Source organism: Sphingomonas sp. Leaf34 (genome assembly GCF_001421805.1).
Taxonomy (GTDB): Bacteria; Pseudomonadota; Alphaproteobacteria; order Sphingomonadales; family Sphingomonadaceae; genus Sphingomonas.
Map to the genome: position 1 here is coordinate 1 of NZ_LMLC01000002.1, position 55,943 is coordinate 55,943.

Sequence of the window (55,943 nt, forward strand, 5' to 3'; positions counted from 1 at the left end):
AACGTCCGCACATACGGACCGTCGCGGGGTAACGTCCGCACATACGGACCGTCGCGGGGTGGAGCAGCCCGGTAGCTCGTCAGGCTCATAACCTGAAGGTCACAGGTTCAAATCCTGTCCCCGCAACCAACAAAAACCCGCAAGTCGAAAGACTTAGCGGGATTTTTTTGCGTCAAGGCCATGGCGCTCTAAGCGGGTTAGGTATCGAGCAGGTAGCACGCTACGGCGTATGACAACGTAGCACTGACGGCCCATCAGAACACTCCTGCCGACTTGGTGGAAACCGGAACGGCCGACTCGGAGCCACACCCGGAGAAGCAGCTCTTCGTTCATAAGTAATCTGCGACTAGTGCGCGGCAACAGAGCCTAGCTCAAGGCCATCGACACTCGGTTGATGCTTGAGGATATGAGGTAGCAGAACGATCGTAGCGTAGTTTCGACCCGGACTGCAGCTCAACCAGTCCTCGCGCGCAGAACGCCCCGGTGCTATGCCGATCACCGCGCGTGGCCCGCAGGTCGGCGTCGGAGGACACGAGTCCTCCGCTTGTCCCATCTCTTCTGTGTGTCGCCTTGCCCCGAATCGAGTACCGAGCAACGTTTGCCTTCCGGAGCCGCCGGACCTGTCCGTTGCGCGGTGAGCTGGCGAAGGCCCGCACTTGCGTCGCCTGATCCTCTTTCTGCACGGACTGGGCGGCTCCTCTGCGGCGAGCTGGGGCAAGTTCAAGGAGCTGCTCGAGGCGGACGATGACTTGGTCGGATTGGAGGTCGCCTTCCTGGAGCAGCCGTCCTCCCCGTGGCGCGCCTGGACGTCGCCCGTGGCGGCTGAGATCGGCACCTTGGCAGGCGCGTTGGCGACGGACCTCGAGGAAAGCTTCTTGCAATTCGATCAGATCCTGCTCGTCACCCACAGCATGGGTGGCCTCGTCGCCCGAAAGTGGCTGACGAGGTTGCTGATGAAGAAGATTACGACGAATGTCGCAGGCATCGTCTTCTTCGCCGTCCCGCACGAGGGAAGCTCGCTCGCCCGTGTTCTCGTGCGTTTATCCGTCGACCACAAGCAGCTGCAGCAGCTGACGCCAAAGTCTCCGTTTCTGACCGAATTAAATGAGGCGTGGGTGAACCTCGACTGCGCTGGGGCCATGCCGATCTGGAACGTCGCGGCCGCTAGGGATGGTTGCGTCGCGCCATCAAGCGCGGCGCCGCTGTGGATAGGGGGTCGGTCCAGGACGCTTGCCGAGAAGGATCATCGAAGCGTGATCAAGCCCGCCGATGCTGAAGACAAGGCGTTCAAGATTGTGAAGAACGCTGCGCTGGAGCTGGCAGGGGCGGACACCCCAGGTGTCCGGCGACCGCGTTCCGTGGTTGGTCACGGGGAGGACGGAGCCGCCGAAGCGGTAGCGGGCAATCCGTTGTTCTACTATTACAGACCGGAGGAAGCTGCGCACTATCTTGTGCGCCCGGTTGACGGCACGCTCGCGCAGCTGCTGCCGCTCAGACATTTGTGGGTGCATGGGCCGATCGGATGCGGTAAGACCGTTGCTGCCAGCCGCGCGATGTACAACGCGTTCCGCGCCCACCTGACCGTTTCCTTGGGCGCATCTACGGGGAAGGGCGCCACTGGCGCGATCGCCAGCCTGGAGCAGCAGGTACGGGCTGCGGTGGCGCCTGGCCCTGAGGTCCGTGCAGGAGAGGATGACATCGATCGCATCGTCAGCCTTCTCGAATCCTGCTCGGTCGCCGGGATCGGCGCGATCCTCATCGAAGAAACGCCGCTTCCCGACGAGCGGGAGGCCGCCGGCTTCTTCGCCGCGGTTCGCGCGATATCTGTACGCCAAGCGCAGCGCTCGCCCGGAGTGCCGGTGCGCCTCGTGTTCACCTCGCCGGTGGACCCCGGTCCGGCATTCGACGGCAACGACCTGGCGTCGGAAAGCGTTACAGTGATCCCGATGCATTACTGGCCCGCCGAGGAGCTGGACGACCTACTTCGCAGGATATCGCGGTCGCTACGGCTTTCGCTGGACAACTCCGTCATTGAGCGTGTCTTGAGATCGGACCCTCGCTCTCCGAGATTAGTTAAGATGTTCATCCAAAACTTCGTTCAGCTCGGCGGGTCGGTCTCGGATCTGGACGAGGCGCTGATGGTCACGTTGGCTGGGTTGGCCCAGTGAGCGGCGCCCGTCTGCCCGCAGTCGCCGTCATTCCCGACGAGCTCTACGTCGAGCGGGCGGCGGACCGCCAGCTCGCAGCGGCGATCCTCGGGATGGGCCGTCCGCCCTACGTCCTCGATCCGCGGCAGATGGGGAAGACGAATCTCCTGCTACACGCGCGGCGTCGGCTGGAGAGCGACGACCTGCGCTTCGTCTACGTCGACCTCTCGGTGAGGGTCGCGTCCGACGCCGACTTCTACCGTCGGGTTCTGCACCTTGCTTCTACCTCGCACCCAGACCTGTTCACGGGCTCGGCAGTAGAGGCATTCGGTCAGGCGGCGGCGGGAATGGACCCGTCCGCAGCATTCCAGGCGCTGATTGTGGAAAGGCTTGATGCGTGGCCGGGCCGGCTTGCGATCGTTCTCGACGAGGTTGACGGCCTTACCGGGCTGCCCTTCTCCGACAGTGTCTTTGCGTTTATCCGGAGCATCTTCTTTACGCGTGAGACGGTGCTTGCACTTAAGCGTCTCACGTTTGTGCTCGCCGGCGTCGCCGAGCCTTCGCAGCTCATCCGCGACAAGTCGATCTCGCCGTTCAACATAGGACAGAAGATTTTCCTGCGGGATTTCTCTGCCGAGCAGGTTGGCGAGCTCGTCGGAAGGGCGGCGCTGCCGTTCGGCCCTGAGGTCGTCGACCGGATCATCTACTGGACCAGCGGTAACCCCCGTCTGACGTGGGACATCGCCTCCGAGCTCGATCAGATGGACGAGGCGGGCGAAGCACTTAGCGTGGGCGCCGTCGACGACGCTGTCGAGCGCCTCTTCCTCGTCTCATACGATCGACCCCCGATAGACCACATCAGGACGCTGGTCGAATACGATCCCGCGCTTCGGAACGCCGTTGCAGCCCTCAGGAGGTCTTCTGATCTGACGGACGCGCAGCGAACCGCCCTTTACCTAGCGGGGATTGCCACGCGCACGCCGTCCGACGTGCAGCCTGCGTTTCGCAGCCGCATCGTCGACCGAGCCATGACGGAGCGCTGGCTGGCCGAACTCGAGCAGTCGGCCGCCCACTTGCTCGGGGATGCGCAGGTGGCGTTCCAGAAGCGCCGCTTCTCGGCGGCAATATCCGGATATCGGGACTACTTCGCCGGCCGCACGCTCACGGCCACGGACCGTGTGGATGTGATCAGGCTCGGCGTGGCTCAGCTGGAGGAGGGCCTTGCCGCCGAGGCTCTCATGTCGTTCGAGCTCGCTGGCACACTGGGCGGCGACCCAATGGACCCCAGCTTTCTCGCCTGGACCGGGCGGGCGAAGCGGCTGCTGGGTCGACTTCAGGAAGCCGAGCAGGACTTCCGTGCGATCCTCGCGTCGGTCAATCGTGGCAGGCACCGCGTGGCGGCTCTGGTGGGAATCGCGCGGATCGCTGCGGCGGAGCCGGACCGGGTGGTCGAGGCGCGCTCACTCGCTTTGGAGGCGGTCGCCGCCCTTGAAGAACCGTCTATGGGGTCGGGAGACGATCCTTCCCTCCGCGATCAGCGTAACGCACTCGAGCTGGCGGCGAGCCTCACGGAAGGTCAAGAGCGCGTCGCCCTGCTTCGCCGGGCGATTGAGCTTCAGGGTGCCCCGCCCTCCCTTCGTGCGCTGGCCATGCTTGCCGACGCGTCTGCGGAACAATCCCGTGCCGAGCTAGACCGGATCGTCGATACCTTCATCACGGCTGCCGCCGATGATCTCGCGCCGGCGCAGCTCGGTCCTGCGGGAGCGGTGATTCGCAGAGGCCTTGGGCCGGAGGCGTTTAACGGGGCAGTCGAGGCCCTCGCGCATAGCGCCGGACTTTCCCGCGACGGGGTTCTGGCAGCAGTGTTCGACGGCCTCGTGGGCGCAAACGCGACCGACGATGCGCTCCTGATCGGCCGCGAAGCCATGGACAGGGTCAGTGACGCCGAACTGGCCCGGCATATTGGACGGACGCTAATCCTCCGTCAGAGTGACTTCGACGCCGGTCTCGCCGGATCCTACTTGGACTCGGTGGCGCGCAACGGCGGTGCTTTGGTCAGGAACGACTATCTCGCACTGGTGTCCGTCGGTGCGGGTGCCTCTCGCGGGGACGACGGCGGCCGTCTGAACGCCCGCCTGCTTGCTACGTCGCAGAGGCTCTCGAAGCCCACCGACCCACTGCTGCGTCAGTCCTTTCTACTCGTTCGCTACGTTCAGATCCTGGCGGCGACGCGCTCCGGCGACTACGAGGCGGCGCAGGCGCTGAGTGCCGATGCGCGGCTGCTAGTGGACGAGATCAGGGCAGCTCCCGAACCTGACCTGCCGGCTAGCGTGGTGGACGGGGTCGTGGATTTTCTGGACCGGCTCCCGTCGGTGCATTCTCCGCAGACGCCGGTGCGGAACCAGTTTCGGACGATCGGCCGCAACGAGGTAGTCACTGTTGAGTATCGGGACGGCAGTCGCGTCACTGCCAAGTTCAAGGCGTTGCGGCAGGATGTCTCCCAAGGTGCCTGCGTCGTCGTAGAGAGGCAGGACCAATCCGCCTAGTCGGCGGTTGCCGTCGCCCGATCGTCGCCTGAGGATGGTGCATGCGCCTTCGGGGCGACAAATTCCGTCATCTCCCTCAGCGCTTGGGAAATCCGCTCGAACGCCCGCTTCTCGTCGAACGGCAGATCGCGCGTGATGACGGGTGTGGCTCCGGGAGCAGGGACGTGGATCATGACATACGGCCCACGCTGTTCGAGCACGTAGGCGGCGGCCTTGGACAGTCCCCGCTGCCCGACCTTCTCCAGACGCTGTCTACCACCCCGGCCGGTCGATCCCTTCGCTTCCAATCCTACAACTCCATCCATTTCGTTCGCATCCAGAACTCGAGAGTATCGATCGTAGGCCACGGCGCAATAGTGTTCGGCGCAGTTATGCGTTTCACAAGTTAACCGGCCATGACCCGGGCCACCTGCGAGCGCATGCCTTTCGACCATGGTGTTTACCTAGAACGATCGTATTCTCCTCCCATATGTATGACCGGAGTGGGGAACGATGGCCGGAAAGCAAGCGCGATACGGTGCGACGAATCAGAACCTGATCCAGCATGGCCTGGCGCCGACCATGCGCTGGCTAATCGCCGCGGCCCTCGACGGGGCGACGATGACCTATGGGGAGGTGAAGCACCGACTGGAGACGGAAACCGGCTTCTCCACCGTATTCGCGACGCGGATCGGGCTGGTAGCCGGAGAGCTCATGGACCACATCCAGGCAGTTGAACCGGACGCGCCTTTGATCAACGTCCTGGTGGTAAATCAGAAGGACCGCATGCCGAGCAAGGGCGCGGGCTCCTACATGGCCACCCGGTTCCGTAATCCGAAGCTAGCGTCAACGAGCTACAAGCAGCGATACCCTGCGAGCTGGCGGGAGCATTTCGAGCGCGCGGCGGCGGAGGTCTACGCCTACTCCCCAGCAGAATGGTTGGCTCTGTATGAGCGGGTGTTCGGTAGCGGCCTTAACGACATCGTCATCGAAGCCGAGCGTGACCGACGCCACAACGGCAAAGAGGACGACTACGGAACCGGCTCGCATAAGTACGGCGCGGGCGGAGAAGGTGACCACCATCGCGCCCTGCGTCTGTGGGTGACAGCCAATCCAGCTGAGGTACGGCGTGGATTTGCCGTAGCGCGTACGGAAACCGAATTCCGGCTCGACTCGGGCGACCGCATTGATGCGGTCTACCATCTAGAGAACCGTACCGTGGTGCTCGAAGTCAAGTCCCGCATCTCCAACGAGGTGGACCTACGGCGCGGCGTCTACCAATGCATCAAGTATCGTGCCGTGAAACAGGCGATGGACGTGCGCGAGGAAGTGCCCGTCGAGGCGTTCCTCGTGACGGAAGCGAAGCTGTCAGGGGAGATCGCAGCCTTGCTCCGACTGCATGACATTCGTCATTTCTTGGCGCCCTTAGTCAGGCCATGATAAGGCTCTGGGGTAGGGTAGATCGCGCGCTACGAAAGGAACCAGTCGGTTCGGACGGTCCCTGGCAGGAGTGACCGGACATACCGTGGCCCGGTCAGACGGCCTGCGCGCCGCCTAGAGGGCCGTGGACCCGCTGCCAGAAGAGCTTCAGCGACACGTTGTCCTCTGGTAGCGCGCGGACCTGCGGGTCCAGCATGCGGATCACGGCGGTGGCGCGATCCGGGACTGCCGTCGGTGCGGCGGTTCCACCGATCGGCTGCCAGCTGCCTTTCGCCAGCCTCGGCCCCTCGCTCTCCCTAGCCCACTGCCACTGCAGACGACGCTCGCAGGGCAGGAGATCGACGAGCGGATTCCAGGACCAGTGGATCCTCCAGGCGTATGCCTGCCGCACGAGGAAGCACATCCAGTATCTTCCCTGCTGACGCTCCGCCTTCCCCCGTTCGAGGTCCGACCAGTATAGCCGTTCACTCGAAAGCGTCTTGATCTCGACATGCCATTCCGAGGTCGGCGACCTGACGATGAGATCGCTCTCGCCGGCGGCCTCGTCGCGTTCGTTCGTCGTCAGCGACCAGCCTTGCGGCAGACGCTGACGGACGAGTCCGCTAAGCCATTCCTCACCGGCAAGTCCCGCCGCCTGCTGGTTGCTCCAGCCACCCCCACCCGAACGGGATCCGTCGCGATCGACCGGTGCATCGTAGAGGGCGCGACGGGCAAGCGTTCCCGAAGCGAACTGGTTGCCGGCTGGTCTGCTCGGAGGAGCCGGCGGCGGCGATGGTGATGGCGGCGGCGGCGGCGGCGGGGCGGCGGCCGTCGATCCATCGTCGGTTACGCCGGCGGGATCAGGTTCGACGGACGCCGCCCGTGACGTCCGACGCGTTCGATTGGCCCGAGCGGAGCCGCTTGATCGTCGTTTCGTTATTACCGAACGCAGCCAAGAACTCCCAAGGGAACTCGTTGGCATCGAACGGCTCGGCAGCGAGCCTGGATACGGCTTCTTCGTTCTCGACGACGTTCATGACGTGTTCCGTGCGTATTCCGGATCTACCAGTGCGTTCGGCCCGGCGGAGGGGGCCAAGCCAAGGAACTTAGGACCTCCTCGTAATCCCACGGCCCATCGAACGGGTCGTTCTTCCCTCGCTTGTTCGCCAAGACAGAGAAGTCTCGACAAACCTGCAATAGGGCAGACTTGATCGCCTTCAAGAAGTCCTCGTTGTCTCGTAAGGCGTGAAGCACGACCATGATCCGGTGGCTATCAAGAGCACGATCGGTGTCCGTCTTCTCATCACCGGTCTTGCCTGCGATGGCTCGCAGAATAGCCCAGGCCGGCCCCATCGCGAAGATGGGTGCGGTCGCACTGCGCAGTTCCGTCATCAGAAGCGTCATCGCGTATAGCTTGAGCCCATGCTCGAGTTCTGCGGTATGTGACTTCTCTTCCTCGAGCTGCAGTTCAATCTCCGCAATCCGCTTGTAACGAGCTTTCAGCGCTTCTCCCTGGCGACGCATGAACCCCGAAGGCTCCTGCGTACCCTTCGAATGGACCCGTCCGTATGCGTTGCCACGCCCTTTGTGGGCGGCGCGCGAAGACTCCGGCGCCAGCCGAGCCGCGATCGGACCATATTGATCGCTGGCGGGCAGGTCGACGTTGCGCCCAGCGACCAGATTGCTCCAGAGCGAAATATCGATCTTTGATGGGATAAGATTCTCGAGGATCTTGTCGGCAGCCTCTTCCCGATCTGACTTCGCCAGGTGGTCTCCGAGAACCTGTCCCATGGCAGCAAGCGCGGCCGGCAGAGGCCTACCAACAGCCTCTTCGAAGACCTCGAACAGCTTACTGCCGGTGAGTTCGCGCGCCTTCTGGCGGAACGCTTCGACCTCTTCCTCGGACCAATCTTCGAAGTCGAACATCCTGCCTTCCTCCAATCGGCTCGGCCGCCGCACGATGCCTACAATCCGGCTCGGCGTATCGTAGCCGATGAGGCGATCGGTCGCCATCTGAATAAGCAAATTTGTAGTGACGATCGAAATGTAAAGGTGTGCCTACATATGAGGAAACCTCCCCTCCAAATTTGATGGGAACAGCCCTACAAATTCACTTTCCTGACACAGCAAAATTATTGGGCGCAATACCGCAAAGCTGGGGGACCCATCTTTGCATGCGAATTCGGCGTTGCCGAGCGACAATCTGGCGATTATCGCGTCCCTCGACGACGCCCGATGCCGTTGGCGTCACCGCTTCTGCCATAGCTGTCCAAACGGAAGTCGCCGCCGGCTAGCGCAGCAAGCGCTACGGACCCATATGGACGGTGCTCTTCAACAGATCGGTCTGACGACGCCGCAATATGCGGTGCTGAACTTCCTTCGGACCGAGCCTGGTGCTTCCAACGCCGAACTGGCGCGGCGTTCCTTCGTCACGCCCCAGACGATGCAGGGGATCGTGGTCGCGCTGGAGCGTTCGGGTTTCGTCGTCCGGGCACCGCATGCCAAGCATGGTCGTGTTCAAACGACCGAGCTGACCGATCAAGGCCGCACTGTGCTGGCGGCCGCATCGACGATCGTCGCCGGAGCGGAAGCTCGCTTGCGCGCGGCGTCGGCCCCGCTCGATCCGCAAGCGGTCACCGCTACCCTGCTGAGGTTGGCAGAAGCGCTACGGTGAACGGGCTATCACTTAGGGGCGCCGTGATCTGATCGTACCGCAGAGGCGCCTGTCAGGCTGAAATAAGAGACCGGATGCGCTCCGCCACGGCAGGATCGACGGGGTTGTACACGATCATCCCCAGGTCGGGTCGGCCATCGACCGCGAAACCCGAATACTCCATCTCGATGAGGCCGAGTTCGGAGTGACGCAGGCGCTTCGCACCTTCGCCGTGGAAGCGGACATCGTTGTCGGCCCACAGTGCCGCGAACTCCGGGCTGGTCCCGCACAGCTCGGCGACCAATTCACCGATCTCCGCAACAGCGCCTGCGCGCGCGGCGTCCGCGCGAAAAGCGCCGACGACGAAGCGTGCCGTGCTCTCCCAATCCTCCTGCGACCCGCGGATGCGATCGTTGCGAAAAACAAGGCGCAGGATGTTGCGTTCGTGGAGCGGCAGTTGGCTGTAGTCGGTCAGCACCAGGGCCGCTGCCTTGTTCCACGCGACGACGTCCCACGTTGCCGTCTTGATGATGGCGGGGCAGCTCAGCATCGTGTCCAGCAAGCGCTGCAGGCGGGGCGTGACGCTGTCTGCCGCCTTGTAGCGAACCTCCGGTGGGTGACCCAGTGCGAGCATGAACAGATGCTCGCGTTCGGCTTCGGTCAGCATCAGTCCGTTGGCAATGCGGTTCAGCACATCGGGAGAAGGCGCGCCGCCCCGCCCTTGCTCGAGCCAGGTGTACCAAGTCGGGCTAATGTTACTGCGCTGCGCTACCTCCTCACGACGAAGACCCGGCGTACGGCGCCGCTGCGCCGGATAACCGAGTGCAGCCGGATCAAGCCGGCTACGGCGATCGCGTAGATACAGGCCCAATCGGTTCTCGGTTACAGTCGCCACATCACATCCTGTCAGCGATCATAATAGGATCACGTCACTACTTTTACCCGCTTAGCCGTGTCCCGACAAAGGCTGCATCTGCAATGGAGAACGTCAGATGCGTATTTTCGTCACGGGCGCAACCGGGTTCATCGGTTCGCATGTCGTTTCTAAACTGATCGGTGCCGGGCATCAGGTCCTTGGTCTGGCACGATCCGATGCTGCGGCTGACGCATTGATCGCGGCCGGGGCCGAAGCGCACTGCGGCGATATCGAGGATCTCGACAGCCTCCGGTCGGGCGCAGCGCTCGCCGACGGCATCATCCACACCGCGTTCGACCATGACTTCTCAAAGTTCGTGGAAAATTGCGAGAAGGACCGCCGCGCTATCGAAGCACTCGGGACCAGTTTCGTTGGCACGTCGAAGCCGCTCGTCATCACGTCCAGCACCGTGATGGGATCGGCCGCGCCTGGCGAACGAGCGTCGGAGGATGTGTTCAACAGCGCCGGCCCAAACCCGCGCGTGGCGTCGGAGCTAGCGGGGCAGGCGCTGCTCGATCGCGGCGTCCATGTCATCACCATACGCAACTCTCAGATCCATGATGCCCGGAAACAAGGTCTGGTGAGCGACGTGCTCGCGCTCGCCCGCAACAGGGGCATTTCTGCCTATATTGGGGAGAGTGCTAACGCTTGGTCAGCCGCTCATATCTCCGATACCGCCCTCCTTTACCGCTTGGCACTGGAAAAGAATGAGGCGGGGGCCCGCTATCACGGCACCGCCGAAAGCGCGATCAGCTTCCGCGATATCGCCGAGGCGATTGGCAAGCATTTTGGTCTGCCGGTACGTTCGCTGAGCACCGATGAAGCAAGCGATCACTTCGGTTGGCTGGGGGCTTTCGTCTCCAAGGACATGTCGGCCGCTAACGCTCTCACCCGCCAGCGCCTCAGTTGGAATCCTCAAGGACCGACTCTGCTTGAGGACCTACGCGCGATGACTGCTTAGGTCATTGTCGCGAGATGAACGAATGGCAGAAGTTGGGGAGCCGAAAGAAAGTCTGGAATGACCGCAAATGGGTCTGTCGGCTAGAAATGGGCGCGACGGCAACTCAAAGCTACCGCACCTTTAGATAACCTTCGGCCATCAGTCGAAATGCAGCAATGGCTTGGGGAAGCGCTTCTTCCGGGTCCTCGCTGGCGGACACCCAAAGGGCGGCATTGAAGGCTGCGCCGCTAAGGAGTCGCGATGCGGCCTCGACATCGACTAACTGCATGACCTCGTCCGCGATCAGTTTGGCGATGGCCTGCTTGGTGACCTCGAGGCAGGCATTTTGGGAAGGCCATGTCGCGGGGTCGCCGAGGAAAGCCGGGCCATCCAGCAGCACGATACGTCGAACCTCGGGATCAAGCGCCATTTCGATGTAGGCCTCACCTTCAGCGATCAGCCGTTGCCAGTCGGTATCAGCACTAGAACCCGCACGTCGCGCCCGCTCGGCCATTTCACTATCAATTTGCGCAACCACGGCAGCCAGCAAACCCCTCTTGTCGCCAAAGCTGTGATAGAGCGCGCCGCGGGTTAGGCCGACTTCCGCAGTCAAATGATCCATCGACGCGCCCGCGAAACCGGAAGCGGCAAATGCCTTGCGAGCCGCACTGATCAGTTTCGTGCGGTTTTCTTGCATGGTTTCAACGCGTCGCCTCATCGCCGAGTCACCTCATTTCGCATACGCCGCGTATGTGAAGTTGACTATTGCGGCTCGATGCCTCACATACGCGTCGCATATAAATCGTCCAAGCAGTCGCTTTGATCCCAGCGACCGCGAGCTTCCTTGTCATACGTTCGGAGAAACGATCCATGGCTCAGCGTCACGCAGTCTTCCCTGCCAAGCGGCACGCCCTTTATGAAGCTCACGGCTATTCGGCCGCTATACGGTCAGGCGATCTTCTGTTTGTCTCGGGTCAGGTTGGTAGCCGGGACGATGGCTCACCCGAACCCGACTTCGAAGCGCAGGTGCGACTAGCCTTTGCAAATCTGGAGGCCACGCTGCGGGCAGGCGGGTGTAGCTTCTACGACATTTTGGATGTCACGACATTCCATACCGATCCCGAGCAGCAATTCGAGACGATCATGGCCGTGAAAGCCGAATTATTTCCAGAGGCGCCGTATCCGGCGTGGACTGCGCTCGGGGTAAATTGGCTGGCGGGGTTCGACTTCGAGATCAAGGTCACAGCCCGCATACCGTCCGAAGGCTGAGGCGGGACTCGGTCAGCCCTCCCTGCGCTGATGCACGACCGACGACGAAGGTGAACAAACGGCAGGTCTTGGGAGGCGTGCTGGACGGGCAGAGTGTCGCCTTCTGGGTCTTCTTGGGTCTGACCTAGGCCGCGGGTGGGCACGGTCCGTACAAGGTATCGATTTGGGCGGCGTTCTGCTTAAGCGACCCGAGTTTTGCCTTCGCGCGCAAAGCGTCAGTGACCGCATTAGTGTTCGCCAGTGGAAGCGGCACGCGGTTGCCGCGGTTGCAGGTCCATTGCGTGCAGTATAGCTGTTGACCGGAGAGCTTGAGCTCGACGCGGTCCGTTAACATCGCAAAGTTGCGCGGATCAATCTCGTCTTCAGAGGCCAGCGGCGCCATGAGGCGCAAGGCAGTCAGCTGGAAGGCTGGATTGGCATCCGCATGTTGGACGAGCAGCCAAGCCGCGCTGGATGCCGCGTCACCTACCTTTGAACGCGTTGGCCAGCCCTCATGAGCCACCTTGGTCGAAAGCCAAGCCGTATTACCTTGATCGCGGTCGTCCAGGGCACGCAGAAGAATGCCTTCGTAAACGATCCGTTCAAGCGACGAATAAGCGGCGGTTTGCCCCTCATGGCGCTGGCTTTCGACCCATGCGAAACGCAAGGTCTGCTCGCCGAGTGGTCGGGTGCGCAGTTGCTCGGCATAGTTGCCTTGATCGATCACCTGCTGCTCTAAAAGCGCGGTCGCACGAATAATACCGAGTGCATATGGCCGGACGCGATCGAGCGCAGCGGAAAACGCAGGCCATGTCACGTCCGCTGGTATTGGGAGCTGTACGAACTGACGGCACGGTGCAGGCCGCGTATAGACGTCCTTACCAGGATCAAAACTTTGGCCCATCGTGGCCAGTAGGCCTTTCATTGCCGTACGCGACTGGCTTTCACAGTTTTCATTCCACTCCAAAGCAGCGATGAACACCTGCTTGTCCACAGCTGTCGCATCAGCAAACCGCCCGCGTAACCATCGGTAATCGCCAGGTTCGACGATGTCGTTGTGCAAGAAAGAGGTGAGGGCGGGTGGGACACCGGGGACACTCTGCGGCTGAGTCCCTGCACTGGCGGAAGCCGATCCGAGGAGTATGGCACTCAAACCCAGTCGGAATGCCCGCACCGATATTCTCCGTCAGCATCAACTGATTGATGCGACGGGCCGCTTGAAAAGACAACAGCGGCAATAATGTTCGATCTCAGCTCCAGCGTGCCCTCGGAAGGTAGCTTCGCTGGGTTCTCCAACTTATACCATCCAGCTAGCGGATCCTTCCTGGGAAAGGCGGCAGCTGCCCAATGTCTGCTATCGCGGCGTGCTTCGCCGAAAACGGACCGTCCGCAGTCTTCTCCTTTCAAGCCATCGAGGCAATGGATCATCCGCCGAACGCTACCGCTCAGCCCGATGAACGAATGCCTGAAGTTGGGAGGCGGGAAAGGGCACTTGAATGTCCGGATGTGGGTCAGAATTGCTTTCCATCGCGGACTGAAATCAACAGGCGCGGCCGGCGATCTATAAGCGTCGTGAGACATAATATTCTTGCAAATCTCAATAGGTTAAAGGTGCGCCTGCTCGCGCTCGCCTCAACGATCATGACAAAACCGTTATATTGCTAGTGACTCGCAACAGCAGACGACGTAGAGGCCTCCCGATAACGGGGGTTCAGTATGAGTTTTTCGAGTATATTGCTGGCAAGCGCAGCGTTTGCCGGGGCACCTTTGCCAGCTCCGGCTGAGGAGCCAAGGACGGTGGAACCGTCCACCGGATCGGACGATGCGCAGAAGTCCGACGAAATCATGGTCATCGGCAAAAGCTATGGTCGTGCGGTCGGCAAGACCGTGACGCCGCTCAAGGACACGCCGAACACCATTACCGTGATCGATCGCGATCAGATCGAGGCGCAGAACCTGTTCACGCTGGAAGACGCTCTGACCGCGACCAACGGCATCACCGTCAATGGCGTCGGCAGCGAGGATCCGTCGTTCTTTTCGCGCGGGTTCGCGATCACTAATTACCTGATTGACGGCGTCCCGAGTTTTGCGTTCAACTTCCCGTCCGCCGTGCCGGACCTGTTCTTCTACGATCGGCTGGAAGTGTTGCGCGGCCCAGCTGGCCTGTTCAGCGGGTCGGGCAATCCGGCGGGCAGCATCAACATGGTGCGCAAGCGACCGCTCGACGGGTTCAGGATGCAGTCGAGTGCGGGCGCCGGTAGCTATGACAATCTCCGGTTCGAGCTCGACGTCTCGACGCCAATCGGCACCAAGGCGGGCTTGCGGTTCGGCGCGATGGCACAGGACCAGGATCAGTTCTTCGCCACCGCGCACCGCAACCGCATCGGCGGGTTCGCGGTCGGGTCGCTGGAAATCGGCGATCGCACCACGCTTACCGTCGGCGGCTATTACGACCGCTTCCGCCCGGCGGTGCAGTCGGGCCTGCCCGGCATCATTGGCGGCGTTGACGGCAGTGACGGGCGGCTGCTCGACGTGAAGCGGTCGACCTATCTCGGCGCCGACTGGAACCGGTTCAACGCCGAGACCTGGACCGGGTTCGCCGAACTCGCGCACAGGATCAGCGATCGCTGGACGTTGCGCGCGACCGGCCTGTTCACCGACGTCGATCGCGTCGACATCTACAGCTATATCGGCAACCAGCCGGTCACCGCGACCAATGGCTCGACCAGCCACATCGCCTATCGCGGCGACAGCAAGCAGCAGACGCGTTCGTTCGACTTCAACGGCATTGGCAGCTTCCCGCTGTTCGGGCGCGACCAGACGCTGATCCTCGGTACCGATTATCAGGCGAGTTCGGGCACGTCGTATTTCACGCGGTTGTCCAATTATGCGCGGATCGACGTGTACAACCCGGTGTCGCCGTCCGAGCCGCCCCTGAACCCGTATGGGGCCTCGCCCTATTATCCGGTGCAGGGGACGGGAGCCACCTGTCCCAGTTCCAGCACCACGATCACACCCGCGCCCGCCAATTGCGTGCTGCAGGTCTACGGCGGTTCCTCGACCGACGTCGAGCAGTACGGCATCTATGGGCAGATGCGGCTGAGCCCGCTCGCCGGCCTGACGCTCATCGGTGGCGGGCGCGTGACATGGTGGGATACCACGACGACCACGTTGCTGACACCAAGCGGTGTCTTGCCGCCGTCGACCCGCTACGGGATCGACAACCGCTTCACGCCCTATGCCGGTATTGTCTGGGACGTAACGTCGCAGCTCAATCTCTATGCGAGCTATGCCGACAGCTTCACGCCGCAGGCGGCACCGGTCGGCCGGGCACGTCCCGATGGTCAGCAGATCGAGCCGCTGGTCGGTGCGCAATATGAGGCGGGCACTAAGCTTTCGCTGATGAACGATCGCCTGCTGCTGTCTGCGGCAGCGTATCAGATCACACAGACCAACCGGTTGTTCAACGATCCCGATATCCAGACCGTCGTGCTGCAGACCGGCAAGGTTCGCTCGCGCGGTATCGAGGCCGAGGCGACCGGCGAGATCCTGCCCGGCTGGCGGATCAATGGCGGCTATACCTACACCAAGACCAAGTATCTGGAGGACCAGACCACCGCGTTCGAGGGGCTGCCGCTCGTGCCGATCGTGCCCAAGCACATGATCAAGGCGTTCACCAACTACGCCCCGGTCGATGGGCCACTGGCAGGCGCGAGCCTTGGCGGTAGCGTAACGTGGTTCAGTTCGACCTATGGCGGCAATGCGCCGGTGTTCAACGCCGACGGTACGCTGCGCACCCGGTCCACCATCGTCCGCCAGCCAAGCTATGCAGTGCTTGACCTGCGCGCAGGCTATAAGTTCAACGAGAGGGTGGGTGTCTCGGTCAACGTCGCGAACGTACTCGACAAGAGCTATTACGCGCGCATCGCCGCCACCGGCCGCGGCAACTACTACGGCAGCCCGCGCACCGCGTTCGCGACGCTTCGGTACAGCTTCGAATGACGGCGGGCGATGCGCATGCCCGTGCGCGCTGGGCGCGGCGCGGCGACATCGCGCTGCGCGTCGTCGCCTCCGTGCCGCTCGCTTATGCAACCGCGAGCCTGTGGGCGATGGCGCTTGCGCGGCTGCTGCCGGGGGATCGTGCCGAGGCGACCGTCACCGCCGCGCTGATCGCGCTCGCCTTGTGCGCGCTTGCGGCGATGTGGGCGTTCGCGGCCCGTAGCGGTTGGCGCGCGATCTGGACACTCGGCCTCGCAGCGGCGGTTGCGGCCGCAATCACGTGGATATCGATCGGCGCGACGGGGCGGGTATGAGCAAGGGCTTCCGTCAGTCGCAGGCGTTCCTGCACACCTGGTCCGGATTGCTGCTTGGCTGGATCCTGTTCCTCGTCTTTGTCGCCGGCACGATCGCGTTCTGGCGCGAGGGTCTGAACCGCTGGATGCGGCCCGAGATCGCGCGCGTCGAACAGCCTATGCGCGTGCTGGCAGGGTCGCAAGCGTTCCTTGCTCGCAAAGCGCCCGATGCGAAGAGCTGGATTATCCCGGTAGCGACGGAACGATCGCCCGGTGCGCAAGTCTTCTGGGTGCCGCAACCCAAGCCCGGCGAAGAACGTGGCAGGCGAGGCAGGCGAGGGCGCGGCGACACGCAGGCACTGATCGGTGCCGACGGACAGGTCGCGCAGGCGCGCGAGACGCGGGGCGGGGAGTTCTTCTACCGGTTCCACTTCGATCTCCACTACATGCCGGTGATCTGGGCGCGGTGGCTGGTCGGGTTCGCGACCATGATGATGCTGGTGGCGATCGTCAGCGGGATCGTCACGCACAAGAAGATCTTCAAGGACTTCTTCACGCTGCGACGCGCCAAGGGCCAGCGATCCTGGCTCGACGGTCACAATGCGACCGCGGTGCTGGCGCTGCCGTTCCACCTGATGATCACCTATACCGGGCTGGTCACGTTGATGACGCTGCTGATGCCGTGGGCGGTCGTCGCCAATTATAATGATCAGAATACCCTGTTCGCCGCGCTGTTCCCGGCCGCCAACGTGGTCGAGCGGACCGGCCGTCCCACGCCGTTGATCGATCTGCGACGGATCGCGACCGACGCCGAACGCCGACTCGGCGCGCCCGCCAGTCTCATCGAGGTCAGCGATCCCGGCGACGCCGCTGCACGGGTCACGATCAGCCAGAGCGCCAATTCAATGCTGTCCTCGCGGACGCCGCGACTGACCTATGACGGCGTGACCGGGCGCCTCGTCTGGCGTTCGCCGCCACCGGGCGCCGCTGCCGAGACCGCGGGCGCGATGATCGGGCTCCACGCCGGACGGTTTGCAGGCGACGGCGGCCGCTGGCTCTACTTCCTGTGCGGGATCGCGGGCACGCTGATGGTCGCGAGCGGTCTCGTGCTATGGACCGTCAAGCGTCGCGAGCGCCTGCCCGATCCGACCCGGCCGCATCTCGGGTTCCGCCTCGTCGAGCGGCTCAACGTCGCGGTGATGGGCGGTTTCCCCCTCGGGATCACGTGCTTTTTCTGGGCCAACCGCCTACTCCCGGTAGCACTTCGCGGACGCGCCGATTGGGAGATGCACATGCTGTTCATCGCTTGGGCTGCCGCGGCGCTGACGGCCTTCGTCGTCAGGCCGGCGCGCGTTTGGCATTCGCTATTCGCGGTGACCGGGGTGCTGCTCGTTGCGTTGCCAATGTACGACGTCGTCGCGACCGATCGCGGGTTGTTCGCGTCGCTGGCGATAGGCGACATGATGATCGCCGGCATCGATGCGGCGATCTCGGTCTTCGGGATAGGGTTTCTGCTGCTTGCCCGCCGCGTCGCGCACCATCGTCCCGCTGCAAAGCGCGTTCGCAGGGCTGAAGCCGCCACCGCCTCCAGGGTTCCGGAGCCCACCGAATGAGCGTCCTGTCACTTCTGCTCGCCAGCGCCGCGTTCTTCCTGCTTGGCCTGGCGACCGACGCGCATCATCGCCGTCGGTTCGGGGCATGTCCGCAGGCAGCGCGGTGTAAAATGTTGCGGACCGGCGGCTGGCTTTCGCTGGTCGTGAGCGTCGCGCCCGCGCTTCTTGCTCAAGGATGGATCTTTGGACCGATCCTTTGGGCAGGCGCAATCATGGCCGGCGCCGGGATCGCCTTCCTCGCGCTAAACTTCGTTCCAGCTCGCGCCAACGCGCGATCCTGAAAAACCGTAGCTCAGGGGTTTTCCCTTGCGCAGCAGTCATCCTCTACATCCCTGCAGTCGTACAGCCCCAGGTCGCGACAGCCAAGGAGAATGGCACGATTTCACTTCCGGACGGCGTTGCACAGACCATGCATCGCATCACGACGACCTCGTATGTCGCCCATTTAAGTGGTGACGCTGTTGCGCAACGAGCGGGCAGTGTTTTCCAGATCAAAACCTCTGACCAATTGCGGTCAGACCGCCAAACCAGGGGTCTCATCGGTAAGCGCTTCCAACCGCCTGTGTAATGGATTGGCGTGCAGGTGCGGCGCATCGATCTGATGAATGAATGGCCGATATTGGGCAGCCGACACGAGCCTACGAATGTCGGCTTGTGGGTCAATGCGCCACTGCCTGCGCGTTCTCAAGCGTTTGGGCCCTCCTTCGGCGGATGCAGGCAGCTCTGCGTCATGGAAAGTCTCTGCTGCCGGATATCTTCGTGGCCGCGACGGCTCTCAGCGGCCATCGCCAACGCAGCCTCGTCAAGCCGCCGCTGCACTGCCTTGGCCTCCGTTCCAAGTTGCCACGACGCGTCGAGAGCGGTTGATCGATAGCGGTAGACGGACTCGTAAACCGAATGTTCGCCGTTCGATCGCTTGATAGCGGTTGCGTCCTTATAGGCTTGGACCAAGCCGTAGCACTCGACCGAGTTGTGCAGCACCTCTTCGAACTTGTGTCGGTGATACCATGTTCCGGCCAACATCGGTGGGACCGTAATCAATGCGGCGATCATCAGCAGCGCAGGTTCTCCCGTCTGGAGCCGACGCCTCACGCTCACGGGTTCGTCACGATATCCCGAAGCCTGTCCAAGGAAGGCAAACTGCCCACTCTTCAATGCCACGTACACTGCGAGAAAGATGAGGGCGATCCGCATTAGGGCGCCGGGAGCGGCATCGGGGTGGAGATCGCGGCGACCTTGCCCTGGGGGCCGAGCACGAGCGCCATCATCACGTTCCCCTGCGCGAAGTGCAGCCGGTATTCATCGCCGCCGAGCGGATCGGGTCCCTCGAAAGTCATCGACTGAAGGGCACCAAGCGCGGCGAACTGCGTGTGCAGCGCCGGCAGCGCGTCGCGCACCTGTGCCGCCGCGGCGGGCGCCATTAGGGTGTAGTCGGGCACGCCGCTGGCATAACCCGCCACGATTCGGCGCAATGCGTCCTCCGATCCAGGAAGCGGCGCTGACCGCGGCGCGAAGACGCGCTCGGCCGACGCCGTGGCGATGTCGGTAGCCGGCTTGCCGCCCGCCGTCATCAACGCCGTCCGCAGCGCGTCGGCAGCGGGAACGACGATCTCGGGCTTGACGCCGCGTCCTTCCCAGTTGGTGCCGGTTACGGCGTTCTCCGCGCGACCGAACGGGATCATGGCCGCCATACCGTTCCCCAGTTCGACCATGCCGACCGGATTGGCGCCGCCGCCGGTGACGTCACCGATCAGCGTCCCGATCTTGAGAGCCTGGACATCGTACGCGAACTCCTCGCCGCCTGAGAACGTATCCTTGCTGGTCAGGACGTAGATCGGCACGTTCACGAAACTGGTCGGCGTCGCCTCGCTCGCGAAGCTCTCCCTGATGTAGTCGTTTGTCTTCTCGGTGCGCGACACGATGGTGTTGATCGGGCGACCGGGTGCGACCAGATAGCTGACGAGGTAGGACACCGATGGTGGCGAGCCGCCGCCGTTGCGGCGCACGTCGATGATGAGCGCACGACTGCCGGCGAGAGCGGCCATCGCACGATCGAGCGCCGGCTTGAAGATCATCGGCGGCGGGAAGCCGAGCACCTCGATATAGCCGATGCCGCCCGCGATATGATCGGCACGTAATACGCCGCCTTCGCCGCGCGGCCTTGGTCTCATTGGCCCGGCCGGCGGTGCCATTAGCGACATCACCTTCATGTGCTTGTCGTGCGCGACGCCGGCAAGATCGTTGGTCAGCCGAGCGGCGAACGCGCTCGGATCGTCCAGCGCGGCATAGTCGCCGGCGGCGAGGCCGGCCTGCACCTTGGCGGCCGTCTTCTCCGCGACATCGGGGAAGACATAGCGATCGCGCAGCGCGCTCGCGAGCTTGGCGACGATGTCCTGCCTTTCGGTCGCGGTGAGCGTAGCTGCTCGGGGAACGGCCATGCCGACCGGACCGGGACGAGCCTGACCCTCAGCAGCTACGGGCAAATACAAGAGAACGGACAGCATCAGGATACTGAAATGCTTCATTCCTCGTCTCCTTGGATATCGGAAAGCGTCGCCATCCGCGCCGCGATCGGGACCGCTTCAAGCGCAGCATCCAGCCGATCGAGCACCGCCACGAGCGGGCTGTCGATCTCGGCGAAGAGTCTGTCGAACATGGACGAGAGGCGCGCATTGAAGGTGCGGATTGCCTCTGCCTCCCGCCGTCCCTTTTCGGTCGGCACGAGCCGGCGGCGACGCGCGTCGTCAGGGTCAACCTCGATTTTGACCAGGCCGAGTTGCTCGAACCGCTGCGTCATACGTACGATCAGCGGATGTGAGAGGCGCAGCCGCTGCGCAATCTCGACGACGCCGATCGCGTCCCGTTCGTCGATCATCAGCAGCATCGACGCCCCGCGCGGCGGCACATCGAGCCCCTCCGCCGACAGCATCTCTCCGACCTGGTCGACGATGCGGTCGGAGGCGCGGCGCAGCCGGTGTGCCACGAAAACGTTGCCCCGAGTCTTGATAAAATCGCCCATATGCAAAACGTATCGGTAATTAGGTACGTGTCAAGTTACCGATATTCCGCGGTCATGGTCTATGCGGCATCTGAGAGGCCGGGGTTGTTTCCCTTTCGTAATCTTTTCCACGATGGTTGACGTGCCGTCTGGCAGAGAAATGCGTGCGGCATAGCCCTACCTTCTGAGATGAATGAACGGCAGCTTTCGGGAAGCGGCGAGGGCGGCGCGAATGACCGCAACTGGGTCAACGCGAGAATCCGGCTTCCGCCTCGCTGGTCATCTGAAACTAGGCGAGCCAAGTATCTGGACATCCAGACTGCTCACAAATTCGTTGCCCGCGAACGACAAATTTAATCCCACGGCGGCCGGTCAAGGACCTTTCCCCTGACATTCACTCTGGAGAGAATTAAACTTGCATCGTATTTTCGTTTGGGGCATCGATTGGCATCGGCACCGAAGAGTGCCATCGCCATAGGAGAGGATTATGCGGCTTCGTTCGTGCTGGCTCGGTGTGTCCGTGCTTGCCCTGCTCTCGACGGGTCAGGCCGTCGCTCAGTCAGTTCCCGCCGATCCCGGCGCTTCGACCGAACAGGCGGAAAGCCCCGCGCCGCAGCAGGGCGACATCATCGTCACCGCGCGCCGCCGCAACGAGAATCTCCAGACCACGCCGTTGTCCGGCTCCGTCCTGTCAGGCACCGATCTGGCGAACAAGGGCGTGTCGAGCGTCGATGCGCTCCAGTTCGCCACACCGAGCGTGGTGGTGAACAATTTCGGCCAGGGCATCGACTTCAATGTCCGCGGCATCGGCAAGGGCGAGCACAACACGCAGACCGCGACCGGCGTCATCACCTACCGTGACGGTGCACCGACGTTCCCGGGCTATTTCGCGCAGGAACCCTATTACGACGTCGCAAACATTCAGGTGCTGCGCGGTCCGCAAGGCACGATCGTCGGCCAGAACGCTACTGGCGGCGCAGTGTTCGTCAACAGCAACGACCCCATCATCGGTGGCGGCTATCGTGGCTATATCAATGCGAACGTCGGCAATTATTCGGACGTTGGCGTGCAGGGCGCGGTGAACATCCCAGTGAGCGACACGCTGGCCGCGCGGTTCGCGGTCTATGGCCAGCGACGCGACGGCTTCTACGACATCACCGGGCCGGGTGGATCGAAATATACCGGCAACAACGGCGACGTGCGCCAGATCGCCGGCCGCTTCAGCCTGTTGTGGAAGCCTACGTCGCGGCTGTCGATCCTGTCGAAGACCGACGTCGACTATCTCGACATGGGGGCCTATCCCGCCAGCCCGTTCACCAACCAGTTCCGGTACCTGCCGGTTGGGAGCACGACGCCGAACCCCAATTACCGCGACTTGTTCGACATCACCGCGAACTCCCCGCAGGAGGCGCGTGACAAGTTTTACCGTTCGATTCTGCGCGTGAACTACGAGTTCGACAACGGAATCCAGCTGCGATCGGTCAGTGCTTATGCGAGCGGCAACACCAAATATCGCTCCGACCTGGACGGCACCGCGACAGCGAACCGGACGTTCTTCGACAGCGTTGACGAGCGCCAATATTCTCAGGAATTGACGCTGATCTCGCCTGATACGTCGCGCGTCTCGTACCTTGTCGGTGCGTTTGGTGTCTGGAACAAATACGACTTCAAATCGCCCTACCAGTTCGTGATCGGTGCTCCGCTCGGTAATCCGCTGACCGAATACCGGTTGCAAGGTATCAACCCGAACCGTTCGCTGGCCGCCTTCGGGCAACTTGGCTTTGCGATCACGCCCAAGCTAAAGGTCGAGGTCGGGGGCCGCTACACGACCAGCCGCAGCCGCAACGATATCGATGTTCTGCAGTACGGCACGCCTATCGTCGCAGAGCAGAAGACCAGCTCGAACGATTTCTCGTACAAGGCCTCGCTCGGCTGGGAGGTCAGCCGCGACCATTATCTCTACGGTTTCGTCGCGACCGGGTTCAAGCCGGGCGGGCTCAACGTACCTGTTGGCTTGGGCAACCCTGCGCCGTTCGGTGCGGAGCAGGTCACATCCTACGAAGCCGGCTGGAAGGCGAACTTCCTCAACCGTCGTATCAGGACCAGCGTCAGCGCCTTCTACAACGACTATGAGGCTTTCCAGGTTACGATCGGCAACCCGACCATCCCGGTGTTCGGGCTCCAAGTGAACGTTCCTGGCAAGACCAAGATCTACGGGATCGAGGCCGAGGCTGACGTGAAGTTCGGCAATCTGACGTTCGACGTCGGTATGAACGTGTTGCGCAGCGAACTCGGCCAGTTCTTCGCGACCGATCCGCGCATCCTGGCAGTTGCTGCCTGCAACGTGAACACCGGGCCCGCCAGCGTATCGTGTCGTAACCTGAAGGGTGTCGACCAGAGCTATGCGCCGAACTTCACGTTCAACGTCGGCGCCAGTTACGAGATCGCGCTTGGCGGCGGCTCGACGCTGACGCCGCGCGCGAATTATGGGCACATCGCGCCGCAATGGGCGACCTTGTTCCAGAACCGCGCGCTCGGCGATCGACTGGAGGCGCGCAATATCGTCAACGCACAGCTCGCCTATAATCGCGGCACGGTCACGCTGACCGCTTACGGGACGAACCTCACCGATCAGCATTATCCTGCTGCGCTCAACAGCGGGCTCTATTTCGCGGGATCGCCGCGGCAATATGGCCTGAAGCTCCTGAAGGCGTTCTGACGACCATGCAGAGCTTCGGACTGACGGTAGACAAGTTCCTCGACCACGCCGGCAAATGGTTCGGCGATCACGAAGTGGTCTGGGCGGAGAAGGGCGTTCCGGTCGCACGCTTCGGCTATGCGGACCTGCGCGAGCGGGCCAACCGATTGTCGGGCGCGCTGGTCGCGCTCGGCGTTCAGCCGGGCGACCGGATCGGCACGCTGGCCTGGAACACGCGGGATCATCTCGAAGTCTATTACGGAGTGATGGGAATTGGCTGCGTCTGCCACACGCTCAACCCGCGACTGACTCCGGCGCAGTTGGCGGCGATGATCAACGAGGCGGACGACCGTATCCTGGCGGTCGCAACCGACATGATGCCGCTGATCGCCCAGATTCTCCCGCACTGTCCCGGTGTCCGGCACGTCATCGAACTGGACGATGACGAGGCAGAGCCAACGAACGGCGCGACCTGGTCAAAACAAGCCTTGGTCGCGGCGCATGGCACGCCCGTAAACTGGGGCGCGTTCGACGAGAACGCGCCTGCGGGGCTCTGCTACACGTCGGGCACCACGGGGCGGCCGAAGGGCGTTCTCTACACGCACCGATCCAACTATCTGCACACGCTTCGGGCTCTGCAAGCCGATGTCGTGGGACTGACGGCACGCGACGTGCTGCTGCTCGCGGTCCCGATGTTCCATGCCAATGGCTGGGGACTGCCGTTCGCGGCGCCCGCGGCGGGCACAAAGCTGGTCCTGCCCGGTCGGCATCTTGACGGCGCCAGCCTAGCGCAGATCATGCGCGACGAGGCAGTGACGGTGGCGGTCGGCGTGCAGACCGTATGGCTCGGGTTGGTCGATCATCTCGATCGCACGGGCGAGGACCTACCATCGCTGGAACGCGTGATTATCGGCGGGTCGAACTGTCCCGATGCATTACTCGATCGTCTTCAGACGCGGCTCGTCGCGCGGGTGCAGACGAGCTGGGGAATGACGGAGCTTTCGCCGATCGGGACGATATCACCGGCCACCGCCGCGCCGGGATCGTCTGGGTCCGCAGGCCCGCCGCCACTCGGGCTGGACCTCAAGCTGACCGATGTAGACGGCGTTGGCCTTCCCGAACAGCGCGGCATGCAGGGGCATCTGAAGGTGAGGGGGGCGAGCGTCCTGGATCGATATTTCGACGCCGATACGGTGGCGCTCGACGACGAGGGCTATTTCGACACGGGCGATCTCGCGACCATCGACTCGGCCGGCAACCTCACCATCTGCGGCCGTGCGAAGGACCTGATCAAGTCGGGCGGCGAGTGGATCAATCCTGCCGAGATCGAGGCGATCATCGGCGCGCATGCCTCCGTACGGCACGTCGCTGTGATCGGGCGACCCGATCCGCGCTGGGGTGAGCGTCCGTTACTGGTTGTGGAGGGTGAACCGAGCAACGACGCCCGCATGTTGCTGGACCTGCTACGCGGGAAAGTCGCCGACTGGTGGATCCCCGACCGCGTCGCAATGGTCAGCATGATGCCGCTCGCGTCGACCGGCAAGATCGACAAGACCCGGCTCCGCACCGACTATGAGCAGGGGCTGATCGTCGCCGAGCAGGTGTGACGGCGTGCCGCTAGTCGCAAGTCGCGACCGGCGGCAGGTTCGGCGCGGCCAACCCGACGTTCCAGTTCCACCCGATCTTGCCGGTCGCGCGACGCCGGCACATCACGCTCTCGTTCAGCGCAAACATCCCCGGCATCAGCGTCTGCTGCACCACCGGTGTTGCGCCGAAATGCATATAGCTCTGGTTCGCGTCATAGGCGGGCCACCGCGCGGCGTTGCGCGCGACAGGCTTGCCGTCGCGAACGAAGCTCGCCCAGTAATCGATCATCGCATCCGACAATGCCCGTTCGCCCTCGGTATCCGGCACCTTCGGCCAGCGCGGCGGCGTGCCGTCGAAATTGCCGAACACAAACGGCAGTTCGCTCGCATGAAAGGCATGAAGACCGGCTTGGTCAGCAGCGGGATAGCCGTGATCAAAAAGATAAAGATACGCCGGGACGCCCAGCGCCGCCTGCTTCCGCACCAGCCGCTCCGCAGTCCAGCCATATAGCGCGTCGCGTGTCGTTGCGAGAATGCTCTCTGGATAGCTGCTGGCGGGATAAAGCCGCAGGAACGCATCGGACAGGTCACCGTAGCGGTCGCGGATCGTGCGCTCATACGCCTCCGCGGTCTGCGGCGGCTTGGGCGCGAGCATCTTCAGCGAGCGGATCTCCCCCTGGTTGAAGCCGGCGAGCACGGGCACGGCCGCCTGCTTGCCCTGGTCGAACGCGTCCACCATCTGCTGCGGCAGCACCGCGCCATCGACCACGCCGAACGGCGCGAAGCCGAGCTTGGCGGAGGTATCCGTAAGCGCTTGCGCGTCCATTGCGCGGAGGCTCTCGACGTCCGGCATCTGCAACGCACCGGACAGCAATTGTCCGCCGCCTTCGCCTGACGGCGCACCGAACACGCTTTTGCGCAATTCAGGCATCGAGATCATGTATGAACTCTCCGCGATCGCCTTGGCGAACAAACCATGCGCCGCGGGCGACGTCATCAGGTACAGCGCGCTCAGACCGCCGGCGGACTCGCCCGCGATCGTCACGTTGCGCGCATCGCCGCCGAACGATCCGATGTTGTCGCGCACCCATTTTAGCGCGGCGATCTGGTCGAGCAGGCCGTAATTGCCCGATACGCGCTGCGACGACTCACGGCTCAGCCACGGATGTGCAAGCCAGCCGAGCACTCCCAGCCGGTAGTTGATCGAAACGACGATCACCCCGCGCTCGGCGAACTTCCGGCCGTCATAGGTCGGCTCGCGGCTCGATCCGGTGACGAGTGCACCGCCGTGAATCCACACCATTACCGGCGCATTCTTCGCGTTGGCGGGCGTCCAGACGTTGAGCGACAGGCAGTCTTCACTGACGGGCATCGGCGGACCCGAATAGATCGTCGTGGTGCCGCCCTGGGGCTGCACGCATGCCGGCCCGAAATCGATCGCCGCACGCTCGCCCGACCAGCGCGGCAGCGCGACGGGCGCACGCCAGCGCAGTTTGCCGGTCGGCGCGGCTGCGTAGGGAATGCCCTTGAAGACGCGGACGTCGCCTGCGGCCGTGCCCGACACGCGGCCTGCAGGCGCATCGACGACGGGCGCTCTGTCTGCTGCAAAGACGGGCGTAGCGCTCGCGAGCAGGAGCGAAACCAGACTGTGATACGCCTTCATATGCGGGAATCCTGACGGGACAGCGTGCGCGCGAGCCAGAGGAACAGGCCGATCGCGACTGCGTAGAATGGGGTGAGCGTGTAAAGCGACAGCTGCAGCGGATTGGTCGCGCCATGTGCGGCGAACCAGTCGCTGGCGGCACCGACCCAGGTCGGTCCGAGGCCGAGGCCGATGAAGTTCATCACCAGCAGCAGCAACGCACCCGCCAGCACGCGCTGGTTGGGCGCAGCTTCCTCCTGCACCAGCGTCACCGAGCAGGAGAGGTAGAAATAGTTGAAGAACATCACGATCGTCAGCAGGGCGAGCGCCAGCGGCCAGGTCGGTGCCCAGACGAACGCCAGGTAGAACGGCATCGACACCGCCAGGGACACTGCCGGCGCGATCGCGAAGACGCGGCGCGATCCGCGGGTGAAGCGGTCGATGATCCGCCCCGACGCGATCATCCCGCCGCCCATTCCGACCACGATCGCGACGGCGTACCAGATCGCGATCTCGGGCAGCGTCATGCCCTTCTCCCGGATCAGGAACAGTACCGCGAAATTGCCGAGGCCATAGGTGACGAACTGCGTTGCGCCGCTGCCGAACGCGGCCAGCGTCATCACCGGGTTTGCGAAGAACGCCTTTACCGTGCCCCAGAACGGCGCACGGTCGCGCGTGACTGCATCGCCGTCGGTCGCACCGTCCCGCGCCGGCTCGCGGATTATGAACGGCAGGGCGATGGCGGCGACGATGCCGACGATGCCGATCGTGATGAACGCGTCGCGCCAGTCATAGGCCGCCGCGATCGACGCGCCGAGTGCGATCCCGAGCGCCGCACCGATCGGTGGGCCCAGATTGTAGATGCCGAACGCCACGCCGCGCTTGCCCGGTGCGAAGGTATCCGTGATCAGCGCATAGGAGGGCGGGACGCCGCCCGCTTCGCCGAACCCGACCAGCATCCGGCCGGCCACCAGTTGCGGATACGTACGCGCCATGCCGCACGCGATCGTCGCCGCGCTCCAGATCGCGCAGGCGAGCGCCAGGATGCCGACCTTGCTCGTACGGTCCGCCAGCCAGCTGACCGGGATCGCGATGAAGCAATAGAACATTGCGAAATACAGTCCACCGATCAACCCGAGTTGGCCATCGGTGATATGCAGCGAATCTTGGATCGGCTTGGCGAGGATACCCAGCAGCTGCCGGTCGAGGAAGTTCAGCACGTATACGAAGGTCAGCATCGCCAGCACGATGCCAGGGCGTCGGGCACGCCTGGTAGCTGGGCGTTGCGCCAAGGGTATAACCGGCTGCGACTCCGACGTCGCAACGCTGCTCAGTACTGCCATCAACCTCTCCCACTTGGCGTGGATTATGAGCTTAGAATGCTGGACCTTTCCGAGACTGTCAATGCACACTCTCTTGCGTGTGAACACACGATTGGGAGCGAGCGGTCCTTGACGCCTGCGGCATTAGGCGAGAGTGATCGGGACGTGACGCAAACCGAAAAACCCGCCCGCCGCTCGCGCAAGGCCGACCAGCGTGCCGAGACCATGGAACAGATTTTCGACGCGGCAGAGGAACTGTTTTCGAAGCATGGCCTGCATGGCGTCACGTTGAAGGACGTCGCAAAGCAGGTCGGCGTCCACCACACGCTGCTGAATTACTATTTCAGCGACAAGAAGGCGCTTTTCGACGCGGTCTTCGCGCGACGTGCCGGCGTAACCAGCGAACGCCGAATGAAGGCGCTAGAGGATTATGAGCGTGCATCGGGCGACGCACCGACCGTCGAAGGTGCGCTCCACGCGTTCCTCGACACCGATCTCGATACCTATATCGAAGGCGGGGAGGGCTGGAAGCATTACGCCAAGCTCGGCGCGCAGGTCGCCAACACACCCGAATGGGGCGCCGACCTGATGGACCAGCATTTCGATCCGGTCGTTCTCCGGCTGATCGAACTGCTCAAGCGCGCGCTGCCCAATTGCCCCGAGGACCGCATCTTCTGGGGCTATCACTTCGTCACCGGCGCGCTGATGCTCACTCTCGCCCGCACCGGACGGATCGACAAGCTGTCGGGTGGTCTCTGCCATTCGGACGACTTTCCAGCGGTGAAGGAGGTCATGGCTAATTTCATGGCCGCCGGCTTCCGCTCGATCTGCAGCTAGCGACCACCGACTTAAAGCAAGCGATTGCATCACGCCTCTTATTCGCTATCACGTGAGCGAATAAGAGGCGTGAGAGGATTGGCGATGCTTGAGGGGAAAACCGCGATAGTCACGGGCGCGGGCGGCGGTCTGGGTCGAGCCCATGCACTCTACCTTGCCAGCAAGGGCGCGAAGATACTGGTGAACGACGTGACCGTGGACGCCGCCGAACGCATCGCGCAAGAAGTGCGCGATAGTGGCGGCACTGCGCTGGCATACGCGGCATCCGTCACCGACGATGCGGCGATCGAGGCGATGGTCAGCACGGCGCTCCAAGCGTGGGGGCATATCGACATCCTCGTCAACAACGCTGGCATTCTGCGCGACAAGAGCTTTGCCAAGATGACGATTGCCGACTTTCGCACCGTGGTCGACGTCCACCTGATGGGCGCGGCGATCTGCAGCAAGGCCGTCTGGGAGCCCATGCGCCAACGTGGTTTCGGCCGGATCGTCATGACGACCTCCTCGTCCGGGCTGTACGGCAATTTCGGACAGGCGAATTATGGTGCGGCGAAGATGGCGCTGGTCGGCCTGATGCAAACACTGGCGATCGAGGGCGAGAAGTACGGTATCCGCGTCAACTGTCTGGCGCCAACCGCTGCGACGGGCATGACCGAAGGCGTGCTCGATGCAGCAAGCCTGAAGATGCTTGCACCGGAGCGTGTCTCGCCAGCCCTGCTGGCCCTGGTCGGCGACGACGCTCCCACGCGATCGATCCTGTGCGCCGGCGCGGGCCATTTCGCCGCTGCGAACATCACGCTCACTCACGGGGCCTACGTCGGGATTGCGGCCAATGCTGGCGAGCAGGTCGTTGCACGTTGGGATGAGATCAAGGATCGGGATCAGGAAATTGTCCCCACGTACGGGTTCGTACAGGCAGAACGTGAGGTTGAGGCAGCGAAAGCGGTCGGATGAACAAACGTCCGATACTGGGCAGCCTCAGATACGCAACGAGCGTCCGGAACTGGGTCGTCGCTGACGAGGATTTTTCAACGGTCTTTCGCGGCGATGGTCTCAGCTACCCGCCCACCGAAGTAATCAAATAGACGATGCATTTTACTATTTAAGGCTAAAGGGCAGTGATCCAGCGCTCAAGCTGACCGGTATTACGCATATCACCCGTGTAAACATGTACCGGCCTGGCGGGGACGTTCGAGCCGCGTTTTCTGCCGCGATACACCTTCATCGGAATGACGGCCCGGGCAAAGCCGCTAGGCAGAGCGACTTGCCGTACGTCCATATACAGCGAGTCAGCGCTCGTCTCCTGCCCGACATGAATGCCGCCTAACGCGGTCCATAGATCGACCGCATCAAGGCATGCCGATCCGCATCCCCAGTCCGTCAGCACGAATACGCGCGCCTTCAGCACGGGATTCGTGCCAGCTGCCGCTGGCTTTGCTTCGTCGGCATCCACTTCACGCCAGAGCGACTGCCTGAGGGCACGGGCAGATGTCATGCCCTTCGCTGTACGAGCAGCCCAGTCTTTTGCCGCCTGCGAGACATCGGCGGAATTCTGCCAGGCGGTACGATAGCCTTCGAGCGTGGCGATGTTTCCAGCCGAAGCGCGCCAGTCGACGCCTTCTGATCCTGATGGAAGCGCATTCACTGCAGCCTGGCCCCAGAGGATAGCCGCAATCTGATGCGACCAGTCGGACGATCCACCGCCATTGCCTCGAAGGTCGAGCACGATGCGCGGCGCCGCTGCGATCGCGATGGCGTCCTTCGCCATCGATTTGATGATTGGCGTTAGGGACTTGGCATCAGCGCTGTCGGGGTCGCCGTTGAAGCCGGGGAGCGAGAACCAGCGCGTACCGTCAGCAAACGTTCGAGCCGCGAACTCCGGACGCGCCCGCGGTGCAGTAGCGGCAAAACGTGCGTCGAAGTCTGCATCAGGCAGATCGCGCCAGCTGAGCGTCGCGTACTTGAGCTTACCGTCGACCTTGAAGCGGCAGCGGACTGGACGCTTGATGTAAGGGTTGGCAGCGTCGAGGAACAACCGACCACCATTGGTCGCTCGTTGGCTGACAAGTTCCCACCTGCCTCGGAAAGCGCCGACGTTGCGGGCAGCCAGGCGTTGGGCATCAATGCCATCGCAGCTTACGAGCACTGCACCGAGCGGTAGGGGGGCGTCATGCGCTCGGGTCATCACGACCTGACGTCCGGTGCCGTCAAAGCCGGTCAGGAAACCGGGCCAGCGGATCGGCAGGGCGGCTGGCTGGTTGAGGTCGAGCGCGACATGCCCATCGTTGAAGCTCGCCACATAACCGCGCATCGCCCACAGATATCCCGGGTAGTCTCGGACGGTAGCAGCGCGACGCAAGGCTGAAGCCAGCCCTGCATCGTTGCGACGCGCAAAGCCGGGGTCGAGTTTGTTGTAGGGGCCAGGGTGATTGTCGGCGATCTGGTCGTGATAAGCCTTGGCGTCCGTCCGCAGAATCGCTGCCCAGTCGCGAGGTACGTTGGTCGCACCGATCAGCAGAACCGCCGCTGGTATGGCAAGGAACGACAGGTTCATCTCGGCGCCGCCAGTTTGCTCGCTGCCTTCTCAAGATAGGGCCTGACATCAACCGAACTGTAGCCCGGCGTCGTCGAGGCGAAGTGTCGCAACCAGTACCCGTGACCAGCTCCATACACGACAAGGATGCGATCGCCAGGTTTGGCCACATTGATGAGCTTTGCAAAGATCTTCGCATTGCGGAGGTACCACATGGCATTTAGATCTGCGCCAGGTTGCTCCTTATCGTCGCCAATTCGCAGCAGGGAGTAGTACGAGTCTTGGCCACCCATGGGCGTGGAGGGGTCGTTATAGCGGATTAGCATCCGAGGTATGCTGGTGGTTGCCTGCTCAGCCTCAAACTTCCGGGCAGACGCTTGGACCGTCGCAAAGGCGGCATCGAGATAGGCTTGCTGCCCATGGGCTTTTGCATAAGCTTCGACCCGGTCGATCGGGAAATAGTCCGGTTCGCCCTTGTCGGGTTGCTCGTCGATACCCTGAACGGACCGAAGGCCGGCGCGCTCAGCGATGCGGTAGCCGATTTGGGTTGTCTCGTCCCGATCGGTCTTGAGCACACTTGGAGAGAACCTTGCGAAGTCCGTCACATTGTAGGTCGGGCCGGGACGTTGCGCCTCAACCATGACCCGTGTTGGTTTAAACTCAGCAATGGCATCGGCCAGTGCTTCCAGTTCGCGCTGGCGCTGCGGCGTGGTGACATCGTCGACGTGGGCATTCACTTTGTCACGACCAGGGTTGCCGAAATGATAGCTACCTAGCACCATCACTTGGACAGGTTGCTGTGGTGCAGCGCTGACAGCAGGCGTTACTGCCGCAGCGAGTATAGGTAGCAGCATGCGGCAGGTCTCCTTGGTGTGGTGCTAAGACAATACACGTCGAATGGCAGCTGTCTATCTGGATTTGCGGCGTTGGACGCCAAGCTAACAGAGGTTGATCCGGTCAACCGAAACGCGCGTCAGATCGCTTGCAAAATGCAGCGAGCAGTCCGTTGAAGGCGAGGGAATGTCGGCGGCACCGCCTCTGTTCCCGACATGAATGAAGGTCTGAAGTTGGGAGGTGCGCAGGGTGCTAGGAATGACCGGTTATGGGTCGTAGCGGTTGAAGGCCAGACGATCCGCACCCCGCCCACCTGGCGCCATTCACTTAGTGCGCCGGCGTAGTCATAAGCGGACAATCGTTCATAACCGGATCCCGCGTACGTATGTCTCTTATTAATCGGTTCGAACTCTCAGTGCCCTTGATCCAGGCGCCGATGGCGGGCGTCGCCACACCATCGCTGGCGGCAGCGGTATCCGAGGCGGGAGCGTTGGGATCGATCGGAGTAGGCGCGACCGACGCCACCGGCGCACGGGCGATGATCGAGGAGGTGCGCAGCCGCACGACCCGCGCGTTCAACGTCTTCGTCCACGCTGGCGCAAAGGCCGATCTGTCGCGGGAAGCGCAATGGCTGGATTGGCTTGCCCCGCTGTTCGCCGAGTACGGCGCACAACCCCCGACGGCACTCAGGACCATCTACAAGAGCTTCGCAGATGATCCCGACATGGTGGCGGTACTGCTCGACCTCGCGCCGCCAGTGGTCAGCTTCCACTTCGGGTTGCCGTCCGCCGACGTGCTCTCGGCGTTGCGAGCGCGCGGTATCTATCTCATGGCGACCGCAACCAGCCTCGACGAAGCACACGCGATCGAGGCCGCCGGGATCGATGCGGTGGTCGCGCAAGGGATCGAGGCTGGCGGGCATCGGGGTGTCTTCGACCCCATCGCGCCTGACGACGCGCTCGGCGTATTCGCGCTGACCCGGCTCCTGGTGCGCAAGAACAACCTACCAATCATCGCTGCTGGCGGGATAATGGACGGCGCCGGCATCGCCGCGGCGCTCGACCTGGGCGCATCGGCAGCGCAACTGGGAACTGCCTTTGTCGCGTGCCCGGAGTCGGCCGCAGACGATGCATACCGGGCGGCCCTCACCGGTGAGGGCGCTTACCACACCGTCCTCACTTCGCTAATTTCTGGTCGACCCGCGCGTGCGCTGGCCAACCGGTTCACGGCTCTGAGTCAGTCGGTCAATGAACGCCGACCGCCTGATTATCCTATAGCCTATGATGCGGGGAAGGCCTTGCACGCGGCTGCCAAGGCGCAAGGCGAATACGGTTTCGGGGCGCAATGGGCAGGGCAGGGTGCGCCACTGTCTCGTGCCATGCCGGCAGCAGCCTTGGTCGGGGCGCTGCGAGAGGAACTGGAATTGCGACAGATTAAAGGCTTGGTTGAGCGTTGCGACGTTCTTTGATCGGACTAGCCGTTTCTCCACTTGAAGCCGTATAACCAGACCCTCCAGCGTACTGAATGCAGCCTCAAAATAGTGATGAACCAACGTCCGAAGGTGGGAAGCGAGTTAAGTGGCGCAGGCGTCCATATATGGGTCAGCAAACCCAGTCTGCCTCAAGCCAGAACTTGGTTATGCCGGTAGCAGCGCGTTGGCAAAATTTTCACATGGTCGGCTTTCCTTGAGGGCCATTCGCTTGAGCCTAAATACCTTCCGTTCGATGATTTGATTATTTGGGAGGCATCAGTCGACCTAAATTTGCCACCAGGAGCGCGAGGACCACTGCGCCGCCGACGACCTCTATAACGGAGAACAGCCAGAAGTCCGGCCATGGCCCTCCGCCCGCCGCGACGAACTGATGAGGATCGCTCGGCAGGAAGCGGACTGGTATCCGTGACCCGACGGGAAACTTTTGCATCGCATCGCAGCCGAGCAGAGAACCACTGAACACCGTGCCAAGTCTCTCAAACTGGTATTCGACTAAACACTTGCCCTTGTCGCGGTCGTCCGAACGGCTGACCGTCGCCAGCACGGTTTCTCCTTTCTCAATCACTTGAAGCCTCCTCGCGTGGCGATCCAGCACAATCCCTCCCGAGACGAGGCCGACCACGAGGAAGATGGTCGGCAGCAAGGCCACTTGAGGGATGCGTCGTCGTTCGGGACGCCAGCCTAGGTCGTGCCGAAGATGATCGCGATATCGACTGACGAACGGTCGCATGGGGATGCGCACGGCTAGAAAGTTGAGCACCAACATCACGCAGAACGCTGGAATGACGGCATAGTAGGCCCAAATTCCCAGTCCCCCGAACAGAAACTCCCAACCCGTAATCAGGCACGCCATGCCCAAAACAGCAAAACTTGCCGTCTGTGCGACTTTTGCGATCGACTGCTGCTTTAATACGGCGCTCTCGAAGTCAGAGCGAGGCACCGCGACGCGCTCGCGAGAACCCGGCGGAGCGAAGTAGATCAGATCGTCCTCCTTCTGGAAGTTCCGGGTAAAGGCGTTGCCGAGGTGGTCCGAGGCGTATGGCAATGTTCTGGTTCCATTTACGATCTGGCCGTTCCGCTCGAACGAGCTGCGCCCTTTTCTGTAAACTCATCCCAAAGAAAAAGCCGCAACCGTCGTCTGGCGAGCAAGTTTTCAAAAGCCGTCCAGTTCCTTGCCTCACTATCGAGTTTAGATAAAACCCGAGCATTCTTGAAACCCGTCCAACACCAATATTTTGGGAATGCCCAAGCGCCCCTGCACAGCCAACTCGATCGCCCATTGACGTTGCTGACGTAGCGAGGCTGATAGCCGCGTGAGCATCGGTCCCATGTCCCTCATCCTCGGCTTGTTCGAGGCGCAAATGTTGGTGCTGGCGGCTGCTATCACAATTGGGGGAAACGGGATTGCGCCACGCTTTCTCGGTGCGTTGCTAATCGTCCTCTGCGGTATGCTGACGCCGTTCGCTATCGGTTATGCAGGTTTCTACGATCGCTGGCCGTGGCTTTCGTTCGCACCGTTCGCCGTTCCCCTGGCGATGGGGCCGCTGCTGTACGCGCACCTGAACGCCTTGATCTTCGATCGACCGATACCGCGTTGGCACGCCTCATTGCCCGTGGTCCAGTTCGCCTATCAAGCCATCGCCTTCTGCTTGCCACTCGATCTGCGGGGAGCGTTCGACCGGGAGGTTCAACGCCCTTGGCTCGATCCGATCCTGGCGGCGCTGCTGCTCGCGTCGATGATCGGATATGCTATCGCTGGGCTCCGCGCCCTGCGCCGCCATCGAGGCTGGTTACTGGCGCGCCGATCAGACCTCGCCGCGTCAAGGCGCGTGCAAGCGGTGCTAGTCGCCTATGCCGCGATCGTGACAGTGCGAACGGGGTACCTGATCGCAGATGCATTGATCGCTCCGCTATCCTACTTCGATATGTTCGGCTTCTATGTCGTGCTGGCAGTCGTCGGCGATTACTTGGCGATCGAGGGCTGGCGGCAGGCGGACGCCCGGCCGCAGCCGATCGTGGAACCGATCGAGCGCGACTGGCGGCCGATCGCGGCCGGGTGGATGGACCGGATCGAAGCGCATGGATGGTGGCGCGATCCGGGCCTCGATCTTGCCGAGCTGGCCCGCAGGCTGGGGACCAACACCGCCTATCTGTCCCGCGGCCTCAATGAGGGGCTGGGGCTGGGGTTCGCCGAAGCGATCAACGGGCTGCGCGTCGAGCATGTCGCCGCCCGCCTGCGGGGCGGCACCGATGGCGATATCCTGACGCTCGCGATCGATGCCGGCTTCGGATCGAAGGCGACCTTCAACCGCGTCTTCAAGGAGCGGTTCGGCGTCACGCCTTCGACCTATCGTCGCGTCTCAACTGACAAAAATGCCGCGGAACGCCCGAATTTGCAGCGCACCACCTGACCGGCATCGGCATCGCCTCGGGGCACATCCGCTCGGAGCAAGACCATGATACATCTCGATCGCCGGCACCTTATGACGGGAGCGTCGGGCCTAGTTGCAGCCGCGTTTCTGCCCGCTCCCGCCAAGGCGAACGATACGCTGCTGTCACCCGTGGCTATGCGATCAGATATCGCCATCCTGTGCGACGCCTATGCCAACCTGCATCCCGGCCTCTATCGCTATCTGACCCCGGCAAACTTCCAGCGCCAGCGCCAGTGCCTCGATCGCTTCGCCGCGACGCCCCATACTTTGGGAGACTTCTACTTGGCGCTGTCGGCGTTTACCGCAAGCGTCCGGTGCGGTCATAGCTTTCCTAATCCCGCCAACCAGACTCCGGGCGTCGCGTCGGCACTGTTCGGCAAGCCCGATCGCTTACCGTTCGCCTTCAGATGGCTGGACCGGCACATGATCGTCACCGCCGATCTCGGCAGCGGGCATCATCTGCCTATCGGAAGCGAGGTCATTGCGATCGACGGTATCAGCGCACGCGACATGCTGGCGAGAATGCTGCCTTATGCCCGCACGGACGGCAGCAACGATGCGCGGAAGGTCGCCGACCTCGGCATACCCGGCGATGCCGATGAGCCGACATTCGACGTGCTCCGGGCGCTGCTGTTCCCATCGTCCGGCCCCTCGGCCCGTGTCATGGTGCGGATCTCCGGCAGAGGCGAAACGATCGTTTGCCCCTTGATGACGGCCGCAGCGCGCAACGGGGCGTTGCGCCATCCTTCCAAGGATTCCCCCTATGGCTGGACGTTCGGGGTGCGCGGCCAGGTCGGCATCATGACCATGCCGACCTGGGCGGTTTTCCATGAAAAATGGGATTGGCGGGGCTTCATCGACACCAGTCTGGATACCGCGGTCGATCGCCAGCTATCGGGCATTGTCATCGACGTGCGCGACAACGGGGGCGGACTCGATTGCGGGGCGGCGATCATTGCTCGCCTGATCGAAGCGCCGCTACCCGCCGACAGCTATTCCCGCCATGTACGCTACCGCAAGATACCCGACCGGCTGGCTCCCTACCTCAAGACCTGGGACCGCAGTTTCAAAGATTGGGGAGCGTCGGCGATTGGTCCCGACGCGGCCGGCTTCTACACTCTGACCCGTCCCGGCGACGCCTCCGACACCGACACTATCCAGCCCAAGGGTCGCCGATTCGCCGGCAGGGTCGCCGTTCTCGTCGGCCCGAAGAACGCTTCGGCCACCTTCGGTTTCGCAGGCCTCATGCAGCGTCAGCGGCTGGGAACGCTGGTTGGCGAGCAGACCGGCGGCAACCGCCGTGGCATTAACGGCGGTGCCTTTTTCTTCATCGGGTTGCCGGCATCAGGCGTCGAGGTCGATCTGCCGCTGATCGCCTATTGGCCTAAGACACCGCAGCCGGATGCCGGAATCATGCCCGATATCACCGTGTCGGCCCGGATTGCCGATATTCAAGCCGAACGGGATACCGCGCTGACGCGGGCGGTCGTCGTGGTAAGCTGAACGATCAGCCCTCCCAATTGGGATCCAGACCGTCCGAAAACGGCATTCTGGCCGTGGACATGAACAAGCGGCCGGAGTTGGGGAGCTGAACTGATGCTCTGAGCGTCCGCTTCTGGGTCATGGAACATCGCGGTTACTTGGCGAGCTCGGTCCGGGCTCGTCGATATCCCCCCTTAAAACCGCAACGAACTTTCGACACCGAACTCCTGCGGCCGACCGGGTGTGTAGCGATCGATGCCAAAGCCGCCGAAATACCCCGTACGGGCCTGCTGCGTCACCTTGTCCAAGACGTTGGTCCCGTAAACGCCGATCCGCCAGCGCCCGTCAGCGTCAGGCGAATAGTCGAGCCGGAATCCAACCAAGGCATAAGCCGGCAAGCGGCAAACATAGTCGGCCCCTGACTGGCACGCGGGCTTCTTGCCAATACCGCGGACGTCGACACTGGGTGTCACAAGCCCACCTCCAACATGCAGATCATAGGCTACGGCCGCGCTGTAGGTGTATTTCGGTGCGGAATTGACCGGCGTATCGAGCGTTAGCGTTACGGCGTTCGGGCGAATGCTGTCATAGCCCTGCGTCAGATACGAGACGTTGCCCCGTACCGTCAGATCCCGCACCGGCCGCAGCACGAATTCGCCTTCGAACCCTGCCTTGTGAGCAGACGCCGCGCTCTGAACCTGGCGCGTAGAGACGTTGCCGACCAAGACGTTCACGCTCGCCTGGATGTCGGTGTATTTCTGATAAAAGCCGGAGAGGTTGATCACCGCCCGCCGGTCGAGAAGGTCGAGCTTCACGCCGGCTTCGTACGACCACAGCTTTTCGGGGTCGTAGGAAGACGGGAAGCGTCCATCGGCTGAAGGGCCGCCCAATTGCTGGTTGAAGCCGCCGGAATTGTAGCCGTGTGCGGCAGTTAGATAGGTGAAGATCGAAACGCGCGTGCGTCCTGAATCGCTCTCCGTCAGCTGCAGTCCCGGGACTTGCCGAATGATATCGGCAATGGTCGTCGCGCCGAGCTTGGCCAACTGGCCTTCCCCCAGCGCCGAAATGGCGATTGGCGTGGTCTGTACCGTCGATTGACGACGGAGCGCCGTGACGACGATGTCGCCCGAAGCATCCGCACTTTCGGCAGGCGCGGGGGCTGATGGCACGTCCACGGGAACGGTTTGCGCCAGCAAGGGGCAGGGCAGGGCTACGGTCATTAAAATTAAAAAGCCGGATCGCACGGATACTAGCATTCTGCCCCCATTTGTCGTTTCAGCGTGTCCTCGTCAGGCTCACGCTCCGGGAGAATGGACTCAAATCCTAGTGGCTCAATGGGATATGGAATTGGAGCTGGCGAAGATAATCCATGTTGCACAAATTTGTCCGATCGAGGCCTCGTTCGAGCTGACGACGTGGCGTGGGATACACACGCCAGAAACAGTGTTCCCCATTCGTTCGTTTTGCGATATTCCGCTCGATCATGGTCGTCGAGCCCAGCCGCAAGATCATTCACGTCGATATGGACGCCTTCTTTGCCTCCGTGGAGCAGCGGGACAATCCGGCGCTCCGAGGCCAGCCGGTTGCGGTCGGTCACGCGGGGGCTCGTGGCGTCGTCGCGGCTGCCAGCTACGAGGCGCGCGAATACGGGGTGAAGTCCGCCTTGCCTTCGGTGACGGCACAACGTCGCTGTCCGAACCTGATATTCGTGCCGCCACGCTTCGAGGTTTACCAGCAGGTGTCTCGACAAATTCACGCGGTATTCTCGCGCTACACCACCTTGATCCAGCCGTTATCGCTGGACGAGGCTTATATCGATGTCACCGACAACAAGGTGGGCCTGCCGACGGCGTGGCTCACCGCGAAAGCCATCCGTGCGGACATATTCCGCGAGACCGGACTGACGGCATCCGCGGGAATTTCGTACAACAAGTTCCTCGCCAAGATCGCGTCCGATCACCGCAAGCCGAACGGTCAGTTTGCGGTCACTCCGGACATGGGGCCGGCCTGGGTCGAAACGTTGCCGGTCGCCCGGTTTCACGGCGTCGGTCCTGTCACCGCGGCCAAGATGAAGCGGCTAGGTATCGAGACGGGAGCCGATCTTCGCGCACAGTCGCTGGACTTCCTGCGGCGGCATTTTGGCAGTTCCGCCGAATGGTATTACGGCATCGCTCGTGCGCGGGACACGCGTTCCGTCAATCCGAACCGGGTCCGCAAGTCGTCCGGTTCGGAAACGACGTTCGACCGCGATCTGACGGACGAGAGCGAGATCGAAACCGGGGTGCTGCGGATGGCGGACGATGTCTGGAACTGGTGCGAACGGCGCCAAGCGTTCGGCCGGACGGTCACCGTGAAAATCAAATACGCCGATTTTAAGCAGATCACGCGGAGCCGCAGCCAACCGTCGGTTGTGACGAACCACGATCAGTTGCGTCAGGCGGCGATCGATCTCGTGCGCTCGGTTCTTCCCGCGGCCAAGGGGATCAGGCTCGTTGGCGTAACGGTGTCGAACTTTGCCGAGGCGACGGCCCCAGAAGTGGAGCAATTGCCGATCTTCGAAGAGGCCGCGGCAGCATGATGCTCGACCTTTTCGATATGCCGGTACTACCTGGGCTTCGTGCATGTCCCGACTTCCTCGATCGGGACGAGGAGCGGGCACTGATCGCGCGGATCGATGCCACCGATCCGACCCCGTTCAAGTTCCAGGGCTGGACCGGCAAGCGCCTCACCACGTCATTCGGGTGGAGTTATTATTTCGAGGTGGGACGTCCGGTGGCTGCCGAGCCGCTTCCCGATTGGCTGCTTTCGATCAGGGACCGCGCGGCACGTTTTGCCCAGCTGGACCCGACCCTTCTCGTTCATGCACTGCTGATCCGGTATGATCCTGGCTCAGGCATCGGCTGGCACCGTGGTCGACCGGTATATGAGGATGTCATCGGCATATCGCTCGGCGAATCTGCGACGATGCGTTTCAGACGCCGGTGCAAAGGTGGCTTCGAGCGGGCTACTGCCCCGCTCGATCCCCGCGCCGCTTACCAATTAAGCGGAGCTGCTCGCCGCGAATGGGAACACAGTATTGTCGAGATGGACCGACCTCGGTGGTCGATTACATTCCGCAGTCTGTCTATGATCGGGCGAAAGAATTTGGCTGGAGAACCCATATCCCGCTCTTAGAGCGTAACATGCCGTTCCGCAGAGATCTGATTAACAAATGTCCGAAACCGGACGGCGGAGAGTTACCCGCGAATGTCCACAACTGGGTCCATGCGGCCGACAGTTGCTGCAAGGTTTGCAATCCACCGACCCGTTAGTCGATTGGCATGCCGCCCCCCAACACCCCCGGCGAGACTATGCTCGCCAGGGGTGAAGGTCGCGACGGAAGCAGGGCGGCGATCAGGCGTGCGCGGCACACCAGTCGGACCAGAGCTTGGCGGCATTCGTCTTCGCGTCGGCACCTAAAAGGTCGGTGACGAAGTCGGCACAGTTCGAGCCGAGGATACGCCGCGACGAGGCGATCAGGTGGACGTGGGGCTTGAGCTTTCGTCCTGCGACCTGAGGCACATGCATCGCCGCGACGACCGGCGTATCCCGCTCGGTGGCAAGGCACTGAAGCGCAAAGCCGCGCGCCAGTTCCCATCCGCGGTGCAGCAGGGCGTGATGCTCGAAGCGCAGCGTGATCATGTTCCACGTCTGGCACATGTTCCAAGCCGAGCTGGCCGAAGGACGCGAGGCCATCGCTAATGTGGCCGTGTTCCTGAGTCAGGCTGTCGAGAAGGCGTCTGCTGCCTAGTCAGCCATCGCGCCACCCTTTCCACGGGGTGGCGCTACCCCGGATTAACCGCTTGGCACACCCTGCGGTTCATATGCAGGGAGGTTGGTGCCGGGATTGCTCGAGGCTGTCCGTGCTCAGCCCCACTTCATTTCGCCGGTCGCGACCTTCGCGCCGACCTGCAACGCCACGCCCATGCCGGCGTCCGGATAGCGCGCGGTCATCGCTGCGATCAGCGCCGCGCTGTCGGGCTTCTTGGCCAGCTCTTCCTCGAACGCGCGCAGATAGTCGCGCGTATAGGCGATCGCTGCCTCGCCAAGCGGCGCGTCCGGGGTCATGTGGCCCGGCACGACGACCGTGGGCTTGCGCGCCAGCATCACATCGAGCTGCGCGATCCAGGCCGCGCGCGCCTCAGCGCTAGCGGTGTCCGCGGTCCAGACGTGCACGCCCGAGAATATCAGCACGCCGCCAACGATCGCCGACAGCGACGGCACCCAAAGATAGCGGCGGTTGGCGAGGCCCGTCGCAGCGATGATCTCGATCGCCTGTCCGTCGACCGACATCGGCTTACCCTCAAATGCGTCGGGCATGACGATGTCTGCCAGCGTCTTCGGACCATTGTCACCGAGCTGCGGCCCCCAGGTCGCGAGCTTCTTATCAACATTGGCCTTGATTGCGGAGATCGTGTCCGGCGCGGCCAGTACGCGGGCATCCGGGAAGGCGGCCTTGATCGGGCCGAGGCTGAAATAATAATCGGGATCGCTCTGGCTGACATAGATCGTCGTCAGCTTTCGTCCGGTCGCCTTGATCGCCTCGACCAGCGCACGGCCGTCGGGCAGCGTGAAGCCGCCATCGACCAGCACCGCCTCGGTCGCGCCCCAGATCAGCACCGGTGCGCGGAAAAATCCGTGTTCGCCGGCGGGAAACGACTTCCACTGGAGCGCCTTGCCCGCGGCGAGTGCGTCGCCTTGGCCGATCATGGATGCGGCGGCGCCGCCTGCGATCATCGTCATTATCTGTCTCCGATTGGGCATGGGAAAGGTAATCCGGTCGGGCCCGGCGCGATCACGCAAGGTGGTTGGAGGATATCAGTGAGAGCGCATTCTGGTACAGGCTGGTCGCATCGACCGGCGTCAGCACGGTGCCGTCGATGCGGAACAGCGCTGGGACGCCGCTGATCCCGAAGCGCCGCATCACCGATCGTGCCCGCTCCAGACGTTGCCGGTCCGCCTCGCGCAAGGCCGGTTCGGGATTGGCGAGCATGACCGCAGCCGCGTCGAGGCCGGCGTCGACCAGCAGGTCGATCAGCACGAACATATCGGTGATATCGCGCCCGTCGACATACCGCGCGCGCTGGATCGCACGAAGCGCGCCCAATCACGGTCCGGTGCAGTCTGCGCGACCGCGGTCAGGGCGAGTGTCGCGGGACCGCTGTCGAGGGTCAGGCTTGCGCCACGCACGATCCGATCGCGATAGGGATCGCCGAACACCGCACCAGTCGATGCCGCGATGCGGCGGTCGCTGGCGAGGATATGGTCGCGCATGTCGCCGCCGAGCGCCCGCGCGCCGTCGCCGGCGAACAGGCCGCTGGGCAATGGCTCGACGGTAACGCCGGCCTGGTCCGCCAGCGTGGCGATCCCGGCCGAGGCACCGTAGCACCAGCCGCAAAGCGGATCGAACAGATAGAGGAAGTAGGTGGTCATTGTCGGTGCCTCCTTGATGACCAGTATATGCTCCGTCCGGATTGCGACGTGTAGACCGAAGATCTAGACGGACCGTATGTCAGAAGCATACAATGCGCGTGCCGGAGCCAATCGCGGCATCAACAATCTGAAGCGGCTCGCCTATTTCGCCGAGGTGGTCGAGACTGGTTCGTTCACGGCCGCAGCCGAGCGATTGGGGATCACCAAGGCAGTGGTCAGCCAGCAGGTCGCCAAGCTCGAACGCGCGTTCGAAACTACGCTGCTGATACGCACCACGCGCAGCGTCCGTCCGACCGAGGAGGGCCGGGCGTTTTACGAACGGTGTGCGCGTGTGCTGGCGGAAGCACAGGATGCCTTTGACGGTCTGGCGACCGACGATCGCGCGCCGACCGGCACGCTGCGCCTGACCGCGCCGTTCGACTATGGGATTGCCATCGTCGTGCCCGTCATCGCTGAGTTCCAGCGGTGCTACCCGACCTGTACGGTCGACTTCCTTATCGGGGACGCGACTCTCGATCCGGTCGGCAGCGACATCGAGCTTGCGATCCGGGTCGGTTGGCTGGTCGACAGTGCGTTGCGATCGCGGCGGATCGGCACCTTCGGGCAAATACTGGTGGCGAGTCCTGCGGTAGCTGGCACCCTGTCGTCCAACCCGAACGTCGCAGAATTGGCCGAAATGCCTTTTGTTGCAAACGGCAATCTGCGCGACCCGCTGGGATGGACGTTCCGTGCCGAAGACGAGCGTCAACATCTGGTTCGGTTCGCGGCGACGCTCACGATTAGTGCCACGCTGGGTGTGCTTCAAGCCGTTCGGGCACGGGCCGGCATCGCCGTGCTGCCCGACTTCGCAGTTGCCGATGATCTGGCCACCGGCCGGCTGGTACGGGTCATGCCGACATGGCATCTCGATAGCGGCGGAATTCATGCGGTAATGCCAGATACCCGGTTCCGGCCTGCGCGTGTGACCGCTTTCCTCGATATTCTAGCCGATCACGAACGCCGACGATCTTAGAGCGGATTGGCAGCGTGCCGGGCTTTGAAAAGCCACCATCTTTCGGGAATGACTAAGTTGGGTAGGTTAGCGGACGGTCCGCTTTTTACGGTCGCGGTATTCCCGGAATGCGGTCCACACGAGCAATACAGCAAGGATGAGTATGGCTCTCGTAGGAAGATGACTGACGGCGGAGTTTAAGTCGCTGTTGATCCAGTCGAATGCGAACTGTCCGACCAGTACCGGCAATCCGACCATGAGAATGAGGTATAGGACGCGGCGCTGCATCTGCTCATCGTATATAAGCCCCGAATGCCTGCAAGTGGGCGAAAACGGCCCTGCTGCTTCTCATCGCCGACTGCTCGCCCTGCGCTGTCCGAAAACACACGATAGTCGCTTGTCGAGGTTGGCGACGGCATTTTGCGACGCTTGAGAGGCTGGCGTCCGAAAACACCTGTTTGTCACACAGTCGGGATTTGGACCGGGTTTTTCACACATTTGACCGGCCGAACGTCCGATAATGGGAATGAAACACGAACTCGCTGCGCGGGAAGGGCGCGTGCAACGTAGTCGAGGTGACGCAACGAGCGTAGCGCGGCAGTTAAGTATAAAACTATTGCTACCCATGACCCCATCGATCGGCAATACAAGACTTACTCGATCAGATTTCCGTTCAATACCAAGCGCTGGCACGATGGAGTGTCCTCGAACTTAGCCGTTCCTGAAGTTAAACTCTATTATTAGAGAAAGCGGCAGCGCAGTCCCACGTTGTTTATTACCACCCGCCCGCCCGAACGCAGCAGGACAGCTTTCCTCTCAAACTCTTTTCAAACGGGTCGTGGACGTACTGCGTACCACCCTGTGACCGCTGAGATTGCCATTACCGGAATGGCCAAAACGCTCGCCGAAATCACGCCGACCGGCCATAGATCGCCGGTTCGGGTGTTCAGCCAAATTATGGGAAGTTGCGCAAACGTCAGTATCGCGCCTGCCATCCAACCGCGAGCCTTGAACAATACCCCGACGAGCGCAGACAGAATGAAAGAAACGGGATACCACAAGCGCCAATAGGTGGCGGTGTCCCAAGGCTCGGCTGTTTTAGTTAGCCAGCACACGAATTGCCAGTAGAACATACTGCAGACGAGCAAAAACAGTGCTTTAAATCGGGTATTCATTAACTCTCCCTGCCATTAACCTTGGTAGAAGGCCAACGACTTTAGCCTGGCTGTATCGGTATTGCGATCGCGTCACTTATGCTGGTTGGACAGATAGCTTGTCGAGAGCTGCCCACAATCGGTCGCCGCGGTGAGCAATTCGCACCCTCGAACGCAGACATCAGATCAGAACGATGATCCTCAATTTTTCTATCCTCGCATGGCAAGTTAGGGAAAGCCGACAAACCTGCCACCTGTCGGCACCGTCGGGGGGGCGCTGTCCCGCTAAGGGCTCCCATTCGGGATGCTCGCAGCGCTTCGCGTACGTTTGCGACCAGGGACCCTGGAAAGAGCATCGATCAGCCTCGTCTTGTTTATCCGCGCGCGCCGCTAGATTAATAGAAATTAAGGTAGCCCTCCTAATCTAGCCCGCTATCTGGAAATGCCTGATCAAGGTGGTTGCGATCTCTTGTGGCGCAGACGGATGCGTCAATCGATCGGGCGTCACCAACATCGAGGCCAAGACAGGCGCACCACAGAAGTCGAAGATGCCTGTCTCGATCTGCACCTTCATCGCTTCGCGATAGCCACGCTTGCCGTAGGTCGCCTCGCTGGCAGCGGCTATCGCGACCAAGCTGACCTTCAGCCGACCAAGCCGCTTCGTGATACGGCCTTCGGCGTCTTCGTCAAAAGCCCAGCCTGCAACGAATACGCGGTCGATCCAGCCCTTAAGAAGCGCCGGCATCGACCACCAGTAAACCGGATAGACAAGGATCAGGTGATCTGCGCGATCGAGTCGTTGCTGTTCCTTTCGCACGTCGGCGGGCAAGGCGTCTTTGCAGTTGAAGGCTGCATGATCCGCCGGACCGAAAACGGGATCGAACCGTTCAGCGGCGAGGTCGGCCATCTCGGCGTTGTGGCCATCGGCCTGCAACGCCTCGACGATCGCGTTTGTCACGGCGCGCGTCAGCGAAGATTCCGCAGGGTGCGCCATAACCACCAGTGCGCTTAGCGTACCGGCTTCTTGAGACGTACGCGTCATGCGAGCGGTAGCTCCATCAACCGGCCGCCCTCCTGAATGAGACGTTCGAGATACTCATCGTGGTCGAGAATCTGGTAAGGAAAGAGAAGTGCAGGCTGCGTCGCCGGTTTGCCATCGAGGCCGGCAAGACGTTCTAGCACCATGCTTATGCCCAGTGCCGTAAGCGGTGCGGCGCCGCCTGGATGGAAGACGGCATGTCGGCTGCGCACCTTCGTGCCCGATCGATCAACGCCCGACAGTTCGATGATGATCTCGGTAGACTTCGCGCCGCCCGCTCGCCTGCTGGAACTAACCCCGGTTCCGATACCGAATTGGATGTCGCGTGCGCCCGTCGCCGCCGCAAGCCCGGCGATGTCGATGGTAGAGAAGCCGGCCGCAGTCAGCTTATTGCCGTCGATCGCCCGGAACGCAAAGCTGGCATCGTCGCTTTTGCGCCAGACGAACGCGCCGTCCCGTCGTGCCAAAACGGAGGAGATGACAGTCGCGAAGCGTTCGAAATCTTCGGTAACGGCAGGGCCGCCCCAATCTTCCTCGTCGACCAGTGCGCCGATGCTGATGCCATCGACGCGCGCATAGGATTTGGCTGCGGTGAGCGTCGCGATCGTCGTGGCACCGACTAGCCACTCATAGCCTAGCACCACGGCGGCTGCAGCAGGGCGCTGCATGTGGATCGCGACTTCGGGCGCGACCTCGTAGAGCCCTGTCGAGATGCCGAGATGCGGAATTCCTCGTGCATGGGCGTAGCGCAGGCTCGAGAGCTTTTCGTCACTATATAGCACGGCGACCGCTGCTATCGGCCGTTCGCCAAGGCCGAGATCGTCCGCGTGTGGATCAATGACTACCGCCTCGGCGTGAAGCAGTGCGTTCGCGACCCGCTCGGCCTTTTGCCGGTTCCTGCTGCCGATGAGCAGAGGAAGATCGGGGTAGCGCTCGCGTAACGCCTGGCTGGTGAAACGGCCGATCTGACCGGTACCGCCCAGGATAAGGATGGGGGAGTTGGACATTGCCACCTTTCCATGAGATAGGTTAACTACTAATCGTAGGTCTGCATAAGCTACGTTTAGTAGGTTAGGCAAGTGGATTTATTATGAAGACAGATTCGGGCGCGACAGCAGCAAAGCGCGGACGCCGGCTTACAAAAGCCGACCGGCGGCAGCAGCTGCTCGTGACAGCGCTCGAGGTGATCCGCGAGGAGGGTGCCGACAATCTGACTCTCGGGCATCTGGCGGTCCGGGCTGAAGTGTCCAAGCCGGTCGTGTATGATCACTTCGGTACGCGCTCTGGCCTGCTGATCGAACTGTATCGCTGGATCGACAGCGAACGGGTCGAGGCATTCCGCCAGGCGATGGCAATCGCTGGCAAGGATCGCAAAGAGACGATTGCGTCTCTTGCTGACGCTTACATTCGCTGCTCGGCGGACTTGACCGGCGAGTTTTACGTCGTCGGCGCGGCGCTTGCCGGAAGCCCGGAAAAGGCGGAGGTCTATGCGGAGCTTCTCGACCAGTCCGTCGCCATGTTTGTAGCCGTTCTAGGCCCGTTCAATCGACTGACCGGCCCGGCGGCAACGCGGTTGTGCGTCGGCTTGGTCGGGGCAGGAGAAGGCCTGTCGGCGGCAATCGTCCGCGGCAAGCTTACGGTGACCGAAGCCATCGCGACGTTCAGAGAGCTTATCAATGCCTCGGTGCAGTAATTCTTCGCTACGTCTTGCCGTGAGCTGACGTATCAAAGACCGTCTGACGGTCACCCTATTCCGGTACCTCTATCGAGTTCCGTATCCGCGCCGCTGGCGGCACGACCTCGCCGGGGCCCGCCCTAGTGATCACGGCCCGGCTGTGCTGGGCCGGCGGCAATCACATGGCTCGCATGATCGACGGAAATGATGTGCTGGGCCTGACGGTCTGGTCCTGCCTTTTCGCCACGCCGCCGCTGGGTCTCTTGGCTCTGCTGGTCGAAGGTCGCGCGATGATCGCCCATGCGATGGCGACGGCCCGGCCTGCGGCCTGGCTGGTGGTGCTTTGGCAGGCGTACGGCAACACACTTTTCGGCTACGGCCTATGGGCGTGGCTGCTCACGCCACATCCCGCCGCGACTGTCACGCCGCTCGCCCTGCTCGTCCCGGTGTTCGGCATGTGCAGCGCAGCGATCATACTCTGCGAGCCCTTGGCGTGGAAGCTGGTCGCCGCGGGGCTTGTTCTCGCCGGCTTCGCCGTAATGTGGCGGGATCGCGCTGGGCCAGCACGCCACAGCGCGAAACCGCTATCTGCGCGACCTTGAACTCTACAGTCCCAGTTCTTCCAGTCCGGGATGATCCTCCGGCCGTTGCCCGAGCGGCCAACGGAACAGCCGCTCGTCCTCGTAGATCGGCATGTCGTTGATGCTCGCGATCCGGCGCGCCATCAGACCATTGGCGGCGAATTCCCAATTCTCATTGCCATAGGAGCGATGCCAAGCACCCGCATCATCACGCCATTCATAAGCGAAGCGCACCGCGATCCGGTTGCCGGCATGAGCCCAGAGACCCTTGATCAGTCTATACTCCTGCTCACGGAGCCACTTCGCGGACAGGAACGCGACGATGGCGTCTCTCCCCTGAAGAAACTCAGATCGATTCCGCCACTGGCTGTCTTCGGTATAGGCAAGCGCCACGCGGGCGGGATCTCGGCTGTTCCAGCCATCCTCGGCGGCGCGGACCTTCTGCAATGCGGTTTCATGGGTGAAAGGGGGGAGGGGTGGTCGCGACATCATGGCAGATCCTTTCAGGCAAAGGGCGTGGCGAATTCCAGGCGGATGCCGCCGGGAATGAAGATGAGGAAGTGGCGCGTCGATGACCCCGGGAGGATAGGGCTGGGCGCGGCATCGATCATCACCTCGGGATGCGCAGTCACCGCGTCCCACGCTGCCTCCAATGCGGCATTGTCGGCGACCGACAGCGAGAGATGATGCAGGCCGATGTTGGCGCGCCGATCGAAGGCCCGGGCGGTCAACGGATCCGCGGCTTGCCACAACGTCAACAGGATGGCGCCGTCCGATACGAAGATGGAGGGATAGGCAGGCACGCCGCCCACCTCGTCGAAACCCAACGTGCCACAGAAGAAGGCGCGTGCCTGATCGAGGTCGGGCACGGTGAGGCCTACATGATGGACGCCTTGCGTGAGTCTGCCGGTCAAGATGCTGTTCCTTCCAGTTGGGCGATGCGGGCACGCAGCATCGCGATCTCGTCGATGAACGGTTGGGAAGCGTGCTGCACCTCTGCCTCGGTGAAGCGCGGCGTGATGTGCTGTGGGCAATTCCAGTCGAAGCCGATGACGTCGATCAGGAAAACACGCTCGGGTTCTGCGGCATAGTTGAGCGGCATGAGTGCGGCGATGTCCTCCGGGTCCTCGCTGGAACGGGCATGGCCGATGATCTTGAGGCGACGGCGGTTCGGATAATCCATCAGGATCAACGCAACACGGTCGTCCGCCGCGAAATGTGCTACGGAGAGAAATTGCCGGTTGCCGCGATAATCCGCGAACCCGATGCGATTACCATCGATATGGCGAAGGAACCCTTTCGGTCCTCCGCGATGCTGGACATACGGCCAGCCATCCTCGGACACGCTCGCCATGTAGAAACTGTCGCGGGCGGCGATGAAGTCCGCCTCGCGCGTCGTCAGCGCGTCGACCAAGCCAGCGCCCGCCTCCATGCGGGCATAGGAGGCTCGCGATCCGGCAGCGGATTGCAGCGCGCGGGCCCTGGGGCCGAAGAGAGTATGGAAGAACGTCTGTGCCATGCAGCTGGCGATAGCGCGTTGCCCCCAAGGCGATAATCGGCGATGAATGATGTTCACTATTCCATCCAGGGGAATGATGGATCGCTTCGAGAGCCTATCTGTCTTCGTCGCCGTCGCGCAGGAGCGCGGCTTCGCGGCGGCGGCGCGTGCGCTGAATATGTCGCCGCCCGCAGTCACCCGAGCGGTCGCGGCGCTGGAGCGGCATTTGGGCGTGACGTTGTTCCACCGCTCGACGCGGGCGATATCTCTGACGGACGAGGGGGCGGTCCTGCTTGATCGGGCGCGGCGGCTACTCGCAGACCTGCGTGAGGCAGAGCAAACCCTCATGGGCGGGCGATCCGTGCCTCGGGGGCAGCTCTACGTGACCGCGCCGGTGATGTTCGGGCGGTTGCACGTTCTACCCGTCATTAATACGCTGTTGGCCCTGCACACAGGTCTGAACGCGCATATGATGCTGCTCGACCGCAATGTCCGTATCATCGAGGAAGGTATCGACGTGGCGGTGCGGATCGGCGCGCTGGTGGACAGTACGCTGCGCGTCGTGACGATCGGTTCGGTTCGGCAGACCATCGTGGCTAGCCCGGCCTATCTTGCCGAACATGGAATACCCGTCGATCCAGCCGAACTTGTCAGCCACCGTTGTATAGTGGGCCGCGTCGGCAGGACATGGCCGTTTGGTGCACGAGGCGACAGGATCGTGGAGGTCGTCCCACGTCTGACAGTCAACAGCGTTGATGCGACCATTGCTGCAGCCGAGTCTGGCTTGGGCCTTGCCAATGTGCTGAGCTACCAATCGGCTGCGCACATCGCGAGCGGGCAATTGGTGGAGGTGCTGGCGGATCATGCCCCATCGGCCATGCCGGTAAGCCTTCTCTACGATCCTGGTCGGGCGGCAATGCCTGCGGTTCGCGTGTTTATCGAGGCCATGCGGGAACAGGGGAGGCGGGGCGCGTGGTCCTGACCAAACTCGCCGAATGAGAGATCATTGTCCGTCAGGCGAAAAAACAGCGCATTGTGTCGCGAGAAAGCGCGCGAACGTGTTTGCCGGGCGTCCGGCTATCTGCTGAACCGCCATGGTCGTCCTATCTTCGGCACCATGTGCGATGGCCTCGTCCATCCCGGCAAGTATCGACGCGTAATGTTGGGGGATGCCGAACCCGGCATAGCGAGCGACCAGTTGCTCCTTGGAAAGACGGCAATGACGTACAGGGCGGCCGACGGCTTGGGTGATCGCGTGTGCCGCCTCGTCATAGGTGACGGCTTCGGGTCCGGTAAGCACATGGTCGCCTGAAGCAAGCTTGGGATCGATCAGGACCTCTACTGCGACGGCAGCAATGTCAGCCGCATCTATGAACGGCACCCGACCGTCTTCCGTCGCGGAATATACGCGCCCTTCGTCGACAATCGAAGAAAGATGCTGGGTCGTGAAGTTCTGCATGAACCAGCTTGGGCGCAGCACGGTCCAGCACGATGCATGATCGTTTAGCCAAGCATGGACCTCGCCCATCATCGGGTCAGCCTCATCGAGCGACGAAGCACTCAACAGCACGAGCCGCCCCGACGCCTGTTCCAGCGATCGCTCCAGAAACGGAAGCATGACGGCAAGTTGGTCGGTTCGATCGGTCGGTGCAACGAGGTAAACGGAGGTCACGCCATCGAGCGCAGCGCCGTACGTCGTTGCATCCTGCCAGTCGAAACGGACCTGATCGACCGCCGAGGGATGCCTGGTCGCGATGCGCGCCTCAATGCCACGAACCGCGAGTTGCTCGGCAACGAGCCGGCCCGTCTTGCCAGTGCCGCCAGTGACCAGCACACGATCATTCATGGCCCGCCTCCGTGGCGACAAGCGCGTCGATGACATGAGCACCTCTGGTCGCTCGCAGAAGAACTAGCGGATTCCAGTAATCGCGATATCGGACGATGCGTCCGCCTGCCGTACGTATCACGGATATATAGCTCTGGTCATAGGGTTCGCCCGTCGCCGCGCCATGTCCGAAACCGTCGAACTCGATGACGACCACATCGGGATCGGTCGATGGATGCACGGTCGGCTCGCTCATCCGATCGAAGGCAATCATGTCGCCGACCCTTTCTAGATGCCGGGCGATTGCAGCCCGGCCATCAAGCCGGGTCGGGAAACCGGATGGCGCATAGGGAAACTCCATCACCGCGTCGTCGGCGACCATCTCCAGGTATGCGTCCGCGTCGGGATCGATCCGAGTGCCCAGCGCCTGGCGCAGCATGGACGAAAAGCTTTCAATATTGTCGGTCATCACCTACTCCTGAACCGTTGGAACGGCTGCGTTCCGTCCAAAGATAAGGACTTTTCGATGGAACGCAACCGTTCCGACGGTAATGCGAAGATTGGCCGATCGCCAAGCGGAGCAGCGGTGATACGCGCCGATGTGACCGAAGCGCTTACACGCGCTTTCTTCGCGGAATGGGCACGATCCGGATATTCGGGTCTGAGCCTGGAGCGGGTCGCGCGGTCGGCCGGGGTCGGGAAGGCCGCCCTTTACCGTCGGTGGCCAGAGAAGGCGGTGATGGCCAGCGATCTTCTTTCTCGCGTTGGTCTGACGATTACCGACGTAGGTGAGCACGGCTCGCTGGAGGAGGATCTGAAAGCGGTTCTGTTCGCCATCCGCCGGGTACTTCGCCATCCGCTTGTGAGGCGCATCGTCACGGACCTCCATGCCGAAATCGAGCGTGCCCCTGCACTGGACCGCGCGATTCGGCCATTCCAGCGTGCACGACGCGAACGGATCAACACGCTGCTAGACAGAGCGATCGAGCGGAAAGAAGTATCGCCTTTCATCGACCGCGAAACGGCAGCAGACCTTATCGCGGCGCCCCTCTACTGGCGCCTGGCGGTTTTGGGCGGACGATCAGACCGGGATCATATCCGGCGCCTTGCGCGAATGCTGGCCGCCGCCCTTTGCGCCGACGAATGATCTGCGTTTTTCCTAAAGGATACCCGCAGTTCCGACCTAGATGGTGCCTGCCTCGTTTCGCCCCCCATTCGCCTCGATCGGTGCCAACGCAGATCTACGCCCCCCCCGCTGTCGCTGATTGCTGACGCTGGTCGCAATACTGAATTGCGATATCACCATATTATCCTGGCAGGCGAGATGCGGCAGAGAAGGCGCGTCAAACTATTTGCAAGGATGAAAAATCGTGATCAGGATAACCGCCGTCGGTAACCTGGTGGCCGGCGCCATCGCGCTCGGGGTGCCTGTCGCCGCTGCCGCCAGCTCCGCCCGGCAGGTCGCCGCGCTACCCGCCCACACCATAATCCACTATCGCACCGCCAAGATCGATGGCGTCGACATCTTCTACCGGGAAGCAGGCCCCAAAGACGCGCCGACCGTGCTGCTGCTTCATGGATTTCCGAGTTCGTCCTTCCAGTATCGCAACCTGATCCCCGCGCTCGCGGACCGGTATCATGTCATCGCACCCGATTATCCGGGGTTCGGGCACTCAAGCGCACCGGACCACAAGATGTTCGCCTATACCTTTGCTCACTTTACCGACGTCACCGAGGCGCTGCTCGCGCGGATCGGCGTGTCGCGTTACACTATCTATCTTCAGGATTACGGCGCACCCGTCGGCTTGCGCCTCGCGCTGCGCCATCCAGATCGGGTTACCGGCTTGATCGTGCAGAATGGCAATGCGTATCGGGACGGTATCCAGGACTTCTGGAAGCCGGTTGAAAGGCTCTGGGCGGATCCGACCCCCACGAATCGCAACGCGCTGCGCAAGGTTCTTACGCCCGAGATGACCCGGTGGCAGTATCTGAACGGCAGCAAGGATCCTAGCCGGGTCGACCCAGACACCTGGCTGCACGATCAGGCCCTGCTCGACCGCCCGGGCAACGACGAAATCCAACTCGACCTGTTCAACGATTATAGGACGAACGTGTCAATGTATCCGGAGTTTCAGAGCTATTTCCGGACGCGCAAGCCACCGACCCTGATCGTCTGGGGGGAAAACGACGAGATTTTTCCAGTGGCGGGCGCCACGGCCTATCTGCGCGACAATCCGAACGCCGAATTGCACTTGCTCCAGTCGGGCCATTTCGCATTGGAAGACAGTGCAGGCGAGATCATCCCGCTGATCCGCGAATTCCTCGGTCGCACACTGCCGCCCCGCTGATACCGCTGCAGCTAACAGACTGTTGCCGCCGAGCGTCCTGTTCCTGTTTAGCGCCGTCTCTGCTGGCCTTGGGATAATAGTAACAATCATCCTGCGATCGACGCGTTCGGAACGGTCTGCGTGATCATGAGCGCCGACCGGTCGAACGGTCGGCACCCAGCTCGATTGTCCGCTTCTGGTCGTTATAAGCGACCGACAGCTTTTGTGCTGTCGCCAATCACATGTTTGGCGACGCAGCACCGTCCGCAACTTCACGACAATTAACGTGAACGCTGCATCGCACTATCTCCATATTGACGCGACTGTCCGACAAACCCTGTCGGTTTGAGAATGTATGCGACAACCTTGAAGGCATGGTTTTCCGTCAGGGGAGCAACGACCGCAATTTTTCCACGGCCTCACCAATCCCAGCAGTTCGCTATCGGTCAGGATCGCTCGCTGCCGGGCCGATCCCCGAAGTGCCCCGAATGGCCGGTCCGTCCGAAACCCGCCATTCACGGTGCTTCTCTGGAACGGCAGCTAAGTCCCAAAGCTTGCCATTCCAGCGCCGCTTTAGGGCGATCGCGAACCGATGAGTCAGTGTGTCCGGAATTGGAAAGCGTAAGAAGGGCGCTGAGCGTCCATGAATGGGTCTCCGCGCTCAAAGTTGGGCACTCTCAAATCCGCATTATGGTGCTGCCGATCAGGCGAAACCGAGTTCTACAGCGGTCAAATCCTGTCCCCGCAACCACTATCCCAAATAGCCCCAGTCCAGCCAGACAGGGGCTTTTTTGCGTTCTGAACCCCATTGCGTTCGACAACCGCAGTATCCGGTCCAGGTCGAAAACTACCGCAATGGGTCTAGCTCTCAGCCGATCCCATGTCAGACGCCAACACCAGTTGAAGATCGCCAAGACCGTCGTCGCCTATGATGCCGATGCGCAGGCAGGGCTGACCGCGGTGAACGCTCACCCGGCGTGCAACGGCAGACTGGGGACGTTCGGCGTGTGCCTTGGCGGCCATCTGGCGTATCGCGCAGCCCTCGATCCGCGCGTCTCCGCGGCGGCCTGCTTCTATCCGACCGACATTCATTCGGGTACGCTCGGAGAGGGGCGGTCAGACGACAGCCTTGAGCGCATGGCGGATCTCCAGGCCGAAACGCTTTTCGTTTGGGGGCGGCAGGATCCGCACGTCCCCTATACCGGGCGCGCCGTGATCCGCGCGCGGCTGGAGGAGGTTGGCGCATCGTATGAATGGCATGAGATGAACGCGCAGCATGCCTACCTGCGCGACGAGGGGCCGCGCTACGACCCCGCGCTTTTCCTGCAATCAATGGCGCTGACGTTCGACTTCTATCGCCGCACGCTGGGGTAATTCAGCGGGCGTGCGCTGGAGCCCGGATCATAAGCCCGATCAGCACACGCAGGATGCGGCGCGTTGCCGCGCCAAACGACCGCCGGGTCGACCCTTCGTTCTGCTGACGCCGCTGCTGTGTAGACGGCGCAGGCAATAGACCAATGAGCGTTGCGCCGGGTACGTGGCTGCAAATGTCTGGGATTATCTGCCAGCAACGAATAGTGTGATCTGTGGAAGAGGGCTCCTAGCCTTTAAGCAGCGCTAGGCGTTGTTAGGCCGACTTTTCTGCCGCGTGGCAGGACCGCGGGCACATTAGGCAGACAGGCGAGCGTGCCAAATCGCGACGGCATCGCGTCGCCAGCCGTTCAGTGACCCGCAAGATACTGCGCAACCGGGTCGATCATTTCCTTCGGGAT

At 62.3% G+C, this 55,943-nt stretch carries 55 protein-coding genes and 1 tRNA gene (1 of these 56 running past the window's edge); 27 read left to right on the forward strand and 29 right to left on the reverse strand.

All coding sequences use genetic code 11. The features are described from left to right. The first annotated feature begins 52 nt into the window (after nucleotides 1-52). From ASF00_RS05455 to ASF00_RS05465, 3 genes are all read left to right on the forward strand, one after another. Nucleotides 53-129, forward strand: a tRNA-Met gene (locus ASF00_RS05455). A 527-nt stretch (nucleotides 130-656) separates the two neighbouring features. Further along, the gene (locus ASF00_RS05460; RefSeq protein WP_055875511.1) at nucleotides 657-2,168 is read left to right on the forward strand and encodes an esterase/lipase family protein; all 1,512 of its coding nucleotides are present in this window, start codon (nucleotides 657-659) and stop codon (nucleotides 2,166-2,168) included. After that, complete coding sequence (locus ASF00_RS05465) at nucleotides 2,165-4,693, forward strand: AAA-like domain-containing protein (RefSeq protein ID WP_055875513.1); 2,529 nt, start codon at nucleotides 2,165-2,167, stop codon at nucleotides 4,691-4,693. Before ASF00_RS05460 ends, ASF00_RS05465 begins: the two co-directional genes overlap by 4 nt. On the opposite strand, the gene ASF00_RS05470 is transcribed toward ASF00_RS05465, so the two are convergent. Then, complete coding sequence (locus ASF00_RS05470) at nucleotides 4,690-4,980, reverse strand: hypothetical protein (RefSeq protein WP_162233559.1); 291 nt, start codon at nucleotides 4,978-4,980, stop codon at nucleotides 4,690-4,692. The two genes, ASF00_RS05465 and ASF00_RS05470, sit on opposite strands and share 4 nt — an antisense overlap. 205 nt (nucleotides 4,981-5,185) lie before the next feature. Here ASF00_RS05470 and ASF00_RS05475 point away from each other — a divergent pair, with 205 nt between their 5' ends. Beyond that, complete coding sequence (locus ASF00_RS05475) at nucleotides 5,186-6,112, forward strand: hypothetical protein (protein ID WP_055875519.1); 927 nt, start codon at nucleotides 5,186-5,188, stop codon at nucleotides 6,110-6,112. A 94-nt stretch (nucleotides 6,113-6,206) separates the two neighbouring features. On the opposite strand, the gene ASF00_RS05480 is transcribed toward ASF00_RS05475, so the two are convergent. The 3 genes from ASF00_RS05480 to ASF00_RS05485 form a co-directional block, all read right to left on the reverse strand. After that, nucleotides 6,207-6,515: a hypothetical protein gene (locus tag ASF00_RS05480; RefSeq protein ID WP_055875521.1), complete on the reverse strand. Its 309-nt coding sequence runs from the start codon at nucleotides 6,513-6,515 to the stop codon at nucleotides 6,207-6,209. 436 nt (nucleotides 6,516-6,951) lie between these two features. Continuing rightward, nucleotides 6,952-7,128 (reverse strand): hypothetical protein, encoded by a 177-nt coding sequence (locus ASF00_RS18265; protein ID WP_156348189.1) that lies wholly within the window; start codon nucleotides 7,126-7,128, stop codon nucleotides 6,952-6,954. 25 nt (nucleotides 7,129-7,153) lie between these two features. Further along, on the reverse strand, nucleotides 7,154-8,104 hold the full coding sequence (locus tag ASF00_RS05485) for a hypothetical protein (RefSeq protein WP_055875524.1): 951 nt from the start codon (nucleotides 8,102-8,104) through the stop codon (nucleotides 7,154-7,156). A gap of 157 nt (nucleotides 8,105-8,261) precedes the next feature. On the opposite strand from ASF00_RS05485, the gene ASF00_RS05490 reads away from it, so the two are divergent. Beyond that, on the forward strand, nucleotides 8,262-8,765 hold the full coding sequence (locus tag ASF00_RS05490; protein ID WP_235525629.1) for a MarR family winged helix-turn-helix transcriptional regulator: 504 nt from the start codon (nucleotides 8,262-8,264) through the stop codon (nucleotides 8,763-8,765). A 52-nt stretch (nucleotides 8,766-8,817) separates the two neighbouring features. Here the strand turns inward: ASF00_RS05490 and ASF00_RS05495 are convergent, their stop codons facing one another. After that, complete coding sequence (locus tag ASF00_RS05495; protein ID WP_055875531.1) at nucleotides 8,818-9,639, reverse strand: helix-turn-helix transcriptional regulator; 822 nt, start codon at nucleotides 9,637-9,639, stop codon at nucleotides 8,818-8,820. 97 nt (nucleotides 9,640-9,736) lie between these two features. Between ASF00_RS05495 and ASF00_RS05500 the strand changes: the two genes are divergently transcribed. Continuing rightward, nucleotides 9,737-10,621 (forward strand): SDR family oxidoreductase, encoded by an 885-nt coding sequence (locus tag ASF00_RS05500; RefSeq protein ID WP_055875533.1) that lies wholly within the window; start codon nucleotides 9,737-9,739, stop codon nucleotides 10,619-10,621. A 109-nt stretch (nucleotides 10,622-10,730) separates the two neighbouring features. Here the strand turns inward: ASF00_RS05500 and ASF00_RS05505 are convergent, their stop codons facing one another. Beyond that, on the reverse strand, nucleotides 10,731-11,318 hold the full coding sequence (locus ASF00_RS05505) for a TetR/AcrR family transcriptional regulator (protein WP_235525630.1): 588 nt from the start codon (nucleotides 11,316-11,318) through the stop codon (nucleotides 10,731-10,733). A 152-nt stretch (nucleotides 11,319-11,470) separates the two neighbouring features. Here ASF00_RS05505 and ASF00_RS05510 point away from each other — a divergent pair, with 152 nt between their 5' ends. After that, complete coding sequence (locus ASF00_RS05510) at nucleotides 11,471-11,869, forward strand: RidA family protein (protein WP_055875539.1); 399 nt, start codon at nucleotides 11,471-11,473, stop codon at nucleotides 11,867-11,869. 124 nt (nucleotides 11,870-11,993) lie between these two features. Here the strand turns inward: ASF00_RS05510 and ASF00_RS18270 are convergent, their stop codons facing one another. After that, entirely contained in the window at nucleotides 11,994-12,911 is a 918-nt protein-coding gene (locus ASF00_RS18270; protein WP_156348190.1) for a DUF6624 domain-containing protein, read from the reverse strand. Between the two features lie 734 nt (nucleotides 12,912-13,645). On the opposite strand from ASF00_RS18270, the gene ASF00_RS05525 reads away from it, so the two are divergent. The 4 genes from ASF00_RS05525 to ASF00_RS05540 are packed head-to-tail and all read left to right on the forward strand — an operon-like array spanning nucleotide 13,646 to nucleotide 18,034. Further along, on the forward strand, nucleotides 13,646-15,850 hold the full coding sequence (locus ASF00_RS05525; protein WP_235525631.1) for a TonB-dependent siderophore receptor: 2,205 nt from the start codon (nucleotides 13,646-13,648) through the stop codon (nucleotides 15,848-15,850). After that, nucleotides 15,847-16,161, forward strand: a complete 315-nt coding sequence (locus ASF00_RS05530; RefSeq protein ID WP_055875551.1) for a hypothetical protein — start codon at nucleotides 15,847-15,849, stop codon at nucleotides 16,159-16,161. Before ASF00_RS05525 ends, ASF00_RS05530 begins: the two co-directional genes overlap by 4 nt. Further along, nucleotides 16,158-17,753, forward strand: a complete 1,596-nt coding sequence (locus ASF00_RS05535) for a PepSY-associated TM helix domain-containing protein (protein ID WP_055875554.1) — start codon at nucleotides 16,158-16,160, stop codon at nucleotides 17,751-17,753. Before ASF00_RS05530 ends, ASF00_RS05535 begins: the two co-directional genes overlap by 4 nt. Then, nucleotides 17,750-18,034 (forward strand): DUF3325 domain-containing protein, encoded by a 285-nt coding sequence (locus tag ASF00_RS05540; protein WP_055875556.1) that lies wholly within the window; start codon nucleotides 17,750-17,752, stop codon nucleotides 18,032-18,034. The genes ASF00_RS05535 and ASF00_RS05540 overlap by 4 nt, the downstream gene beginning before the upstream one ends. Nucleotides 18,035-18,437: 403 nt before the next feature. On the opposite strand, the gene ASF00_RS05545 is transcribed toward ASF00_RS05540, so the two are convergent. Genes ASF00_RS05545 through ASF00_RS05555 form a run of 3 tightly spaced genes read right to left on the reverse strand, consistent with a single transcriptional unit; the run spans nucleotide 18,438 to nucleotide 20,772 of the window. Continuing rightward, entirely contained in the window at nucleotides 18,438-18,947 is a 510-nt protein-coding gene (locus ASF00_RS05545; RefSeq protein ID WP_055875560.1) for a hypothetical protein, read from the reverse strand. Continuing rightward, the gene (locus ASF00_RS05550) at nucleotides 18,947-20,278 is read right to left on the reverse strand and encodes a S41 family peptidase (RefSeq protein ID WP_055875564.1); all 1,332 of its coding nucleotides are present in this window, start codon (nucleotides 20,276-20,278) and stop codon (nucleotides 18,947-18,949) included. The genes ASF00_RS05545 and ASF00_RS05550 overlap by 1 nt, the downstream gene beginning before the upstream one ends. After that, nucleotides 20,275-20,772 carry a MarR family winged helix-turn-helix transcriptional regulator gene (locus ASF00_RS05555; RefSeq protein ID WP_055875567.1) on the reverse strand — a complete coding sequence of 166 codons (498 nt, stop codon included), beginning with the start codon at nucleotides 20,770-20,772 and terminating at the stop codon, nucleotides 20,275-20,277. The genes ASF00_RS05550 and ASF00_RS05555 overlap by 4 nt, the downstream gene beginning before the upstream one ends. A 466-nt stretch (nucleotides 20,773-21,238) precedes the next feature. Between ASF00_RS05555 and ASF00_RS05560 the strand changes: the two genes are divergently transcribed. Then, on the forward strand, nucleotides 21,239-23,470 hold the full coding sequence (locus ASF00_RS05560) for a TonB-dependent receptor (RefSeq protein ID WP_055875569.1): 2,232 nt from the start codon (nucleotides 21,239-21,241) through the stop codon (nucleotides 23,468-23,470). 5 nt (nucleotides 23,471-23,475) lie between these two features. After that, nucleotides 23,476-25,056, forward strand: a complete 1,581-nt coding sequence (locus tag ASF00_RS05565) for an AMP-binding protein (RefSeq protein ID WP_055875572.1) — start codon at nucleotides 23,476-23,478, stop codon at nucleotides 25,054-25,056. Between the two features lie 10 nt (nucleotides 25,057-25,066). Here ASF00_RS05565 and ASF00_RS05570 read toward each other — a convergent pair whose 3' ends face one another. Then, entirely contained in the window at nucleotides 25,067-26,698 is a 1,632-nt protein-coding gene (locus ASF00_RS05570; protein ID WP_055875575.1) for a carboxylesterase/lipase family protein, read from the reverse strand. Further along, nucleotides 26,695-27,915 carry a spinster family MFS transporter gene (locus tag ASF00_RS05575; RefSeq protein ID WP_235525632.1) on the reverse strand — a complete coding sequence of 407 codons (1,221 nt, stop codon included), beginning with the start codon at nucleotides 27,913-27,915 and terminating at the stop codon, nucleotides 26,695-26,697. Before ASF00_RS05575 ends, ASF00_RS05570 begins: the two co-directional genes overlap by 4 nt. A 249-nt stretch (nucleotides 27,916-28,164) precedes the next feature. Between ASF00_RS05575 and ASF00_RS05580 the strand changes: the two genes are divergently transcribed. Beyond that, entirely contained in the window at nucleotides 28,165-28,836 is a 672-nt protein-coding gene (locus ASF00_RS05580; protein ID WP_055875578.1) for a TetR/AcrR family transcriptional regulator, read from the forward strand. Nucleotides 28,837-28,920: 84 nt separating this feature from the next. Further along, nucleotides 28,921-29,790, forward strand: a complete 870-nt coding sequence (locus ASF00_RS05585) for an SDR family NAD(P)-dependent oxidoreductase (RefSeq protein ID WP_055875581.1) — start codon at nucleotides 28,921-28,923, stop codon at nucleotides 29,788-29,790. Nucleotides 29,791-29,944: 154 nt separating this feature from the next. Here ASF00_RS05585 and ASF00_RS05590 read toward each other — a convergent pair whose 3' ends face one another. Both ASF00_RS05590 and ASF00_RS05595 read right to left on the reverse strand, forming a co-directional pair. Next, the gene (locus ASF00_RS05590; RefSeq protein ID WP_235525633.1) at nucleotides 29,945-31,390 is read right to left on the reverse strand and encodes a S41 family peptidase; all 1,446 of its coding nucleotides are present in this window, start codon (nucleotides 31,388-31,390) and stop codon (nucleotides 29,945-29,947) included. Next, nucleotides 31,387-32,223 carry a DUF5694 domain-containing protein gene (locus tag ASF00_RS05595; protein WP_156348191.1) on the reverse strand — a complete coding sequence of 279 codons (837 nt, stop codon included), beginning with the start codon at nucleotides 32,221-32,223 and terminating at the stop codon, nucleotides 31,387-31,389. Before ASF00_RS05595 ends, ASF00_RS05590 begins: the two co-directional genes overlap by 4 nt. Nucleotides 32,224-32,588: 365 nt before the next feature. Between ASF00_RS05595 and ASF00_RS05600 the strand changes: the two genes are divergently transcribed. Next, entirely contained in the window at nucleotides 32,589-33,671 is a 1,083-nt protein-coding gene (locus tag ASF00_RS05600; RefSeq protein ID WP_055875587.1) for an NAD(P)H-dependent flavin oxidoreductase, read from the forward strand. Between the two features lie 265 nt (nucleotides 33,672-33,936). On the opposite strand, the gene ASF00_RS05605 is transcribed toward ASF00_RS05600, so the two are convergent. Next, nucleotides 33,937-34,740: a DUF3592 domain-containing protein gene (locus ASF00_RS05605; RefSeq protein WP_055875590.1), complete on the reverse strand. Its 804-nt coding sequence runs from the start codon at nucleotides 34,738-34,740 to the stop codon at nucleotides 33,937-33,939. A 268-nt stretch (nucleotides 34,741-35,008) separates the two neighbouring features. Between ASF00_RS05605 and ASF00_RS05610 the strand changes: the two genes are divergently transcribed. Further along, nucleotides 35,009-36,106, forward strand: coding sequence for an AraC family transcriptional regulator (locus tag ASF00_RS05610; protein ID WP_235525634.1), 1,098 nt, complete (start codon nucleotides 35,009-35,011; stop codon nucleotides 36,104-36,106). A 45-nt stretch (nucleotides 36,107-36,151) separates the two neighbouring features. After that, complete coding sequence (locus ASF00_RS05615) at nucleotides 36,152-37,630, forward strand: S41 family peptidase (protein WP_082463240.1); 1,479 nt, start codon at nucleotides 36,152-36,154, stop codon at nucleotides 37,628-37,630. Between the two features lie 173 nt (nucleotides 37,631-37,803). On the opposite strand, the gene ASF00_RS05620 is transcribed toward ASF00_RS05615, so the two are convergent. After that, entirely contained in the window at nucleotides 37,804-38,829 is a 1,026-nt protein-coding gene (locus ASF00_RS05620) for a TonB-dependent receptor domain-containing protein (protein WP_055875597.1), read from the reverse strand. Between the two features lie 263 nt (nucleotides 38,830-39,092). Here ASF00_RS05620 and dinB point away from each other — a divergent pair, with 263 nt between their 5' ends. Both dinB and ASF00_RS05630 read left to right on the forward strand, forming a co-directional pair. After that, entirely contained in the window at nucleotides 39,093-40,187 is a 1,095-nt protein-coding gene (gene dinB / locus ASF00_RS05625) for a DNA polymerase IV (protein ID WP_055875600.1), read from the forward strand. Continuing rightward, on the forward strand, nucleotides 40,184-40,783 hold the full coding sequence (locus tag ASF00_RS05630) for an alpha-ketoglutarate-dependent dioxygenase AlkB (protein WP_055875603.1): 600 nt from the start codon (nucleotides 40,184-40,186) through the stop codon (nucleotides 40,781-40,783). The genes dinB and ASF00_RS05630 overlap by 4 nt, the downstream gene beginning before the upstream one ends. Nucleotides 40,784-41,002: 219 nt before the next feature. Here the strand turns inward: ASF00_RS05630 and ASF00_RS05635 are convergent, their stop codons facing one another. The 4 genes from ASF00_RS05635 to ASF00_RS18280 all read right to left on the reverse strand — a co-directional run bounded on the left by ASF00_RS05635 (nucleotide 41,003) and on the right by ASF00_RS18280 (nucleotide 43,081). Beyond that, nucleotides 41,003-41,290 carry a hypothetical protein gene (locus ASF00_RS05635; protein ID WP_055875606.1) on the reverse strand — a complete coding sequence of 96 codons (288 nt, stop codon included), beginning with the start codon at nucleotides 41,288-41,290 and terminating at the stop codon, nucleotides 41,003-41,005. 225 nt (nucleotides 41,291-41,515) lie between these two features. After that, nucleotides 41,516-42,391, reverse strand: a complete 876-nt coding sequence (locus tag ASF00_RS05640) for an MBL fold metallo-hydrolase (protein WP_200910482.1) — start codon at nucleotides 42,389-42,391, stop codon at nucleotides 41,516-41,518. 52 nt (nucleotides 42,392-42,443) lie between these two features. Then, nucleotides 42,444-42,695, reverse strand: a complete 252-nt coding sequence (locus ASF00_RS18275) for a hypothetical protein (RefSeq protein WP_156348194.1) — start codon at nucleotides 42,693-42,695, stop codon at nucleotides 42,444-42,446. Beyond that, entirely contained in the window at nucleotides 42,683-43,081 is a 399-nt protein-coding gene (locus tag ASF00_RS18280) for a hypothetical protein (protein ID WP_156348195.1), read from the reverse strand. Before ASF00_RS18280 ends, ASF00_RS18275 begins: the two co-directional genes overlap by 13 nt. Before the next feature lie 76 nt (nucleotides 43,082-43,157). On the opposite strand from ASF00_RS18280, the gene ASF00_RS05650 reads away from it, so the two are divergent. Next, nucleotides 43,158-44,093, forward strand: a complete 936-nt coding sequence (locus tag ASF00_RS05650) for a LysR family transcriptional regulator (protein WP_055875609.1) — start codon at nucleotides 43,158-43,160, stop codon at nucleotides 44,091-44,093. Between the two features lie 806 nt (nucleotides 44,094-44,899). Here the strand turns inward: ASF00_RS05650 and ASF00_RS18285 are convergent. The 3 genes from ASF00_RS18285 to ASF00_RS05665 form a co-directional block, all read right to left on the reverse strand. After that, complete coding sequence (locus ASF00_RS18285) at nucleotides 44,900-45,247, reverse strand: hypothetical protein (RefSeq protein WP_156348196.1); 348 nt, start codon at nucleotides 45,245-45,247, stop codon at nucleotides 44,900-44,902. 403 nt (nucleotides 45,248-45,650) lie between these two features. Next, complete coding sequence (locus ASF00_RS05660; protein ID WP_055875617.1) at nucleotides 45,651-46,268, reverse strand: NAD(P)H-dependent oxidoreductase; 618 nt, start codon at nucleotides 46,266-46,268, stop codon at nucleotides 45,651-45,653. After that, complete coding sequence (locus ASF00_RS05665) at nucleotides 46,265-47,272, reverse strand: hypothetical protein (RefSeq protein ID WP_055875620.1); 1,008 nt, start codon at nucleotides 47,270-47,272, stop codon at nucleotides 46,265-46,267. Before ASF00_RS05665 ends, ASF00_RS05660 begins: the two co-directional genes overlap by 4 nt. An 83-nt stretch (nucleotides 47,273-47,355) precedes the next feature. Here ASF00_RS05665 and ASF00_RS05670 point away from each other — a divergent pair, with 83 nt between their 5' ends. Both ASF00_RS05670 and ASF00_RS05675 read left to right on the forward strand, forming a co-directional pair. Next, nucleotides 47,356-47,958 (forward strand): TetR/AcrR family transcriptional regulator, encoded by a 603-nt coding sequence (locus ASF00_RS05670; RefSeq protein WP_200910483.1) that lies wholly within the window; start codon nucleotides 47,356-47,358, stop codon nucleotides 47,956-47,958. Nucleotides 47,959-48,083: 125 nt separating this feature from the next. Further along, on the forward strand, nucleotides 48,084-48,542 hold the full coding sequence (locus ASF00_RS05675) for an EamA family transporter (protein WP_162233560.1): 459 nt from the start codon (nucleotides 48,084-48,086) through the stop codon (nucleotides 48,540-48,542). 3 nt (nucleotides 48,543-48,545) lie between these two features. Here ASF00_RS05675 and ASF00_RS05680 read toward each other — a convergent pair whose 3' ends face one another. Genes ASF00_RS05680 through ASF00_RS05690 form a run of 3 tightly spaced genes read right to left on the reverse strand, consistent with a single transcriptional unit; the run spans nucleotide 48,546 to nucleotide 50,040 of the window. Further along, a complete protein-coding gene (locus tag ASF00_RS05680) occupies nucleotides 48,546-49,010 on the reverse strand; it encodes a nuclear transport factor 2 family protein (RefSeq protein WP_055877013.1) in 465 nt (154 codons plus the stop codon). Nucleotides 49,011-49,024: 14 nt separating this feature from the next. Further along, nucleotides 49,025-49,435, reverse strand: coding sequence for a VOC family protein (locus ASF00_RS05685; protein WP_055875627.1), 411 nt, complete (start codon nucleotides 49,433-49,435; stop codon nucleotides 49,025-49,027). After that, nucleotides 49,432-50,040, reverse strand: coding sequence for a pyridoxamine 5'-phosphate oxidase family protein (locus ASF00_RS05690; protein WP_055875630.1), 609 nt, complete (start codon nucleotides 50,038-50,040; stop codon nucleotides 49,432-49,434). Before ASF00_RS05690 ends, ASF00_RS05685 begins: the two co-directional genes overlap by 4 nt. Nucleotides 50,041-50,086: 46 nt before the next feature. Here ASF00_RS05690 and ASF00_RS05695 point away from each other — a divergent pair, with 46 nt between their 5' ends. Beyond that, on the forward strand, nucleotides 50,087-51,001 hold the full coding sequence (locus ASF00_RS05695; protein ID WP_235525636.1) for a LysR family transcriptional regulator: 915 nt from the start codon (nucleotides 50,087-50,089) through the stop codon (nucleotides 50,999-51,001). Between the two features lie 21 nt (nucleotides 51,002-51,022). On the opposite strand, the gene ASF00_RS05700 is transcribed toward ASF00_RS05695, so the two are convergent. Next, nucleotides 51,023-51,865 (reverse strand): NmrA family NAD(P)-binding protein, encoded by an 843-nt coding sequence (locus ASF00_RS05700; protein WP_055875633.1) that lies wholly within the window; start codon nucleotides 51,863-51,865, stop codon nucleotides 51,023-51,025. Next, nucleotides 51,858-52,313, reverse strand: a complete 456-nt coding sequence (locus tag ASF00_RS05705) for a nuclear transport factor 2 family protein (protein ID WP_235525637.1) — start codon at nucleotides 52,311-52,313, stop codon at nucleotides 51,858-51,860. The genes ASF00_RS05700 and ASF00_RS05705 overlap by 8 nt, the downstream gene beginning before the upstream one ends. 57 nt (nucleotides 52,314-52,370) lie before the next feature. Here ASF00_RS05705 and ASF00_RS05710 point away from each other — a divergent pair, with 57 nt between their 5' ends. The 3 genes from ASF00_RS05710 (at nucleotide 52,371) to ASF00_RS05720 (ending at nucleotide 55,545) form a co-directional block, all read left to right on the forward strand. After that, nucleotides 52,371-52,991, forward strand: coding sequence for a TetR/AcrR family transcriptional regulator (locus ASF00_RS05710; RefSeq protein WP_082463243.1), 621 nt, complete (start codon nucleotides 52,371-52,373; stop codon nucleotides 52,989-52,991). Between the two features lie 226 nt (nucleotides 52,992-53,217). Then, a complete protein-coding gene (locus ASF00_RS05715; protein WP_055877026.1) occupies nucleotides 53,218-54,192 on the forward strand; it encodes an alpha/beta fold hydrolase in 975 nt (324 codons plus the stop codon). 879 nt (nucleotides 54,193-55,071) lie between these two features. After that, nucleotides 55,072-55,545, forward strand: a complete 474-nt coding sequence (locus tag ASF00_RS05720) for a dienelactone hydrolase family protein (protein ID WP_235525638.1) — start codon at nucleotides 55,072-55,074, stop codon at nucleotides 55,543-55,545. Between the two features lie 347 nt (nucleotides 55,546-55,892). Here ASF00_RS05720 and ASF00_RS05725 read toward each other — a convergent pair whose 3' ends face one another. Then, on the reverse strand, nucleotides 55,893-55,943 hold the 3' portion of the coding sequence (locus ASF00_RS05725) for a c-type cytochrome (protein ID WP_055875636.1). It continues 978 nt past the right edge of the window; the window shows 51 of its 1,029 coding nt (coding positions 979-1,029); its start codon lies beyond the right edge, outside the window; its stop codon occupies nucleotides 55,893-55,895.

Coding starts and splice junctions, on each gene's coding strand:
- ASF00_RS05570 (WP_055875575.1), bottom strand. CDS start 26,698: ATGAAGGCGTATCACAGTCTGGTTTCGCTCCTGCTCGCGAGCGCTACG.
- ASF00_RS18285 (WP_156348196.1), bottom strand. CDS start 45,247: ATGAATACCCGATTTAAAGCACTGTTTTTGCTCGTCTGCAGTATGTTC.
- ASF00_RS05575 (WP_235525632.1), bottom strand. CDS start 27,915: ATGCTGACCTTCGTATACGTGCTGAACTTCCTCGACCGGCAGCTGCTG.
- ASF00_RS05560 (WP_055875569.1), top strand. CDS start 21,239: ATGCGGCTTCGTTCGTGCTGGCTCGGTGTGTCCGTGCTTGCCCTGCTC.
- ASF00_RS05600 (WP_055875587.1), top strand. CDS start 32,589: ATGTCTCTTATTAATCGGTTCGAACTCTCAGTGCCCTTGATCCAGGCG.
- ASF00_RS05595 (WP_156348191.1), bottom strand. CDS start 32,223: ATGCTGCTACCTATACTCGCTGCGGCAGTAACGCCTGCTGTCAGCGCT.
- ASF00_RS05510 (WP_055875539.1), top strand. CDS start 11,471: ATGGCTCAGCGTCACGCAGTCTTCCCTGCCAAGCGGCACGCCCTTTAT.
- ASF00_RS05650 (WP_055875609.1), top strand. CDS start 43,158: ATGTCAGAAGCATACAATGCGCGTGCCGGAGCCAATCGCGGCATCAAC.
- ASF00_RS05545 (WP_055875560.1), bottom strand. CDS start 18,947: ATGCGGATCGCCCTCATCTTTCTCGCAGTGTACGTGGCATTGAAGAGT.
- ASF00_RS05615 (WP_082463240.1), top strand. CDS start 36,152: ATGATACATCTCGATCGCCGGCACCTTATGACGGGAGCGTCGGGCCTA.
- ASF00_RS05680 (WP_055877013.1), bottom strand. CDS start 49,010: ATGTCGCGACCACCCCTCCCCCCTTTCACCCATGAAACCGCATTGCAG.
- ASF00_RS05660 (WP_055875617.1), bottom strand. CDS start 46,268: ATGACGCGTACGTCTCAAGAAGCCGGTACGCTAAGCGCACTGGTGGTT.
- ASF00_RS05555 (WP_055875567.1), bottom strand. CDS start 20,772: ATGGGCGATTTTATCAAGACTCGGGGCAACGTTTTCGTGGCACACCGG.
- ASF00_RS05635 (WP_055875606.1), bottom strand. CDS start 41,290: ATGATCACGCTGCGCTTCGAGCATCACGCCCTGCTGCACCGCGGATGG.
- ASF00_RS05620 (WP_055875597.1), bottom strand. CDS start 38,829: ATGACCGTAGCCCTGCCCTGCCCCTTGCTGGCGCAAACCGTTCCCGTG.
- ASF00_RS05690 (WP_055875630.1), bottom strand. CDS start 50,040: ATGGCACAGACGTTCTTCCATACTCTCTTCGGCCCCAGGGCCCGCGCG.
- ASF00_RS05630 (WP_055875603.1), top strand. CDS start 40,184: ATGATGCTCGACCTTTTCGATATGCCGGTACTACCTGGGCTTCGTGCA.
- ASF00_RS05530 (WP_055875551.1), top strand. CDS start 15,847: ATGACGGCGGGCGATGCGCATGCCCGTGCGCGCTGGGCGCGGCGCGGC.
- ASF00_RS18265 (WP_156348189.1), bottom strand. CDS start 7,128: ATGAACGTCGTCGAGAACGAAGAAGCCGTATCCAGGCTCGCTGCCGAG.
- ASF00_RS05485 (WP_055875524.1), bottom strand. CDS start 8,104: ATGGCGACCGATCGCCTCATCGGCTACGATACGCCGAGCCGGATTGTA.
- ASF00_RS05500 (WP_055875533.1), top strand. CDS start 9,737: ATGCGTATTTTCGTCACGGGCGCAACCGGGTTCATCGGTTCGCATGTC.
- ASF00_RS05590 (WP_235525633.1), bottom strand. CDS start 31,390: ATGAACCTGTCGTTCCTTGCCATACCAGCGGCGGTTCTGCTGATCGGT.
- ASF00_RS05585 (WP_055875581.1), top strand. CDS start 28,921: ATGCTTGAGGGGAAAACCGCGATAGTCACGGGCGCGGGCGGCGGTCTG.
- ASF00_RS05550 (WP_055875564.1), bottom strand. CDS start 20,278: ATGAAGCATTTCAGTATCCTGATGCTGTCCGTTCTCTTGTATTTGCCC.
- ASF00_RS05475 (WP_055875519.1), top strand. CDS start 5,186: ATGGCCGGAAAGCAAGCGCGATACGGTGCGACGAATCAGAACCTGATC.
- ASF00_RS05535 (WP_055875554.1), top strand. CDS start 16,158: ATGAGCAAGGGCTTCCGTCAGTCGCAGGCGTTCCTGCACACCTGGTCC.
- ASF00_RS05480 (WP_055875521.1), bottom strand. CDS start 6,515: ATGTGCTTCCTCGTGCGGCAGGCATACGCCTGGAGGATCCACTGGTCC.
- ASF00_RS05695 (WP_235525636.1), top strand. CDS start 50,087: ATGATGTTCACTATTCCATCCAGGGGAATGATGGATCGCTTCGAGAGC.
- ASF00_RS05505 (WP_235525630.1), bottom strand. CDS start 11,318: ATGAGGCGACGCGTTGAAACCATGCAAGAAAACCGCACGAAACTGATC.
- ASF00_RS05540 (WP_055875556.1), top strand. CDS start 17,750: ATGAGCGTCCTGTCACTTCTGCTCGCCAGCGCCGCGTTCTTCCTGCTT.
- ASF00_RS05705 (WP_235525637.1), bottom strand. CDS start 52,313: ATGACCGACAATATTGAAAGCTTTTCGTCCATGCTGCGCCAGGCGCTG.
- ASF00_RS05640 (WP_200910482.1), bottom strand. CDS start 42,391: ATGACGATGATCGCAGGCGGCGCCGCCGCATCCATGATCGGCCAAGGC.
- ASF00_RS05565 (WP_055875572.1), top strand. CDS start 23,476: ATGCAGAGCTTCGGACTGACGGTAGACAAGTTCCTCGACCACGCCGGC.
- dinB (WP_055875600.1), top strand. CDS start 39,093: ATGGTCGTCGAGCCCAGCCGCAAGATCATTCACGTCGATATGGACGCC.
- ASF00_RS05670 (WP_200910483.1), top strand. CDS start 47,356: ATGAAGACAGATTCGGGCGCGACAGCAGCAAAGCGCGGACGCCGGCTT.
- ASF00_RS18275 (WP_156348194.1), bottom strand. CDS start 42,695: ATGTTCGTGCTGATCGACCTGCTGGTCGACGCCGGCCTCGACGCGGCT.
- ASF00_RS18280 (WP_156348195.1), bottom strand. CDS start 43,081: ATGACCACCTACTTCCTCTATCTGTTCGATCCGCTTTGCGGCTGGTGC.
- ASF00_RS05710 (WP_082463243.1), top strand. CDS start 52,371: ATGGAACGCAACCGTTCCGACGGTAATGCGAAGATTGGCCGATCGCCA.
- ASF00_RS05700 (WP_055875633.1), bottom strand. CDS start 51,865: ATGAATGATCGTGTGCTGGTCACTGGCGGCACTGGCAAGACGGGCCGG.
- ASF00_RS05665 (WP_055875620.1), bottom strand. CDS start 47,272: ATGTCCAACTCCCCCATCCTTATCCTGGGCGGTACCGGTCAGATCGGC.